We start from the raw sequence: 56454 nt of genomic DNA, 5'->3' as shown, positions 1-56454 counted from the left end.
TGCCGTTGATCCTGTTGGTCTTCGCCTTCGCCGCCGGCTGGGCCTTGCCGGAGGCCATCGAACGTTACGCACCTCGTGCCTGATGGGTGGGTGAACCAAAAAATATTGCCGCGGTCCTGCAGTTCCAGTTCGATTGTGGTCTGAACGCCTGGAATCGCAGAAGTGGATTGGGAGAGGCAATTGATGGCAGCGCAGATTGCCGACTGGAACGAATTGGATTTTCTCGCCGGCGGCGGGGAAATGGGGGCGCGGCTGCGCACCCACGACTGGTCCGACTCGCCCCTGGGCCCGCCCTCCCAATGGCCGCAGTCCCTGAGATCCGCCCTCAGCATCTGCCTGAATTCGAGCTTCCCCACCGCCATCTATTGGGGGCCCGAGCTGTTGCTACTCTACAACGACGCCTGGGCACCGATTCCCGCCGAGCGCCATCCCTGGGCTTTGGGCCGTCCCGGCCATGAGGTCTGGCAGGACATCTGGCCGGTGGTCGGGCCGCAGTTCGCGCAGGTGCTGAGCAGCGGCCAGGGTTTTTCCGTCTTCGACCAGCTACTGCCCATGGTGCGCCAGGGCGTGGTTACCGAGACCTACTGGAACTACAGCTTCACGGCGATCCGCGGTGAAGGCGGCGAGATCGCCGGGATCTTCAACCAGGGCCACGAGACCACCCAGCGGATTCTCGAAGAGCGTCGCCGCGCCGCCGACGCCGCCCGCCAGCGCCGCATGTTCGAGCAGGCGCCAGGCTTCGTCACCATCGTCCGCGGCCCGCAGCACACCTTCGACTTCGTCAACGTCGCCTATCGCCGGCTGTTCGGTGAGCGTTCCTTCGAAGGCCATACCGTCCGCGAGGTCTTTCCCGAACTGGAGGGCCAGGGCTATTTCGAGTGGCTGGACCAGGTCTACCAGAGCGGTCGACGCTTCGTCGCCGAGCACACCCCTTTGCGCCTGGAGGCTGCAGGCGAGCCGGCACGTACCCTCTACCTGGATTTCATCTACGAACCCCTGACCGATGAAGAGGGCCAGGTGATCGGCATCTTCTGCCAAGGTCAGGACGTGACCGAGGCTCATCTGGCCAAGGCGGCCTTGGAAGCCAGTGAAAGACGCTTCCGTACCGCCCTGGAAATCGAAACGGTGGGTGCCCTTTGCTTCGCTGCCGATGGCCGCCTGATCGATGCCAACGACGCCTTTCTGCGCATGAGTGGATACGATCGCCAGGACCTGCAGGAGAACCGCATCGCCTGGTCCGCACCAGACCTGCGGCACGCCGACGACCAGTTGCCACCGGACGAACGCCACTATGTCCGGCGCGATGGCTCCACCGGCTGGGCGCTGGTGGCAGCCAAACGCCTGCCCGACGGCAGCGCCTTCGAATTCATCGTCGACATCAGCGACCGCAAGCAGGCCGAGGCCGAGCTGCGCGAGGAAACCCGGACGCTGGAAGCGCTCAAACGCATCGATACGGAATTGGCGAGCCAACTGGATCTGGCGCATCTGGTGCAAACGGTGACCGATGCCGGCGTCGAACTTACCGACGCGCACGTTGGCGCCTATTTCGAACGAGAGCCGACGGAGCACGAGGGGTGCCTGCACCTATTCACCCTCTCTGGCGCCGGCCGTAACGCCTTCGCCGCCCTCGGCGAGACTGACGCCAGTGCCCTGTTCGCCGCCAACCTGGCTCAGCAGGGCGTGGTGCGTTGCAAGGATCTGGTCGGCACCCCGCACCTCGCTTGGCCGGCAGAGCGATTGCCCGTGCGCAGCTACCTGGCGGTCGCCGTGGTGGCTCGTAGCGGCGTCATGCTTGGCCGGCTGTTCTTCGGCCACCCCGAGCCCGACCATTTCAACGCTCGCCACGAGCGTCTAATGACCGCCCTGGCCGCCCGCGCGGCGCTCGCCATCGAACAGGCACAGCTGTTCCGGGCGGTGCGTACCGCCAACGAAACCCTGGAGCAACGGGTGGCCGAGCGCACCGCCGAACTGACCCAGGCGCAGCAGGCGCTGCATCAGGCGCAGAAAATGGAAGCTATCGGCCAATTGACCGGGGGCATCGCCCACGACTTCAACAACCTGCTGGCCGGCATCATCGGCAGCCTGGAACTGATCGACCGCCGCCTGCAGCAGCAGCGCACCGATCAGCTCGACCGTCTGCTGAGCGGGGCCCAGGCCTACGCCGCCCGCGCCGCCTCCCTGACGCAACGCCTGCTGGCCTTTTCCCGGCGGCAGACCCTGGAGCCCAAGTCCACCGACGTGAACGAGCTGATGCTGGCGATGGAAGAACTGATCCGCCGTAGCGTCGGGCCGGCAATCGACGTCCAGGCACAACCGGCGGCCGATCTCTGGCCCACGGTCATCGATGCGGTACAGCTGGAAAGTGCTCTGCTCAACCTGGCGATCAACGCTCGCGATGCCATGCCCCAAGGCGGGCAGTTGGTGCTGTCTACCACCAATCTGCCGCAGCAGGCCGCCAACTGGCCGGAGGGACTCGTCGAGGGCGACTTCGTGAGGGTTCAGGTAAGAGATACCGGCACGGGTATCGCGCCGGAGATCAGGGAGCGCATCTTCGATCCCTTCTTCACCACCAAGCCGCCGGGCCAGGGGACGGGACTGGGGTTGTCCATGGTCCACGGCTTCGTGCACCAATCCGGTGGCCAGATCCAGGTAGACACCACGCCAGGTATCGGCACCTGTATCTCGCTCTATCTGCCGCGAGCGCCCGAGGACGCTCGCGACGACGCCTGACCGACGTCTCACGGACGCCGGTCAGGCCCTTTCACAGACCAGCGCCGTGGGGCGTGGAGCCGCCTTTCATCTGCGATTGCAGGTAGTTCTGCAGACCGATCTTGTCGATCAGACCCAACTGCTGCTCCAGCCAGTAGGCGTGGTCTTCCTCGGTGTCTTCGAGCTGGGCGACCAGGATCTCGCGGGTGACGAAGTCCTTGTGCTGGTTGCACAGCGCCACGCCCTGGGCCAGGGCTTCGCGCACCTCGTACTCCAGCGCCAGATCGGCGCGCAGCATGTCGGGCACGGTCTGGCCGACGGTGATGGCGTTGGGTCTCATGTCCGGGGTGCCTTCGAGGAAAAGGATGCGGCGCAGCAGGGCATCGGCGTGCTGGGTTTCCTCTTCCATTTCATGGCCGATCCGCTCGTACAGCCGCATCAGCCCCCAATCCTCGTACATCCGCGAGTGGATGAAATACTGGTCGCGCGCCGCCAGTTCACCGCGCAGCAGTTCGTTGAGATAGTTGATGACGTCCGGATGACCTTGCATGAAAAGAGTCCTGTGCTGTTCAGTGCCCAGTTTAGCGCGCTGCGACTGAGGCAGGACCGTTCATCGCCCGACCGCTGGGGCCGTTCGTCTCATCGCAGCGCTAATCGTTCTGCTTCACGATCAGCTTAGCCAGGGCGGTGGTGGCTCCTCCCGCGCACTGGGTTCGTCCTGTTCGCGCCGGGCCGCCTGCCGCCGCTCCTCGTCACGCCGCGCCGCCTCGATCTCGCGCATCACCGCATGGACATCGGCCTGCCCTTCGCGCTCGACGAATTCGCCGGTCAACTTGGTGTTGGCGTACAACTCGCCTTTTTCGAACAGCGCCCACATTTCCGGCGCGTAGCGGGTCTTGCGCAACTCCGGGGCGAAGCGACCGAAGTACAGCGCCATGTTCTCCACATCGCGCGCCAACAGGCGGAAGGCGTGGTTGTTGCCCGCGGCGTCCACCGCCTGGGGCAGATCGATGATCACCGGGCCATCCTCGGCCAGCAGCACGTTGAATTCGGACAGGTCACCATGGACCAGCCCAGCGCAGAGCATGCGCACGATCTGGCCGATCATCAGATCGTGATAGCGCCGCGCCTCCTCGGCGGTGAGCGTCACGTCGTTCAGTCGGGGGGCCGCCTCGCCATTGCCGTCGGTCACCAGGTCCATCAGCAACACGCCATCCAGGAAATCATGGGGCTTGGGGACCCGCACCCCGGCGTCAGCCAACCGATAGAGCGCCGTCACCTCGGCATTCTGCCAGTTGTCCTCGCGCTCGCGTCGACCGAACTTGGAGCCCTTGGCCATGGCGCGATTTTCCCGACTGCCACGGACCTTGCGCCCTTCCTGGTACTCGGCGGCCTGGCGGAAGCTGCGCTTGTCGGCTTCCTTGTAGACCTTGGCACAACGCACCTGACGGCCACAGCGCACCACATAGACCGCCGCCTCCTTGCCACTCATCAGCGGCCGTATCACCTCATCGACCAAGCCGTCCTCGATCAGCGGCTCGATGCGTTTGGGAGTTTTCATCGCCGGTTCCAGCTCCTTCTTATCGGTCGTCACAGTGACTTATGACGCAAGTTTCAAGCCAGACGCCCAGAAAGGGAAGTCGGCATCGCCCTCAGCGTGCGACTCATCGAAGCGGACAAGATTCCTCGGCCATGACCGACTGCGCGCGCAACCGGCGAAGAAAGCGAGAACACGACGCCATTCGGCCTGATAACCGCTGGCTCAGAGTTATTGGGCAGCAGGCGGCAACCAGCGCAGGACCAGCCGCCTCGGCTACCCTACAATGACGCCTCTACCGCCGCTGCGATTCCCCTCATGTCCTCCCTGCTCGCCGACTGGCGCCACCCCGAGCTGCACCGCCGCGTCTGGGCCCTGGCCGCGCCCATGATCCTGTCCAACCTCAGCGTGCCGCTGGTCACCCTGGTCGACAGCGCCATCGCCGGCCATCTGCCGGAAGCCCGTCAGCTCGCCGCCGTGGCCATGGGTGGCGCCTTCTATACCGCCCTGCTCGGCATCCTCGCCTTCCTGCGCATGGGCACCACCGGCTTCGCCGCCCAGGCCAGTGGCCGTGCGGATGGCGCGTCCCTGAGCCAGATCCTCTTGCAGGCCGGTCTACTGGGTCTGGGCCTGTCGCTAGTGCTGTTGCTGGTCGCCAGCCTGACCCTCGATCCCCTGCTCACCTGGCTCGGCCTGGACCCGGCCTTCGCCGAACTGGCCAGCCATTTCCTGCACCTGCGCCTGCTCGGCTTGCCGGCCGCCCTGCTCAGCTACGCCGTGATCGGCTGGCTGCTCGGCACCCAGGATGCACGCACGCCCCTGGTGCTGTTGCTCACCACCAACGCCCTGAATCTAGTACTGGTGACCGGCTTGGTGCTCGGCCTGGGCGCCGGCGTGCAGGGCATCGCCCTGGCCTCGGTACTGGCGGAGTGGGGCGGCGTGCTGCTCGGTCTGTGGCTGGTGATCCGCCGTCTGCGGCAATGGCCGGGTCGGGTGGACCGTACCGCATTGCGACGCCTGGCCAGCTGGCGACCGCTGCTGGCGGTCAATCGCGACATCTTCATCCGCTCGCTGGCCTTGCAAGCGGTCTTCCTGCTGTTCGCCGCCCAGGGCGCCCAGTTGGGCGAAACGACGGTCGCCGCCAATGCCTTGCTACTCAACGGCCTGCTGGTCACCGCCTTCGCCCTGGACGGCCTCGCCCACGCCGTGGAAGCCCTCTCCGGCCATGCCCTGGGCGCACGCCAGGGCATCATCCTGCGCCGGGTGCTGGTGATCGCTGGTGGCTGGTCGCTGCTGGCCAGCCTGGTATTCGCCCTGGCCTTCGCCCTGTTCGGCGATGTCTTCGTCGCCTGGCAGAGCGATATCGTCGCGGTCCGCCAGGAAGCCCATGCCTACCTGCCCTACCTCGCCCTGCTGCCATTGATCGCCATGGCCAGCTACCTTCTGGACGGCCTCTTCATCGGCGCCACCCGTGCCCGGGAGATGCGCAACGCCATGCTCCTGGCCCTGCTGCTGGCCTTGCCGCTCGGCTGGCTACTGCGCGGGCTGGGCAACCACGGGCTATGGCTCGCCTTTCTCACCTTCATGGCCCTGCGCGGCCTGATTTCCGCCGCGCTGGCCTGGCGCCTGGCCGAGCGCGAAGGCTGGCTGAGCGAACGGCCCACCACCTGAGCTGGCGGAACCCTTGGGCAGGCGCTCCCCTCCAAGTCGGGAATCCTCTGCCGAGAGCGCTGCCATGAGTGACAACACCCAAGATCGGGAACCCCAGGACACTCCCGCCGACCAGGACGCGATACCCGAGCACCAGAAGCCGGAGAACCTGGAAAAGCTCAAGGATTACGGCAAAGACCAGATTCCGCCAGGCGTCGCCTGACGCCAAGCCTGAACGCCTCGACAAAAGCCGTCGATTACGATGGCAAAGCGCTGGCGGAGCTTCTAGCATCGTCCGGATAAGTCAGTCTTAGCGCCTTCGTGAAGGGAATCCAGCTCACCATGTCCGTCAGGTCCCGCCTGTCGCCCCGGTCTTTCGCGCTCGCGTCGGCGCTGCTGTCGGTATTCGTGGCGCCGCTCGCCCGGGCGGTCGACGGCTATGCCGGCATCGCCTTCGGCGTCGACCAGAAGACCTTTCTCGACCACAGGCTGTGTACCTTCCAACCGCGCAAGATCGACATTCCCGGAGTGGACTACCTGGGCTGCGACGATCTGGCGTTCGCGGGCGAAAAGGTCGAGGCCGGCGCCTTCTTCATCGATGGCAAGTTTCTGCGTTTTTCCATCGTCACGCCCCTGGCCCAGTCATTCCTGATCGCCGAGGGCCTGACCCAAAAATACGGTAAACCTTCCTCGCAATCGTCCACCGAAGCCTTCGAACGCCTGGCTCATGACGACGATGCCCAAGCCTATCTGGCCTTCGATCACGACACCGTCTTCTACAAGTTCAGCGCCCGGGCGGCGCGCAAGAAACAGGTGCTGCTCATCTACAGTTCTCCCCGCTACGAACAACTCCTCAAGGAGAAGCAACTCCAGCTGCTCAAACAGTCACTTTAAACATTCGGTTACAGCTCGTCGGACAATTGCCGGCTGGGCTGCCAAAGTGTCGCCCCGGTCACATCCACCCCGAAACGAGCCATGAACAATGGCAGATAGCCATGGTCAGAACGCGGGCAAGGAGCCCTTCCTGTAACCGGCTATCAACGGACGTCGTTCCTTCGGGAGTCCTACCATGATCGAACCTGTCGCGATGCACGCCTCGGCGTCGCAGCGCTCACGCTTTCCTTTGCCTCAGCGCTTCGCTCTTACTGCACAGGTTCTCTTTTGAAAAGGATCATTCAATGAACACTCGCAATCTCTGGGTCGACTATGCCAAAGCCATCGGCATCGTGCTGGTCGTCTACGGTCACGTCGTCCGCGGCCTGCTCAACGCCGGCATCCTCCAGGACGCCGAATTCCACGGCCTGGTGGACAGCGTCATCTACACCTTCCACATGCCGTTGTTCTTCTTCCTGTCCGGCCTGTTCTTCTATAGCTCCTTCATCAAGCGCGGCACCGGCGGCCTGCTGGTGAACAAGATCGATACCATCGTCTATCCCTTCCTGGTCTGGTCGCTGCTGCAGGGCTCGGTCGAGGCCATGCTGTCACGCTATACCAACGGTGGCGTGAGCTTCAGCGAGGTCCTGACGGTCTGGGAGCCACGCCAGCAATTCTGGTTCCTCTATGCGCTGTTCCTGGTGTTCTGCCTGGCCATGCTCGCCTACCGCTGGGCCAAGCCGCTGGCCTTCTTCGCCGTATTCGCCTTTGGCGCCCTGGTCTATCTGTTCCAGAATGCCGGCCCGGAAGATTTCTTCTTTACCTTCACCGCGCAGAACTTCGTCTTCTTCGCCTTTGGTGTCTGGTTCAACAACTTCAAGCAGGCCATCGAAGAACAGGCTGGCCGCGTGATGCTGGGCTCGGGCCTGCTGTTCGTGGTCCTCGAGTATTGGTTCCATGGCCTGCTGGGCCTGGTGTACACCGACCGCGGCCTGGCGACCCTGGTGCTGGCACTCAATGGCATCATCTTCGTCACCAGCACCTGCATGGTACTGGCGCAGCGGCCGCTGCAGTGGGTACTGACCCTTGGCGCCCTGTCCATGCCCATCTACGTGATGCACGTGCTGAGCGGCAGTGGCGCCCGCATCATCCTGAGCAAAGGACTGCATATCAACGACGGCCTGCTGCATATCGTCCTGGGTTGCGCCTTCGGCATCCTGGTGCCGGTAGCGGTTGCCAAGCTGCTGGAAGCCCGCCACATCAACGGCCTGTTCGAGGCGCCGGCGTGGATTTCCGCACGGCGGTGGCTTCGGCCCAAAGCTGAAACCCCCCGTCCGGCCATCTGAGTGACACTCCGGCCAGGCTGTTTTGACATCCTGGCCGCAGCGCTTCGAAGCCCGAACGAGCCCCATGAAAAAGCCCGCTACCAGTCGCCTGGTAGCGGGCTTTTCAATTGGCTGAAGCCTGAGGCATCACGCCTGGGTAGGCATTACTGGCTGGCCAGCACCTGGCCGTTCTTCACTTCCAGTTGCTTGCCCGGGTCGTGGTCCATGCGAACCTGACCGAGCTTGCCATCCAGCAGGTACTTGACGTCATAGCCCACCACCTTGTCGCTGCTGTCGGTAACCGTGCTGCAGCGGGTCTGGGTAGTGGTATAGGTATCGCGGTCTTGCAGGTATTCCTGACCCTTGTTGCCGGCGTAACCACCGCCAACGGCGCCGGCGATGGTTGCCAGCGTCTTGCCGCTGCCGTTGCCGACCTGGTTGCCCAGCAGACCACCGATGACCGCGCCTACGGCGGTACCGGCGATCTGGTGCTGGTCCTGAACCGGACGGCGGTGCGTCACCGCTACGTCCTTACAGACCTCGCGCGGGGTCTTGATGGTTTCCTTGACCGGCTGAACGGCCACGACCTCGGCGTACTGAGGCCCGCGGTCGACGAAACTGTAAGCTACAGCGCCACCTGCGGTGGCCACCACAACACCCAGAACCGTTCCTACGAGCATCGACTTGTTCACTACAACCTCCTGACTACCTGTCATAGCGGGCACAGGCCCTTTGCCATGCCTAGGACATCAGGGGCGATCGTCGAGTTCCTTGGCCGGCGGCGGAATCAGATCTTCGCTCTTCAGATCCAGCCAGATCAGCACCACGTTGGCGATATAGATCGACGAGTAGGTACCGGCCAGCACGCCGATGAACAGGGCCAGGGAGAAACCGAACAGGTTGTCGCCCCCGAAGATCAGCAGCGCCAACACGGCGAGCAAGGTCGAGATCGAGGTCGCCAGGGTCCGCAACAGGGTCTGGGTGGTCGACACGTTGATGTTCTCGATCAGGCTGGCCTTGCGCAGGACCCGGAAGTTCTCCCGCACCCGGTCGAACACCACGATGGTGTCGTTGAGCGAGTAACCGATGATGGCCAGTACCGCCGCCAGCACCGTCAAGTCGAAGGTGACCTGGAAGAACGACAGCAGGCCCAGGGTCACCACCACGTCGTGGATCAACGAAACGATGGCGCCCACGGCGAATTTCCACTGGAAGCGGAAGGTCACGTAGAGCATCACGCTGCCGAGGGCCAGCAGCATGCCCAGCCCGCCCTGATCGCGCAGCTCCTCGCCCACTTGCGGACCGACGAACTCGGTCCGGGTCAGGCTGAAGCGGTCAGTGCTCGCCTTCTGCAGCGCGGTAGTCACCTTCTGACCAAGTTGCGGGTCATCGCCAGGCATCCGCACCAGCACGTCGGTGGTGGCGCCGAAGCTCTGCACCACCGCTTCCTCGAAGCCGGCACCATGCAATTCCTGACGGATCTTGCTCAGGTCGGCCGGCTGCTCGTAGCGCAGCTCGATCAGGGTACCGCCGGTGAAATCCAGGCCGAAGTTGAGTCCCTTGTAGAACCAGCTGAACAGCGCCAGGAGGGTCAACAGGACGGTGATGGCGAACGCGATATTGCGTACGCCCATGAAGTTGATGGTCTTTTTCATCGCCGCGTCCTCAAATCCACAGCTTCTTGACGTTCCGGCCGCCATAAATCAGGTTGACCATGGCGCGGGTCACGAAGATGGCGGTGAACAGGGAGGTGAAGATACCCAGCGACATGGTCACGGCGAAGCCCTTGACCGGCCCGGTGCCCATGGCGAACAGGATGGCGCCCACCAGCAGGGTCGTCAGGTTGGAGTCCAGGATCGCCGTGAAGGCGCGACTGAAGCCCTCGTGGATGGCGCGCTGGATCGGCATGCCATTGGCGATCTCTTCACGAATCCGCGAGAAGATCAGCACGTTGGCGTCCACCGCCTGGCCCATGGTCAAGACGATACCGGCGATACCCGGCAGCGTCAGGGTAGCATGCAGGATGGACATCAAGGCCATCAGCAGCACCATGTTGAAGCCCAGGGCGATGGTCGCCAGCAAACCGAAGAAACGGTAGATGGCGATCAGGAACAGCGAGACGAAGACCATGCCCCAGATGGAGGCGTCGACCCCCTTCTTGATGTTGTCGGCGCCCAGGCTCGGGCCGAGGGTGCGTTCTTCGGCGAAGTACATGGGTGCCGCCAGGCCACCGGCACGCAGCAGCAGCGCCAGCTCCGACGCCTCGCCCGAACCGTTCAGGCCGGTGATGCGGAAGCTGTTGCCCAGGGCCGACTGAATGGTCGCCAGGCTGATGATGTGCCGCTCCTCCTCGAAGCCGGGTACCGCCACTTCCTTCTGCACGCCATCGACGGTCTGGTTCGTGTAGCGGGTGACCGGACGCTGCTCGATGAACACCACGGCCATGCTGCGGCCGACGTTGCTGCGCGTGGCGCGGTTGATCAGATCGCCACCGTGGCCATCCAGACGGATGTTGACCTGGGGCCGGCCATTCTCGTCGAAGCTGGCCGAGGCGTCGGTGACCTGGTCACCGGTGATGATGACGTTACGCTCCAGCGGTACCGCCGGACGACCCGGCTCGCGGAACTCGAAGCTCTCGGTGGAGGCACGCGGCGTATCCGGGGTCGCCGCCAGGCGGAATTCCAGGTTGGCGGTCTTGCCGAGGATGCGCTTGGCTTCGGCGGTATCCTGCACGCCCGGGAGTTCGACCACGATGCGATCGGCGCCCTGGCGCTGTACCAGCGGCTCGGCCACGCCCAGTTCGTTGACCCGGTTGCGCACCGTGGTCAGGTTCTGGGTGACGGCGTAGTTGCGGATCTCGCGCAGCTTGGCATCGGTCAGTTGCAGACGCAGCACCTGCAGATCGCCGCGGGTGTCGGTGGTCAGGGTGAAATCGTTGTAGTTCTTGCGGATCAGGCTCTCGGCCTGCTGCAGGTCGGCGGCGTCGGTGAAGCCGAGCTGCAGGGCGCCGTTCTGATCGGGCATGCTGCGATAGCGCACCTTCTCACGACGCAGCAGGGTCTTGACCTCGTTGTCATAGACCTTCAGGCGTGCATCCACGGCCTTGTCCATGTCCACGGCCAGCAGGAAGTGCACCCCACCGGAGAGGTCCAGGCCCAGCTTCATGGGGCTGGCACCGATGCTGCGCAGCCAGTGCGGCGTGGTGGGTGCCAGGTTGAGGGCGACCACGAAGTCGTCGCCGAGCGCCTTGCGCACCACGTCCTGGGCCGGCAACTGATCGTCCGCACGGGTCAGGCGAATCAGGCCGCGGGTTCCGGTCTCGTTGAGCGTGGCAGCCTTGACCGCCAGCTTGGCGGCCGTCAGCGCCGCGGTGGCGCGGTCCAGATCGGCCTGGGTGACCTTGCGTTCGGTGCTGGAAGCGCTGATCTGCACGGCCGGATCGTCGGGGTACAGATTAGGTAGCGCGTAGATGACGCCCACGACCAGTACGGCCAGGATCAGCAGGTACTTCCAGAGGGGATATTTGTTGAGCATGACACCGCCCGAGATAAAGGCGGGGCGCCTTGCGCGCCCCGGTGTTAGCTAGATTTAGGAAGGCTCAGAGTGCCTTCAGGGTGCCCTTGGGCAGAGTCGCGGCGATGGCGCCCTTCTGGAACTTGAGTTCGACGTTGTCGGACACTTCCAGCACCACGAAATCGTCGGTGACCTTGTTGATACGGCCAGCGATGCCACCCGTGGTCACCACCTCGTCGCCCTTCTGCAAGCCGCCGAGCAGGTTCTTGTGATCCTTGGTGCGCTTGGCCTGGGGACGCCAGATCAAGAAATAGAAGATCACCACGAAGCCGATCAGGAAGATGAACTGAATGTATTCACCCCCCGGTGCGGCATTGGCGGCCGGCGCGGCAGCTTCCTGGGCCTGGGCCGTGGAAATCAGAAAACTCATTGCACTACTCCTTGCAGAGTTGGATGACGGAAAAGAAGATAGCCCGGCGGTCGCTCTCGACCGTCTCGACGACCTCGGACCCCAGACTCGCTCCCTCGGCGAGCGGCGAAAGAACGCCGTCTCGCTTCAACGATCGAACAGGGGCTCTCAGCTGCCGAGCGGCGGTGTAGGCAGGCCGCGCCGGGCATAGAAGGCGTCCACAAAGTCGGCCAATTTACCCTCTTGGATAGCCTGGCGCAAACCGGCCATCACGCGCTGGTAGTACCGCAGGTTGTGGATCGTATTCAGCATACTCCCCAGCATTTCCCCGCATTTATCCAGATGGTGCAGATAGGCGCGGGAGAAATGTTTGCAGGTGTAACAGTCGCAGGTCGGGTCCAGCGGCGACTCGTCATGGCGATGCACGGCATTGCGGATCTTCAGCACGCCGGTGTCGATGAACAGGTGGCCGTTGCGCGCATTGCGGGTGGGCATCACGCAATCGAACATGTCGACGCCGCGGCGCACGCCTTCCACCAGGTCTTCCGGCTTGCCGACGCCCATCAGGTAGCGCGGCTTGTCGGCGGGCAGGTGCGGCGGCAGGAAGTCCAGCACCCGGATCATCTCTTCCTTGGGCTCGCCCACCGACAGACCGCCAATGGCGTAGCCATCGAAGCCGATGCCTTCCAGGCCCTCCAGGGATCTCAGCCGCAACTCTTCGTGCATGCCGCCCTGGACGATGCCGAACAGCGCGGACGGATTGTCGCCATGGGCCTCGCGGGAGCGCTTGGCCCAGCGCAGCGACAGCTCCATGGAGCGGCGCGCGGTATCGAAGTCGGCCGGATAGGGGGTGCACTCGTCGAAGATCATCACGATGTCCGAGCCCAGGGCGCGTTGCACGGCCATGGATTCCTCGGGTCCCATGAACACCTTGGCGCCATCCACCGGCGAGGCGAAGTAGACCCCCTCCTCCTTGATCTTGCGCAGCGCGCCCAGGCTGAACACCTGGAAGCCGCCGGAATCGGTGAGGATCGGCCCCTGCCACTGCATGAAGTCGTGCAGGTCGCCGTGGCGCTGGATCACCTCTGTCCCGGGCCGCAGCCAGAGGTGGAAGGTATTGCCGAGGATGATCTGGGCGCCGATGTCGGCGACGCTGTCGGGCAGCATGCCCTTGACCGTGCCATAGGTGCCGACCGGCATGAAGGCCGGGGTCTCGACCACGCCGCGGGGAAAGGTCAGACGACCACGCCGGGCCTTGCCCTCGGTGGCCAGCAATTCGAAATTCATGAAACTCATATCAGCTCTCCGGGCCCTGGGCCCCGGGATTGCGGGTGATGAACATGGCGTCGCCATAACTGAAGAAGCGATAGCCCTCGGCCACGGCGGTCGCATAGGCAGCCATGGTCTCGCGGTAACCGGCGAAGGCCGACACCAGCATCAGCAGGGTCGATTCGGGCAGGTGGAAATTGGTCACCAGGGCATCGACCACGTGGAAGGGCCGACCGGGATAGAGAAAGATGTCCGTCTCGCCAGCGAAGGCCTTGAGCTCACCGTCGCGCGCGGCGCTTTCCAGCGAGCGCACGCTGGTGGTACCGACCGCGATCACCCGACCGCCACGCGCCCGACAGGCGGCCACGGCCTCGACCACGCCCTGATCCACCTGCAACCACTCGCGGTGCATATGGTGGTCTTCGATGCGCTCCACCCGCACCGGCTGGAAGGTACCGGCGCCGACGTGCAGGGTGACGAAGGCGGTTGCCACGCCCTTGGCGCGGATGGCCTCGAGCAGCGGCTCGTCGAAGTGCAGCCCGGCAGTAGGGGCAGCCACGGCACCGGCGTTGCGCGCATAGACGGTCTGGTAGCGCTCGCGATCCTCGGCCTCGTCGGGCCGGTCGATATAGGGCGGCAGCGGCATATGCCCGACCCGTTCCAACAGCGGCAGCACGGGTTCGGCGAATTTCAGTTCGAACAGCGCATCATGCCGCGCGACCATCTCGGCCTCGGCGCCGCCGTCGATGAGGATACGACTGCCCGGCTTGGGCGACTTGCTGGAACGCACATGGGCCAGCACCCGCTCCTCGTCCAGCACCCGCTCCACCAGGATCTCCAGCTTGCCGCCACTGGCCTTCTGACCGAACAGCCGCGCCGGGATCACCCGGGTATCGTTGAACACCATCAGGTCGCCCGGCTGCAGATAGCCCAGGAGATCGGCGAAGTGGCGATGGCTCAGCTCACCGCTGGGGCCGTCGAGCACCAGCAATCGACTGCCGCGGCGCTCGGCCAGCGGATGACGGGCGATGAGGGATTCGGGAAGGTCGAAATGGAAGTCGGCGACGTGCATGGCAGGTAGATCTCGAAAGGCCGCACAGCTTACCGGAAGCGGCCTTTTTCACCAACGCACTTTGGATTGACCCGGCCGGCGACCATCCCTATACTCCGCCGCCATTGCCCCGGTGGCGGAACCGGTAGACGCGGCGGATTCAAAATCCGTTTCCGAAAGGAGTGGGAGTTCGAGTCTCCCCCGGGGCACCAAGCATCACTTTCCGTGCGTCCTTTGTGATCCATGGAAGCCAGAGAAACCGCCCATCGAGGCGGTTTTTTTGTGCCCATAAGATTCTTCCGACGTATCCCTTCACAGAATAGCGATTTACTGGGTTCGAGCATTTGTGAAAAGCTGTGCCGGAGGTGTCTCGGAAGCGTGATGAGTGCTCTATGAGCTGCGCTGAATTCCAAAGGTACTAGGAGGTGCCAAGTGCTCAACCTTATTGGCGCAATCTTCGAAGCCGCGTCCTTTGGGTGGGATATCCACAGAGAGCTCAAGAACGGCGAACGTGGTTGGCGCTGGGTTAGAAATTACCCCCGGATAGCATGGTGGCTCGCCCTTGTCTTGGATATCACATTCGTAGCCATTCTGCTTTTTGTCAGCGTACTGTTGGCTCTTGCCTAATCGCGTGGTATGGAAGTCGACCTAGTTGAACTGTCCAAAGGCTTCGATAGCGCGTCTATCCTTCTGTCCTAGTACAAAATGGGGAGGCTGGCCGTGGGTTATCTAAACACTACGCAAGCATGACGGAATATCGGCAGGTTCTGAACTTCAACACAACTGGCAGAGTTCGCATACGCTTGACGACGGGCTACCACCCAGGAAAAAACCAACAAGCTGTCCGGCTTGATTGAGCCTTACATGTATACCTTGGAGGCGCAAAGGAATGTATCCAAACGACAAGCTTCCTCTTGGTAAGGGACGCTTTGCCCTATTCATCATAGCGGGACTCAGCTTTTCTTTAGGACTAGCGCACATCGCGCTGGAAGCACAGAAGACAGGCGTTATATCCCTAAGCTCTAAGAGTCAAACGCCGCCAATCTATCGTGCAACCTCCCCAGACAGGTTTCAGCTAGAAGTCACTTCCCGGTGGGTGGGTTCTGGATTCTTCGGTCTTCTTTCCACTGGCCTGATTTGGGCACAGTGGAAAACAACTCGTCAGAAAAATCGAATCCATAACGCTCAACAGTGAATTCACAGGCATAGCTTTCCGTAGTCATCGTCTCTAACAAAACCCACTGAAAAAATTCTGACCTGGTCAGGGCCTGTCTAACGCCCCTTTAGCATCCTCCCTCGATACAAGAATCAATCCACGACAAACAACTTAGCGCCCGTAGCAGTCGATGATCGGTGCGCCTCTGCATTGTCGGCCACCTGGTAGCTCATGCCGGCGGTCAAGGTGAAGACGCGACCATCGGCCAGCTCTGTGTCCAGTCGACCGTCCAGGCAAAGCAGAATATGCCCCTTGCTGCACCAGTGATCGGCTAGGTAACCCGCGCTGTACTCGACCATGCGGACCTGTACTGCCCCGAACTGGCAGGTACGCCAAAGGGCTGAGCCGGTTTCGCCAGGATGGACGGTAGGTTCGATTTTCGACCAATCGGTGGTTCCGAATGGAATGTCGTTGAGTTGCATACTGGCCTCGATCAAACGTAAAGAAGGGCATACTAACCAAGTCGTAGGACGACAAAGCGATACAGATCGGACGGATTTCTTCGATACTTACGGAAGTAGAGCGTCGCCCATCCACTGGAGTCCGTGCCGGGTATCGGCATCACCCTTCGCCTAGCAAAACTCCCCCTCGATGCGGTTTTTGTACTCTAAGAATGCGCCCCCACTGTTCAGGGACGCTCTTGATCACCACACCCGCCCTAATCGTGAGGAAGGATGCCTTTTGAAAGTACTACTCCTAGCAGGCCTCGCCCTGCTGCTGAGCGGCTGCAGCCACTACAGCGATGCCGGCCCGCTCTGCGAGCCCAGTCCCTTGAGCGGTGAGGACTGCAAGCATCGGCAGCCAGTCGGTAACTATCTGATGGACAAGTATCACGAATGGGAACGCTACCAGTAGGCTGCACGCTCGATCCGATTGCCGAGAACTGGCTATGAGTAGAACCGCGCCTCTGCTGATCGTCCTGCTGCTTGGGCTACAGGGCTGCGCCGTGCAGCGACCGGTCGACCAGGATGGCGAGTGGGGTCGCTCGCCCAGTTGGACGCTGCAGGCGCGACTGCACAGCGCGCTCTATCGCTGCGAATTGCTGGTGCTCAATGGCAACAACGCCCGGCTGGCCGGCGAGCAGGCGCGCTTGCCGGGCTTTCGCCAGCAGTTGAGTGACTGCCAGACGACGGCCACCGCGGTGGCAAGCGAGGCGACCCGCCAGTTGCCCACCGGCCAGGATCGAGCGCTACGCAATGCCCAGAAGGTCTACCTGACGACCTGGCGGGATTATCTCGCGGGACTCACCATCGACCATCCAGCCGACCTGCAGCGCAAGCTGTCTTACGTTAAGGCACGCGCGGCATTGCTGGATACGGCAGCGAAAGCGCTGCTGAATCAGCGCTGACAACGCTGGGACGACCGCACAGCCAGCTGACAATCGGCAGCTGAATCCTGCGGGCAAAGCGTGCAATAGTAAGGCTTCGCTACGGACGTGAGACCTTGCGCATGGAAACGCTAGCCCCCTGCTCCCAGGTTGCGGTCAATGACCTGGAAACCGCTCAGTCTCCCGCCCGCTTCTCCTCGGACTTCATCGATCGCCTGCTCTCGCGTTGCGAGACGCGCATCGGCGAGATGGAAGACTTCCCCGACATGAGCCCGGATCTGCGCCTGATCCATATGCAGAACGTCGATCTACTGGTGCGGACCGTGGTGGGCGAGTGTCGTCATAGAGACCAGATCCGCCGCGTTCAACGGATCCTGAGGTTCTGCGAGGAACACGCCAGCTGGTTGCAATTGCAGCCGGTGAGTCAGGGCGCCGCCTAGCTGAAGGCGCCGGCGGGTCTCGAAGCAACTGCCAAAGGTAGCGAGCGGCTCTCAGGTGATACACACCCGAGAGCCGCTCTGCATTCGTCTGGTCGCGCTTAACCAGCCCGTCGCAGCAACAGCACCCCGGCCACCGCGCAGAGCAGCGCCGGTGCCAGCACGGCCACTAGCGGCGAGAAGCCGAACACCAGGCTGGAGGGACCCAGCAGGTCCTGGAAGATCCGCAGGGCGAAGCCGAGGATCACCCCGGTGAAGATCCGCTGCCCCAAGGTCACCGAACGCAGCGGACCGAAGATGAAGGAGATCGCCATCAGCACCAGGGCAGCGGTCACCAGCGGCTGGAAGAGTTTCGACCAGAACGCCAGCCAGTAGCTCTTGTTGTTCAAGCCCTGGTCGGCCAGGTAGTGGATGTACCACCACAGCCCGGAGATCGACAGCGCATCCGGCTCCATGATCACGGTATCGAGCACCTGCGGGGTGAGCTCGACGTTCCAGATCACCTTGGCTTCCTGGCGCACGCTGGTCTGGCGATCGCCGAAGTCGGTGATGCTGACGTTTTCCAGCTCCCAGTGATCGCCGCGATAGACGCCGCGCTGGGCGAAGCTCGATTGCAGCAGGTGACGCTTGTCGTCGAACTCATAGCGCGTCACCCCCAGCAACAGGCCGTTGGGCTGCACGGCGTTGACGTGGGTGTACTCGTGCCCTTGGCGATGCCAGAGGCCGTGGCGCGAACTCTGCGCCTTGCCGGCGCTCTGGGCCAGGGCACGCCCGCTCTGGGCGAGGTTCTCCGTCCAGGGCGCGACGTACTCACCGATCAGGATACCGGCGATGAGCAGTACGAACATGGGCTTCATCACCGCCCAGACGATGCGTCCGAGGGAGACGCCCGCGGCGCGCATCACGATCAATTCGCTGCTGCTGGCGAGGGTACCCAGACCAACCAGGCAGCCGATCAACGCCGCCATGGGCAGCATCTCGTAGGCATGCCGCGGCGTGGTGAGCAGCACGAACTTGAGCGCCTCGGCGACGCCGTAGTTGTCGTCGAAGTCGCCGAGCTGATCGATGAAGGCGAACAGCAGCGCCAGACCGACGATCACCCCGAGTACCGCGAGGATGCTGACGAAGACGGTGCGGCCTATGTAGCCATCGAGCTTGTTCATGCCGCCACCCCCGCCTTGTTACCGCGCAAACGCGCCTTGAGCGGTTCCCAGAAGGCCAGCAGCAGGCCGAGCGCCAGGAACAGCAGGTGCACGCCCCAGAGCCCGATGGCCGGCGGCAGGCGGCCCTTGTCCAGCGCACCGCGAGCGGCGATCAGCAGCGACAGATAGGCCATGTACAGCAGGATCGCCGGCAGCAGCTTGAGGAAGCGGCCCTGGCGCGGATTGACCTTGGCCAAAGGCACGGCGATGAGGGTAACGATGAACACCAGGATCGGCAGCGATAGCCGCCATTGCAGCTCGCCGCGATATTGCAGCTCGTTGCTGCGCAGGAGTTCGCCGGTGGTGACGGCATCGCGCTCGCTGATGTCCTCACTCACCTCAGGCTTGGGCAGCAACACCCCATAGGTTTCGTACTGCACGACCCGGTAGTCGGCCTGCCCGGGCACGCCGTCATAGCGGAAGCCGTTCTGCAGGATCAGGTAGCGACTGCCGTCGGGATGGATTTCCTGACGACCGGTATCGGCCACCAGGACGCCCACGCCCCGGTCCTTGCCGCCGGCGGTCGAGGTATTGCGCTCGGAAATGAACACACCGCCCAACTGACTACGATCCGCCGAGAGCCGCTCGGTGTAGGTGACCCGGGAGTTGTCCCGCAGCGACTGGAAACGCCCCGGCTCAAGGGTATCGAATTCGGTCATGGCATCCTGCTGATTGAGGATGCTGGTGACCTTCTGCACGCCCAGCGGCGCCAGCGACAGGCTCAGCCAGGCGACCACCAGGGCAACCACCGCGGCCGGCGCCATGCTGTAGGCCAGCAGGCGGCCGGGGCTCATGCCGGTAGCGGTGAGCACGGTCATCTCGCTGTCCAGGTACAGCCGACCGTAGGCCAGCAGGAAGCCGAGGAACAGGCCCAGTGGCAGGATCAGCTGGAGGAAGCCGGGAATACGGTAGGCCATGATGAGCAGCAGCACGCCGGGGTCCAGCAGGCCTTGCGCCGCCTGGGCCAGGTACTTGATGAAACGGCCGCTCATGATGATCACCAGCAGCACGGCACTGACCGCACCGAGGGTGGTGAGAACTTCTCGAGACAGATAGCGGAAGACGATCAAACAGGATTCTCCAGGGTTGTCAGGCTCTGGCGCGAACGCTCACACTAGCTCGGCTGCATGGCTTGCGTCACAGGGCCCACCCGTTGAAGGCCGATCGCCGGGAAAGGTCCTGGCGAAAGCCCCGCATTATATCCTGCGAACTCATGTGTTTGTCTTGGGGAGCTTCTCCTAATGGAATTCGTCGTCAAAAACGCTCGTCCGGAAACCCTGAAAACCGCCACCCTGGTCGTGGCCGTCGGTGAAGGCGGCGCGCTCGACGCAGCGGCCAGTGCCGTCGACGTCGCGACGTCCGGCGCCCTGAGCGCAGCCGTCAAGCGCGGCGACATCGCTGGCAAGGCCGGTCAGACCCTCTTGCTCACCAATCTGCCCGGCATCAAGGCCGAGCGTGTGCTACTGGTGGGTAGCGGCGCGGCCGAAGGTCTTTCCGACCGCCAGTACCGCAAGCTGGCCAGCGGCGCTCTGGGCGTGCTCAAGAGCCTGGGCGGCAGCGACGCCGCCATCGCCCTCGGCGATGTACCGGTCAAGAACCGTGACGGCTACGCCCGCCTGCGCCTCTTGGCCGAGACCCTGGCCGATGGCGACTACGTGTTCGACCGCTTCAAGAGCAAGAAGGCAGATCCGCGCCCGCTGAAGAAGCTGACCCTGGTCACCACCAAGGCCTCCCAGCCGGACGCCGAACGCGCCCTGGCCCATGCCCTGGCGATCACCCATGGCACCGCCTACGCCAAGGACTTCGGCAACCTGCCGCCAAACATCTGCAATCCGATCTACGTGGCCGACCAGGCCAAGGCCCTGGGCAAGCAGTTCAAGGACGCCGGGCTTTCCGTCGAGGTGCTCGACGAGAAGAAGCTGCGCGAACTGGGCATGGGCTCCTTCCTCGCCGTGGCCCAGGGCAGCGCCCAGCCGCCGCGCCTGGTGGTGCTGCAGTACAAGGGCGGCGCCAAGAACGCCCAACCCTACACCCTGGTCGGCAAGGGCATCACCTTCGACACCGGCGGCATCAGCATCAAGCCCGCCGCCGGCATGGACGAGATGAAGTACGACATGTGCGGTGCCGCCAGCGTCCTGGGCACCTTCCGCGCCCTGGTCGAGCTCAAGCCGGCAATCAGCGTGGTGGGCCTGCTGGCCCTGGCCGAGAACATGCCCAGTGGCACCGCCACCCGTCCGGGTGACATCGTCACCAGCATGAGCGGCCAAACCATCGAGATCCTCAACACCGACGCCGAAGGCCGTCTGGTGCTGTGCGACACCCTCACCTACGCCGAGCGCTTCCAGCCCAAGGCGGTGATCGACATCGCCACCCTTACCGGCGCCTGCATCACCGCCCTGGGTTCGCTGGTCTCCGGCCTGATGGGCAACGACGAGGCCCTGATCGATCAGGTCAAGCAGGCCGGCGACCGCGCCGACGACCGTGTCTGGCAACTGCCGCTGCACGACGAGTACCAGGAGCAACTGGACAGCCCCTTCGCTGACATGGCCAACATCGGCGGGCCCAAGGCCGGCACCATCACCGCCGGCTGCTTCCTGTCGCGCTATGCCAAGGCTTACCCCTGGGTCCACCTGGACGTAGCCGGTACTGCCTGGATCAGCGGTGGCAAGGACAAAGCCGCCACCGGTCGCCCGGTGCCCCTGCTGGTGCAGTACCTGCTCGACCGCACCGCCGAGGCCTAAGCACCTGCTCAAAGTCTGCTGCGCGTCGGCCAAACTGCGTTGAAAAGACCTTCGGAATGCTCATTTACGCTTTGTAAACTCCGCTTCCTCAGGTCTTTTCGCCTTGTTTGGCTCTAGCTCGCGAGACTTTGAACACGCGCTAACGCCTATAGAGGCCGCGACGCCCTCACGTCGCGGCCTTGCCGCTTCCCTCCCCTTCTTCGTGATCCCCATGACCCGTGTCGATTTCTATGTCCTGCCCTCCACCGATCCCGCGGCACGGCTGGCCTTCGCCTGTCGGCTGGTGGACAAGGCCTGGAAGCAGGGCATGCCGGTCTATGTGCACTGTGCCGACGCCGAGCAACGCCAACGCCTGGACGAGCAGCTGTGGGCTTTCCGCCCCGACAGCTTCATCCCTCATGACCTGGCGGAAACCGCCGCCGATAGCCCGGTCGTGCTGGGGCTGGCCACGCCCGCCGATCAGCGCGGCGAGCTGCTGATCAACCTCACCCTTGCCCCGCCGCCCTGCCATGCGGGTTTCGCCCGGGTCGCCGAAGTGGTCGTCGAGGCCCCGGACGTGCGGCAGGCGATGCGCGAGAGTTTTCGTTTCTACCGCAAGCTTGGCTATGCTCTACAGGATCATCAGTTGTCACGCGTGTGATACCCATGACCAGCGCCAAGCCTCCCGCCCACGTCCTGCAAGACCTCGAAGCCATCCGCCAGGTACTCGACAAGAGCCGTAACGCTGTCCAGCCGAGCAGCGCCGATGGCATTCCCATCCTCTCCGACGTCATCGCCCCCAGCGCCGAGCGCCTCAAGGCCATTCCGCCGCTGCTCGACCAGATCGTGCCGGACGCCATCGAAGACGTGACGCCGAGCGAGCCGCACGAAGACCTGGCCCAGGTGCGCCTGCGCCAGGAAGCCCCGACCATCCTCCAAGCGCTGCTCGACGAAGAGCTGCCGCGCCTGGAAGCCGAACTGCAGCGCCGGCTGGCGCAGCGCCTGGACGAACTGCTGCAACGTCCCTGACTCCTGGGCGCCAAGGCGCCCTGCCGTCGGCGGGCTGGAGTCGCTATACTCGGAGGCTTTCCTCTTCCAGCGACAAAAGCCCCCTCCATGGACAAGACCTACCAGCCGCACGCCATCGAAACCTCCTGGTACCAGACCTGGGAACGCCAGGGCTACTTCGCGCCCCAGGGGTCGGGCGAGCCCTACACCATCATGATCCCGCCGCCGAACGTGACCGGCAGCCTGCACATGGGCCATGGCTTCAACAACGCCATCATGGACGCCCTGATCCGCTTCCGCCGCATGCAGGGTCGCAACACCCTCTGGCAGCCGGGCACCGACCATGCCGGCATCGCCACCCAGATGCTGGTGGAGCGCCGCATCGGCGCCGAGGGCCTGTCGCGCCATGACCTGGGCCGGGAGAAATTCCTGGAGAAGGTCTGGGAATGGAAGAACGAATCCGGTGGCAACATCAGCCGGCAGATCCGTCGCCTGGGCTCCTCGGTGGACTGGTCGCGCGAACGCTTCACCATGGACGACGGTCTCTCCGAGGCGGTCAAGGAAGCCTTCGTGCGCCTGCACGAGGATGGCCTGATCTATCGCGGCAAGCGCCTGGTCAACTGGGACACCAAGCTGCACACCGCCATTTCCGACCTGGAAGTGGAGAGCCATGACGAGAAGGGCCACCTCTGGCACCTGCGCTATCCGCTGGCGGACGGCGCCCGTACCGCCGAGGGCGCGGATCACCTGGTGGTCGCCACCACCCGTCCCGAGACCCTGCTGGGCGACGCCGCCGTGGCCGTGCACCCGGAAGACCCGCGCTACCAGGCCCTGATCGGTCAGTATGTCGAGCTGCCCCTGGTGGGCCGCCGCATCCCCATCGTCGCCGACGACTACTGCGACCCCGAATTCGGCACCGGCTGCGTGAAGATCACCCCGGCCCACGACTTCAACGACTATGAAGTCGGCAAGCGCCACAACCTGCCGCTGATCAACATCTTCGACGCCGATGCGGCCATCCTACCCGGTGCCCAGGTGTTCAACCTGGACGGCAGCGTCAATGGCATGTTCGACGCCACCCTCCCCGCCGCCTACGCCGGCCTGGATCGCTTCGAGGCGCGCAAGCGCATCGTCGCCGACCTGGACGCCGCTGGCCGCCTGGAAAAGATCGACGACCACGCCCTCAAGGTGCCCAAGGGTGACCGCTCCGGCACCGTGATCGAGCCCTGGCTGACCGACCAGTGGTACGTCTCCACCAAGCCCCTGGCCGATAAGGCCATCGCCGTGGTGGAAAGCGGCGAGATCCAGTTCGTACCCAAGCAGTACGAGAACATGTATTTCAGCTGGATGCGCGACATCCAGGACTGGTGCATCAGCCGCCAGCTCTGGTGGGGCCACCGCATTCCGGCCTGGTACGACCAGGCCGGCAACGTCTACGTCGGTCGCGACGAAGCCGAGGTGCGTGCCAAGCACGACCTGGGTGACATCGTCCTGCGCCAGGACGACGACGTGTTGGACACCTGGTTCAGCTCCGGTCTGTGGACCTTCTCCACCCTCGGCTGGCCCGAGCAGACCGAGGCGCTCAAGACCTTCCACCCCACCGACGTGCTGGTCACCGGCTTCGACATCATCTTCTTCTGGGTCGCCCGGATGATCATGCTGTCCACCCACCTGACCGGGCAGATCCCCTTCAAGACCGTCTATGTCCACGGCCTGGTGCGGGATGGCCAGGGCCAGAAGATGTCCAAGTCCAAGGGCAACGTGCTCGATCCACTGGACATCGTCGATGGCATCGACCTGGACACCCTGCTGCAGAAGCGCACCAGCGGCCTGATGCAGCCCAAGCTGGCGGAGAAGATCGCCAAGCAGACTCGCGCCGAATTCCCCGATGGCATCGCCAGCTACGGCACCGACGCCCTGAGATTCACCTTCTGCTCCCTGGCCACCACCGGCCGCGACATCAAGTTCGACATGGGTCGCGTCGAGGGCTATCGCAACTTCTGCAACAAGCTGTGGAACGCGGCGAACTTCGTCATGGAGAACGTCGAGGGCCAGGACACCGGCGTCAACGACGAACCCGTCGAGCTGTCCTCGGTGGATCGCTGGATCATCTCCCAGCTGCAGCGCACCGAGGCCGAGGTGACCCGTCAGCTCGACGCCTTCCGCTTCGACCTGGCCACCCAGGCGCTCTACGAATTCGTCTGGGACGAGTACTGCGCCTGGTACCTGGAGCTGGTCAAGCCGGTGCTGTGGGACGAGAACGCCTCCCTAGAGCGTCAGCGCGGCACCCGCCGCACCCTGGCGCGGGTACTGGAAGTGGTGCTGCGCCTGGCGCACCCCTTCATGCCCTTCATCACCGAGGAAATCTGGCAGCGTCTCAAGGCGCCCGCCGGTGTCCAGGGCGAGACCCTGATGCTGCAACCCTGGCCGGTGGCCAACGAGGCGCGTATCGATGCCGCCGCCGAAGGCGACATCGAGTGGGTCAAGGCGCTGATGCTGGGCGTGCGGCAGATCCGTGGCGAGATGAAGATCTCCATGGCCAAGCGCATCGACATCATCGTCGCCAACGCCAGTGCCGAGGACCAGCGCCGTCTGGCCGACTTCGAGCCGCTGCTGAACAAGCTGGCCAAGCTGGAATCGGTCCGCGTGCTGACCGCCGGTGAAGAAGCGCCGATGTCTGCCACCACCCTGGTCGGCGAGATGGAAGTGCTGGTGCCCATGGCCGGCCTGATCGACAAGGACGCCGAATTGGCACGCCTGGACAAGGAGATCGGCCGCCTGGAAGGCGAGGTCAAGCGCGTCGGCGGCAAGCTCGCCAACGAAGGCTTCGTCGCCAAGGCCCCCGCCGAGGTGCTGGAGAAGGAACGCGCCAAGCTGGCCGAAGCCGAACAGGCCCTGGCCAAGCTGGTGGAGCAGCGCGAGAAGATCGCCACCCTGTAAGCAATGCAGGCCCGCCCTCTGGCGGGCCTTGTTCTTTCATAAGGACATGAAAGACATGCCCATCGAGTTGCGTTTCGAATCCCGTCTGGCCGTGAGCCCCGCCCAAGCCTGGCAGTGGATCACCGAAGTGGCGCTGCTGCGCGAGGAGATGCGTCCCTGGCTGCGCATGAGCGTGCCCGCCGGCGTGCGCACGCTGGCGGATCTCGCCTTCCAGCCTGGCGTGCCGCTGTTCACCAGTCGCCTCTGGCTGTTCGGTGTTCTGCCCTTGGGCACGTCGCGCCTGACCCTGAGTGAGCTCGTGCTTCATGCCGGCTTCATCGAGGAATCGCCCATGACCGGCATGCGACTGTGGCGCCACGAGCGTCGCCTTGAGGCGCGGGATGCCAGCGGCACCTGGATCATCGATCGCCTAACCGTCGAGCCACTGTTCGGCGCCCCCGTGGTACGGCTGTTCCTGCGCCTGTTCTTCGCCAGTCGCCACCGGGTGCTGCGCCGTCGCACCCCCTGAAAACCGGAGTTTCCATGGACGTGAGCAAAACCAAGACCAGCTTCTACCGCCGCCTCTATGTGGCCTGGCTGGTGGCCAGCGGTACCGCGACCAGCGTGCCGGCCTTGATGGCCGCCACCGGCATGCCGCGGCGTACCGCCCAGGACACCCTGCTGGCGCTGGCCGATCTGGATATCGACTGCCAGTTCGTGCAGGGCGAAGGGGCCCGCAACAATGCCGGTGGCTATGAGATCCGTGACTGGGGTGCGGTGGACCCACGCTGGGTGGAGCGGGAGCTGCCGCGGATCAAGACGGTGCTCGGCTATCCCTGAAGGCTAGAAATCCAGCACCTGCACCACGTCATAGGCGGGCGTTTCGTAGGGATGCGCCCCCTTTAACGCCGCTACGGCCTGGCGGGCGATCTGTTCGTCGGCCAGCACCAGCTCCACCCGCCACTCAATGACCTGTTCGAGACTGCCCTGCTCGCCCAGGTGCGGCTGGCTGCCAGGCAGCGGGCGGAACTGGCCGAGGCCCTGGACCTGCCAGCAGCAGCTGTCATAGAGGCCGATGCGGCCGCCGCCCACGGCGAAGATCGCCTGTTTGACGGTTTCCAGGTGGGAGTCAGGGACGTAGAAGCAGAGTTTGAGCATGGTGGGGGTTCTCTGGTTGAGCGGCCTTCACCCCAGCCCTCTCCCGGAGGGAGAGGGGGTAAGAGCGCTGTGGCAGATGCCGGGTGGTCCGCCACGAGCCAACTCTCCCTACCTACAGGCAAGGAGAGTTGGCTAGACACCGAAACCCTTAGTCCACCCAGACCCGCGCGTTGCGGAACAGGCGCATCCAGCCGCCGTCCTCGCCCTGCCAGTCGGCCGGGATCCAGGAGTTCTGCACGGCGCGGAAGCAGCGCTCGGGGTGCGGCATCATCAGCAGTACGCGACCGTCCTGGCTGGACAGACCGGTAATGCCCAGCGGCGAGCCGTTGGGGTTGGCCGGATAGGTCTCGGTGACCTTGCTGTGACCGTCGACGTAGCGCAGCGCCACGGTGCCGGACACGTCAGCCGCGACCAGCGCCTGCTGGTTCGGATACTCGGCGAAACCTTCGCCGTGGGCGATGGCGATGGGCAGTCGCGAACCGGCCATGCCAGCGAGGAACAGCGAGGGCGAATCCTGCACCTGGACCATGGCTACCCGCGCCTCGAACTGCTCGGAGCGGTTGCGCACGAAGCGCGGCCAGAATTCGCTGCCGGGCACCAGTTCGCGCAGGTTGGCGACCATCTGGCAGCCGTTGCACACGCCCAGGGTGAAGGTGTCGGTGCGCTCGAAGAACTGCTGGAAGCCGTCCCGGGCGCGGGCATTGAACAGGATGGACTTGGCCCAGCCACCGCCGGCGCCGAGGACGTCGCCATAGGAGAAGCCGCCACAGGCCACCACGCCCTTGAAGTCCGCCAGGTCGATGCGCCCGGAGAGGATGTCGCTCATGTGCACGTCGATGGCCGAGAAGCCGGCGCGATCGAAGGCCGCGCCCATCTCCACCTGACCGTTGACGCCCTGCTCACGGAGGATGGCCACCTGCGGCCGCACGCCCTTCTTGATGTAAGGGGCGCTGATGTTCTCGTTGGGATCGTAGGACAGCTTGGCCGACAGGCCCGGATGATCCTCTTCCAGCAGGGCGTCGAATTCCTGCTGGGCGCACTCGGCGTTGTCGCGCAGGCGCTGGATCTGGAAGCTGGTCTCGCTCCACAGGCGCTGCAGCATCCGGCGCTCGGCGCGATAGAGGTGCTCGTCGTTGAAGTGGATGTTGATCTCGTAGCCGTTGACCGGCTCGCCGATCACCGCCACGCAGTCTTCCAGGCCGGCGGCGCTGAACTGGGCCAGCACCTCGTGGGTGAAGTCCTGGGGCACCTGGATGACGGCGCCCAGCTCCTCGGCGAACAGCGCGCGGGTCAGCTCGTCACGGTCGGCGGCCAGGGCGTCCAGGCGCAGGGCCAGGCCGCAGTGACCGGCGAAGGCCATTTCCACCAGGGTGGTGATGAGGCCGCCGTCGGAACGGTCGTGGTAGGCCAGCAGCAGGCCGTCCTGGTTCAGGCCCTGGATCAAGGCGAAGAAGGCCTTGAGGTCTTCGGCCTGATCGACGTCGGGAGCCTGCTGGCCGAGCTTGCCGTGGGTCTGGGCGAGGATGGAGCCGCCCAGGCGATTCTGGCCGCGACCCAGGTCGATGAGGATCAGGTCGGTCTGGCCCTTGTCCAGGCGCAGCTGGGGGGTCAGGGTGCGGCGGATGTCCTGCACCGGGGCGAAGCCGGTGATCACCAGCGACAGCGGCGCGGTGACGCTCTTGTCTTCGCCGCCGTCCTGCCAGCGGGTCTTCATGGACATGGAGTCCTTGCCGACCGGGATGGTGATGCCGAGCTGCGGGCACAGCTCCATGCCGACCGCCTTGACGGTTTCATAGAGGCGCGCGTCTTCGCCCGGGTGGCCGGCGGCGGCCATCCAGTTGGCGGAGAGCTTGATGTCGCCGAGCTTCTCGATGCGCGCGGCGGCCAGGTTGGTAACCGTCTCGCCGATGGCCATGCGGCCCGAAGCAGGGGCGTCGAGCAGGGCCAGCGGGGTACGCTCGCCCATGGCCATGGCTTCGCCGGTATAGACGTCGAAGCTGGTGGCGGTGACGGCGCAGTCGGCCACCGGTACCTGCCAAGGGCCGACCATCTGGTCGCGGGCCACCAGGCCGGTGATGGTGCGGTCGCCGATGGTGATCAGGAAGCTCTTGCTGGCCACCGCCGGGTGACGCAGGACGCGCTCCACCGACTCGGTCAGGTCCAGGCCGGCGCCGTCGAAGGCGTCGCCCAGTTCGGCTTCACGGGTCACGCTGCGGTGCATGCGCGGCGGCTTGCCCAGCAGCACTTCCAGCGGCATGTCCACGGCGTTGTTGCCGAAGTGGCTGTCGGCCACGGTCAGCTGGCGCTCCTCGGTGGCCTCGCCGACCACGGCGAAGGGGCAGCGCTCGCGCTCGCAGATAGCCTTGAAGGTCTCGAAGTTCTCGGCGTCCACGGAGAGCACGTAGCGCTCCTGGGACTCGTTGCACCAGATCTCCAGCGGACTCATGCCCGGCTCGTCGTTGGGCACGTTGCGCAGTTCGAAACGGCCGCCGCGCCCGGCGTCGTTGACCAGCTCGGGGAAGGCGTTGGACAGGCCGCCGGCACCCACGTCGTGGATGAAGGTGATGGGGTTTTTGTCACCCAGCTGCCAGCAGCGGTCGATGACCTCCTGGCAGCGGCGCTCCATTTCCGGGTTCTCGCGCTGCACCGAGGCGAAATCCAGGTCGGCGGAGCTGGCGCCGGTGGACATGGACGAGGCCGCGCCGCCGCCCAGGCCGATCAGCATGGCCGGGCCGCCCAGCACGATGAGCTTGCCGCCCACCGAGATGTCGCCCTTCTGCACGTGGTCGGCGCGGATGTTGCCCAGGCCGCCAGCGAGCATGATCGGCTTGTGGTAGCCGCGCACCTCGGGACCGCGAGGGGTCTCGACCCGCTGCTCGAAGGTGCGGAAATAGCCGGCCAGGGCCGGACGGCCGAATTCGTTGTTGAAGGCGGCGCCGCCCAGCGGGCCTTCGATCATGATGTCCAGCGGGGTGACGATGCGCTCGGGCTTGCCATAGGGCTGCTCCCAGGGCTGTGCGAAACCGGGGATGTTCAGGTTGGAGACGGTGAAGCCGGTCAGGCCGGCCTTGGGCTTGGAGCCGCGACCGGTAGCGCCCTCGTCGCGGATCTCGCCGCCGGAGCCGGTGGAGGCACCGGGGAAGGGCGCGATGGCGGTCGGGTGGTTGTGGGTCTCCACCTTCATCAGGATGTGCACGGGCTGGCTGTGCGCCCCGTATTCGCGGGACTCGGCGTCGGGATAGAAGCGCCCGGCGGTAAAGCCTTCCATGACCGCGGCATTGTCCTTGTAGGCGGACAGCACGCCGGTGCGGTTCATCTCGTAGGTGTTCTTGATCATGCCGAACAGGGACTTTTCCTGGCTCTCGCCGTCGATGTCCCAGCTGGCATTGAAGATCTTGTGCCGGCAGTGCTCGGAGTTGGCCTGGGCGAACATCATGAGTTCGACGTCGTGGGGATTGCGCCCCAGGGCGGTGAAGCTCTTCACCAGGTAGTCGATCTCGTCTTCGGCCAGGGCCAGGCCCAGTTCCAGGTTGGCGCGCTCCAGGGCCGCGCGACCGCCGCCGAGCACGTCCACCGCGGTGAGCGGCTTGGGCGTGGCATGGCTGAAGATGTCGGCGGCGGCGTCCAGGGTCGGCAGCACGCGCTGGGTCATGCGGTCATGCAGGGCCGCAGCCAGCTGCTCGTGGGCGGCGGCGTCCAGCTCGCCGGCGACGTAGTAGGCCACGCCGCGCTCCAGGCGCTCGATCTGCGCGAGGCCACAGTTGTGGGCGATGTCGGTGGCTTTGCTCGACCAGGGCGAGATGGTGCCCAGGCGCGGGACGATCAGGAACAGCGCGCCGCTGGGCTCCTGCTGGGGGACGCTGGGGCCGTATTGCAGCAGTCGGCCGAGGATGCCCTCTTCCTCCGCGCTCAGGGTGCCGGCAACTTCGGCGAAATGAACGAACTCGGCATAGAGCCCGGAGACACCGGGAACCAGGCGAGTCAGCTGGTCGAGAAGTTTGCCGTGACGGAACGAAGAAAGAGCGGGAGCGCCGCGCAGGATCAGCATCGGGGACAGCCTCGGGGCCAAGTCACTTTGGGGCCGTGCATTCTAGCCTAAAGGCGCGCTCGGGACACCTTCCGGCGACGAGGGTTCATCCAGGCTTACCACCAACCTTGTATGTATAAAATGGGCGCTTTGCCACTTCTCGCGTATACTGCCCGCCGATACGGCCTGCCGCGATCCTTGGATTCGGCTCTACATTAGGCTCAGGATAGGGCCTTTGGCCGGACCGGTGACGTGATGCGTCCCCGGCGATAACGAGTGCCCGGAGGGCCAACGATGAGGCGCGTCAGCAAGGCGCCAGTGCCGTTTTGATGCCGTATGGCCGAGCTAGCCCATTTGAATAGAGCCTTAAAGCGATTCGCCTGGCTTATCCTGCCCTTCCTCGTCTTGCTAATGAGCTGCGGAGGGGCAGACGTGCCTGCGCAGCCCAAGCCGACCGCCCTGGAAAAGGTGCAGCAGGCCGGCGTGCTGCGTGTGGTGACGCGCAACAGCCCGGCGACCTATTTCCAGGACCGTAACGGCGAGACCGGCTTCGAATACGAACTGGTCAAGGGTTTCGCCGAATCGCTCAAGGTGCGCCTGGAAATCAGCACCGCCGACAATCTCGACGACCTCTATAACCGCCTCGGCAATCCCGACGGTCCGGTCATCGCCGCCGCCGGTCTCACCCCCAATCCCACCCGGCAGAATCTGAAGTTCTCCCGCAGCTATCTGGACGTGGTACCCCAGGTCATCTATCGCAACGGCACCGTGCGGCCCAGCACGCCCAAGGATCTGGTCGGCAAGCGCATCCTGGTGCTCAAGGGCAGCAGCCAGGCCGAACAACTCCGCGCCCTGCAGGCCCAGGTGCCGGGTCTCGCCTTCGACGAATCCGACCAGGTGGAGGTCAGCGACCTGCTGCGCATGGTCGACGAAGGCCAGATCGACCTGACCCTGGTGGATTCCAACGAACTGGCCATGAACCAGGTGTACTTCCCCAACGTGCGGGTGGCCTTCGACCTGGGCGACAACCAGGGCCAGGCCTGGGCCCTGCAGCCGGGTGAGGACAACAGCCTGCTCGACGCGGTCAACGCCTATCTGGACAAGGTGCGCCGCGACGGCACCCTGCAGCAGCTCAAGGAGCGCTATTACGGTCACGTCGACGTGCTCGGTTACGTGGGCGCCTACACCTTCGCCCAGCACCTGCAGGAACGCCTGCCCAAGTACGAGAAGCACTTTCGCAAGGTGGCGCAGAAGCACCAGCTGGACTGGCGCCTGCTCGCCGCCATGGGCTACCAGGAGTCGCTGTGGACGGCGGACGCCACGTCCAAGACCGGGGTGCGTGGGCTGATGATGCTGACCAACAACACCGCCCAGGCCATGGGTGTCGCCAATCGCCTCGACCCCGAGCAGAGCATCACCGGGGGCGCCAAGTACTTCGACCAGATCCGCGACGAATTGCCGGACAGCATCCATGAGCCGGACCGCACCTGGTTCGCCCTGGCTACCTACAATATCGGTATCGCCCACATCCTCGACGCGCGCCGCCTGGCCGAATCCCAAGGCCTGGACCCGGACCGCTGGCTGGACGTGAAGAAGATGCTGCCGCGCCTGGCGCAAAAGCAGTGGTACAGCAAGACCCGCTACGGCTACGCCCGCGGCGGCGAGACGGTGGAATTCGTGCAGAACGTGCGGCGTTACTACGACATCCTCACCTGGACCACCCAGCCGCAGATGGAAGGCCAGCAACTGGCCAAGAGCGGCCTGCACGTCCCGGCGATCGCCGATGACCGTCCGGTACGGGAAACACCGCAGGATATGTAGGGGCTGCGGCTCGGCCTAAACGCCGACGTAGGTTGGGTTGAGCGCAGCGAAGCCCAACACTGCCCAGATCGAACCCGCAATGTTGGGCTTCGACGATAGTGCCGTCTCAACCCAACCTACGTCGGCATCGTTGCTCACCTTAACAAGGGTTCTGAAAGGCTAGCCCTTCGGCTTCTGGATCAACTTATCCACCGCCCGTGCGGCGGCGACCATGCCGAAGGTGGCGGTGACCATCATCACCGCGCCGAAGCCACCGGCGCAGTCCAGGCGCACGCCTTCGCCGACGAAGCTCTTCTGCTGGCAGACGCTGCCGTCCGGCTTGGGATAACGCAGCTGTTCGGTGGAGAAGACGCAGGGCACGCTGTAATGGCGGCTAGGATTGCGCGAGAAGCCGTAGTCGCGACGCAGCAGCGAGCGCACCCGCGAGGCCAGGGGGTCGTTGTAGGTGCGATTGAGGTCGACCACCTGGATCTGGGTGGGATCGATCTGGCCACCCGCACCGCCGGTGGTGACGATGGCGATCTTGCGTCTCTTGCACCAGGCGATCAGCGCCGCCTTGGAGGCCACGCTGTCGATGCAGTCCAGCACCAGGTCGAGGTCTTCGGTGATGTAGTCGGCCATGGTCTCACGGGTGACGAAATCCGCCACCGCCTTGACCTCACAGGCCGGGTTGATGGCCTGGATGCGCTCGGCCATCACCGTGACCTTGGGCCGTCCTACCTGCCCTTCCAGGGCATGCACCTGGCGATTGGTGTTGCTGACGCAGACATCGTCCAGATCGAACAGGCTGATGCGGCCGACGCCGCTGCGGGCCAGGGCCTCGGCGGCCCAGGAACCCACTCCGCCAATGCCGACCACGGCGACGTGACTGGCGGCCAGGCGCTCGACGGCTTCCTGCCCATAGAGCCGGGCGATCCCGCCGAAGCGTTGTTCATCGAACGTCATGAAGGCTTTCCACAAAAGCCACAGTATAGGTTTTCCTTTACCATACCGCTCCCCCTGAACCCTAGCCGCCTCCCCGGGACCTGCCATGACCACCGCCCTCACCCCCACCTTGGAACTCGCCTGCGACCTGATCGGCCGGGCCTCGGTCACGCCGCTGGACGAAGGCTGCCAGGCCCTGATGATGCAGCGCCTGGAGCGGCTGGGCTTCGCCCTCGAGCCGCTGCGCATCGAGGAGGTGGACAACTTCTGGGCGCGCCGTGGCGGCGAGGGTCCGGTGCTGTGCTTTGCCGGGCACACCGACGTGGTGCCCACCGGCCCGCTGGAGGCCTGGCAGCAGGCGCCCTTCAATGCCCACGTGGATGCCGACGGCATGCTGCGCGGCCGTGGTGCCGCCGACATGAAGGGCAGCCTGGCGAGCATGATCATCGCCGTGGAGCGCTTCGTCGCCGACCACCCGGAGCATCGCGGTGCCATCGCCTTCCTCATCACCAGCGACGAGGAAGGCCCTGCCCTGCACGGCACCCGCGCCGTGGTGGAGCGCCTGCGCGAGCGCGGCGAGCGGCTGGACTGGTGCATCGTCGGCGAACCCTCCAGCACCCGCGTGCTGGGCGACGTGGTCAAGAACGGTCGCCGTGGCTCGCTCAACGGTCGCCTGACCGTACGTGGCAAACAGGGCCACGTGGCCTATCCGCATCTGGCACGCAACCCCATCCATTTGGCGGCCCAGGCCCTGGCCGATCTCGCCGCCGAGCAGTGGGACGAAGGTAATGCCTTCTTCCCGCCCACCAGCTTCCAGATTTCCAACCTCAATTCCGGCACCGGCGCCGGCAACGTGGTGCCCGGCGAGTTGCAGGCGCTGTTCAACTTCCGCTTCTCCACCGAATCCACCGTGGAAGGCCTGCAGGCCCGCGTGGAGGCCATCCTCGACCGTCATGGCCTGGACTGGCAGATCGACTGGTCGCTGTCGGGTCTGCCCTTCCTCACCGAGCCGGGCGAGCTGCTCGACGCCGTCTCGGCCAGTGTGGAAGCGGTCACCGGCTATCGACCCGAGGCCTCCACCAGCGGCGGCACCTCGGATGGTCGCTTCATCGCCACCCTGGGCGCCCAGGTGGTGGAACTGGGTCCGGTCAATGCCACCATCCACCAGGTGGACGAGCACGTGCTGGCCAGCGACCTGGACCTCTTGACCGAGGTCTACTACGGCACCCTGGTGCGGTTGCTGGCATGAAGCTGATCTGTCCGCTTTGCCAGGCCCCCTTGGCCGATCTCGACGGTGGCGTCGGCTGCCCCGCCGGCCATCGCTTCGACCGTGCCCGTCAGGGCTATCTGAATCTCTTGCCGGTGCAGCACAAGAAGAGCCTGGACCCGGGCGACAACGCCGCCATGGTCGAGGCCCGTCGACGCTTCCTCGATGCCGGTCACTACGCGCCGCTGGCCGAACGCCTGGCTCAGCTGGCCGCCGAACGCGCGCCCCAGCGCTGGATCGACGTCGGCTGCGGCGAAGGCTTCTACACCGAGCGCCTGGCCCAGGCCCTACCCACGGCCGATGGCTACGCCCTGGACATCTCCCGCGAGGCGGTGCGCCGCGCCTGCCGGCGCACTCCGGCCCTGACCTGGCTGGTGGCGAGCATGGCGCGCATTCCGCTGCCGGACGCCAGTTGCCAGCTGCTGGCCAGCGTCTTCAGCCCCATCGACTGGAGCGAAGCCCAGCGCGTACTGGCCACCGGCGGCGGCATCCTGCGCCTGGGTCCGGCCACCGCCCACCTGCTGGAGTTGCGTCAGCGCCTCTACGACGAGGTGCGCGACTACGCCGAAGACAAGCACCTGCAGGATCTGCCGCCGGGACTGGAACTGGCCCACAGCGAAGGGCTCGAATTCGTGCTGCCGCTGACCGAGCGCCAGACCCGCGACGACCTGCTGGCCATGACGCCCCACGGCTGGCGGGTCAACGCCGAGCGCCGCGAGCGAGTGCTGGCCGAGCCCTTCGAAGTGCGGGTGGCAGTACGTTACGATTGGATCGTCAAATCCGGAGCCTAAGCCCCATGCGCCAGCCCGATATCGAAATCTACCTCAAGGACGTCGACCAGGAGGCCGTCTCGGCCTGGCTCGAGCAGGTGTTCGGCATGCCCTGCGCCTGGCAGGCCCGCGGGCAGACCTTCAAGTGCACCCTGCGCTACGGCGGCGAAGTCATTCCGGTCACCTGGCTGCCGAAGGCGGTGGGCAAGTGGCACAGCCTGCTGCTGGAAAGCGATGTATCGCCCTGGGTGGACGACCTGGCCTGCGCCCGCGACGCCCAGGCCGCCCTGCAGGTGCAGGTGCGCTGCGCCCCGAGTGGCTGGAGCGAGGAAGAGGACGAAGAAGCCGCTGATCGCTGGCTGAAGGTCACGGACGCGGGAGTCGAGGAAATCGTCTGGCGGACCGAATGACCCGAGGAGCGCGAGGAGCCCTTGGCTCCTCGCGGGAGTGACTCACAGCCGGGCGACGTCTTCGGCTTGCAGGCCCTTCTGGCCCTCGATCACCGAAAACTCCACCTGCTGGCCTTCGACCAGGGAGCGGTGACCTTCACCGCGGATGGCGCGGTAGTGAACGAACACATCGGCACCGCCCTCGCGTTGAATGAATCCATATCCCTTGGCGTCATTGAACCACTTGACGGTCCCGGTTTCGCGTTGCTCACCCATCACATCTCTCCGAAGCTTTCTGGATTTCCTATCCCCGGCCGCCGCAGTGCAGCAACCGGGTTGCCTTGTCGTATCGGTACAGATCGCGCGCCGGAAGCGCCACCCTGGAAGGGCGCGCTCCACGGGTCGGCAAGAACCTGCCGATTTCTTATGAAGCATCGCTTTCCCGGCAAAAGCAACGTTTTTTACGCAAAGTGCCATCACCACCAAAGCCGCACGAATGACGGGTTTCCCGTGATTGAGGCGGCTTTTTGTCGACAACGGTGACAAGGGGCCGCCAGGTAGGTCGAAAGCTCCAGGATGCGGGTAGTTTTACGCCCGCCAGGCCATCCGGCACACTGCCGCCTCGTCCATCCGGTAGCCCTTCATGACTCGTTCGCCGCTGCGCCTTCTGGCCTTCTCGCTGCTCAAGCGCCTGCTCTATCTCTGGGTTCGCTCCGAGACCACCCAGGCGGCCAGCCTGCTGAGTCGCATCGATCCCGCCAAGCCGGTGCTCTATGTGCTGCCCGAAGCCTCGTTGAGCGATCTGGCGGTGCTCGACCGGGAATGTCGCAAGGCCGGTCTGCCCCGCCCGCTGCGACCCTTGGTGCTGGGCGCCAGGACCGAACCGCTCGCCTACTTCAACGCCGTGGGCAAACCGGACTGGCGCGGGCGTCCGGCGCGCCGCTCGGTCCCACCCACCCTGCGGCGGGTGGTGCTGGCGCTCACCGAGCATCAGGTGGAGGATGTCCAGTTGGTACCGGTCAGCGTCTTCTGGGGCCAGTCACCGGATCGCGAGACCAGCCCCTGGAAGCTGCTCTGGGCGGACAACTGGGTGGTGACCGGGCGGCTGCGCAAGGCGGCGCGCATCCTGGTACTGGGCCGACTCACCCGTGTGCAATTCTCCAAGCCGCTGTCGCTGGGCGCCCTGGCCGCTCAACGTCCGGACCCGCAACGCCTGGAGCGCCTGGTGATGCGCCAGTTGCGCATCCACTTCCGCAACGTGCGCCAGGCGGTGATCGGCCCGGACCTGTCGCATCGGCGCACCCTGCTGCGCGGCCTGCTGCGGGCGCCCCAGGTCAAGGCGACCATCGCCCGCGAGATCGCCCAGCGCAAAGCCACCCCCGGACGCATCGAAGACGAGGCGGCGCACTATGCCCGCGAGATCGCCTCGGATTTCTCCTATCCGGTGGTGCGCTGCCTGGATGTCGGTCTGCGCTGGTTCTGGAACAGCATCTATGACGGCGTCACGGTCAGCCACATCGAGCGCATCCAGGAGATGGCGCCGGGGCATACCGTGGTCTATGTACCCTGCCACCGCAGCCACATCGACTACCTGCTGCTGTCCTACCTGCTGTTCCAGAACGGCCTGACTCCGCCGCACATCGCCGCCGGCATCAACCTGGACATGCCAGTGGTGGGCAACATCCTCAGACGCGGCGGCGCCTTTTTCATGAGACGCAGCTTCAAGGGCAACGCCCTCTATGCCGCCGTGTTCAACGAATACCTGCACAGCCTGTTCAGCCGCGGCTTCTCCACCGAATACTTCGTCGAGGGCGGGCGCTCGCGAACCGGGCGCACCCTGCAGCCGCGCACCGGCATGCTGGCCATGACCCTGCGCAGCTTCCTGCGCGATTCCCGCCGGCCCATCGTTTTCGTGCCGGTCTATATCGGCTACGAGAAGGTCTTCGAGGGGCGCACCTACCTGGGCGAGTTGCGCGGCGCGGCGAAGAAGAAGGAATCCCTCTTCGATCTGGTCAAGGTGTTCGGCGCCCTGCGCCAGCGCTTCGGCCGGGTCTGGGTCAACTTCGGCGAACCCATTCCACTGCAGGGTTTCCTCGACGCCCATCGGCCGGGCTGGCGCGACGAACCCCTCGACGAAGACTTCAAGCCGAGCTGGTTCACCCCGGTCACCCACGAACTGGGCGAGCGGGTGGTCCGACGGATCAATGCCGCCGCTGCGGTCACCCCGGTCAATCTGGTGGCCCTGGCGCTGCTGTCGACCAATCGCCAGGCGCTCGACGAAGGCGCCTTGGTACGCGCCATCGACCTCTACCTGGATCTCTTGCGACGGGTGCCCTACTCCACCAGTGTCACCCTGCCCGAAGGCGATGGCCAAAGCATCATCGAACAGGTGCGCGAACTGGGCTTCCTCTCCGAGCAGCAGGACGCCCTGGGGCGCATCCTCTATCTGGACGAGCAGAACGCGGTATTGATGACCTATTACCGCAACAACGTCCTGCACCTCTTCGCCATCCCGGCGCTGATCGCCAGCTTCTTCCAGAACACCGGGCGGATGACCCGCGAGTTGATCCACAGATTCGCCCTGGCGCTCTATCCCTATCTACAGGCCGAACTGTTCATCCATTGGGAACGCGAAGAGCTGCCCCTGGTGCTGGATGGCTGGCTGGATGCCATGGTGGAACGCGGCCTGCTGCGGATCGAGGATGACGTCTTCGTGCGGGCGGCGCCCAGCTCGCGGCAGTTCGTCCGCCTCACCCTGTTGGCGCGGGCCATCCTGCAGACCCTGCAGCGCTACTACATGACCACCGCGCTGATCCTCAACCACGGCCAGAACAGCCTGACCGCCGCCCAGTTGGAGGAACTCTGCACCGTGATGGCCCAGCGGCTGTCGGTGCTGCATGGCCTCAATGCCCCGGAATTCTTCGACAAGTCGCTGTTCCGCCACTTCATCCAGACCCTGCTGGCCGAAGGGGTACTGCGCAAGGCCGACGACGGCACCCTGGGCCACCACGAACTGCTCGGCGAACTGGCCGAGGGCGCGGGCAAACGAGTGCTGCCCGCGGAGATTCGCCTGTCGATCCGCCAGGTGGCCCTGGACCGACCCGATGCCCCGGACCTGCCGGACCCCGAATCAGCGCCTGCCGGTGGCAACTAAGCCGGCGCCCATGGGTCACAGCAGTCGATTTCAACCTAGGATCCACCCATGAAGAGAATCGCCACCCTGCTCGCCACTTCGCTGCTGCTCAGTGCCTGTAGCGGGCTGCGCCCCGGTCCCGCGTCGCCGCCGCCAGCCGGTCAGCCGCTGCCACCCAGCCAGCAGCCGCAGCCCACCACGCCCGGTATGCCAGCCCAGCCGAGCATGACCAGCCTCAGCGGCCAGGCCACCTTCACCGCCAGCGAGCCGGTACCGCCCACCGCCAAGCTCACGGTCAGCCTGTACAGTGCCAGCGCCGGCGACACCCCAGCTGGTCGCCTCGCCCAGCGCACCCTGTTCGTCAAGCAGCAGGGCCAGGTGCCCTTCCGCCTCGACTACGCCCCCTCGCGGGTCAAGAGCGGTGAGCGCTACCTGCTCAGCGGCCGCATCCTGCTGGGCGGTCGCCCCTTGTTCCTGACCCAGGATCCGGTCGCGGTGGACCTGGGTAGTGGTGGCGAGGTGGAGTTGCCGCTGCAGCCGGTACGCTGAAGCCGATTCAGCGAGCGTGTTAGGATCGAAGGCATCGATCTCCTGAGTCCCCTCGCCGAGGTGCGCCTTGACTCCACGCCTCGCCATCAAGCGCTACCAGGGCGAACACCATCCCCACGCCCATGACTTTGCCCAGTTGGTGCTCCCCCTCCAGGGCGGCATGGAGCTGGAGGTGGCGGGGCGCACCGGAGCCCGCCTGCATACCGGGCTCGCCGCCTTGGTCGCACCCGAGTGCGATCATGCCCAGCAGTCGGACCCTGACAGTCGTTTCCTGGTGATCGACTGCGCCAGCGACTGGTTGCCCGAGCGTACCCTGGATAGTGCACGCCAGCAGCCGTGCCTGCCGATTTCGCCGGCAACGCGGCAACTACTCGCCTTCGCCGAACTGACCCCGGCAGCGGCCCTGGACCAGCACGCCAGCGAACTCACCCGCCTGCTACTGGCCTCGCTGACCCTCCCCACCGCCACCTCGGCCTTCGACCGCCTGCTGGCACGAGTGGAAGCCCAGCCCGCTGGCGACTGGAGCAACCCGGTCATGGCGCGCCTGGCAGGCGTCGGCCTGAGCCGTTTACACCTGCTCTTCCATGAGCGCTTCGCTCAGACACCCCAGGCCTGGCTGACCGACCTGCGGCTACGCCAGGCCCAACGCTGGCTGGGCGACAGCCGCCTGCCCATCGCCGAGATCGCCCTGCGCGTCGGCTTTGCCGATCAAGCCGCCCTGACCCGCGCCATGACCCGCCGCCAGGGCATCAGCCCAGCCGCCTGGCGCCGCAGTCAGCACGCGCCTGGATAACGCAGCCCGGGTAAAAAACTCCGCAGTTTCGCGCAAGACTGGCTTGCCCCCGCGTCGCCACACTGCTGGCGAATCGGTGGAGACGGCGTCATGCACGAACGAGAATTATCGGCAGCGGGAATTGGCTACGGACTGGCGGCAGGCCTGTGCTGGGGCGTGATCTTTCTCGCCCCGGCTCTGGTCCCCGACCTGAGCGGCGCCCAGTTCGCCGTGTTGCGCTTTCTCTGCTACGGCCTGGTCTCCCTGGTGCTGCTGCTGCCCCGTTGGCGCCGATTGCAGGCGCAATTGACCCGGGCCGACGGGGTACGGCTGTTCTGGCTCAGTCTGATCGGCAACCTGGGCTACTACGCCCTGGTCGGCTCGGGCGTGCAGCAAGCCGGCATCGCGGCGACCACCCTGATCGTCGGCCTGATTCCGCTGCTGGTCGCCCTGGCCGGGCGGCGCGATGCCGGCGCCGTGGGTTTCGGCCGCCTCTGGCCGTCCCTCGGCTGCGCCTTGGTCGGCGTAGCCCTGATCAGCTACGAGACGCTGACCACCACTGCTGTCGGTGAGCACCCCCTGCTGGGCCTGCTGTGCGCCTGTGGCGCCCTGCTGGCCTGGAGCTGGTTCGCGGTGGTCAACACCCGCTACCTGGCCAGGACGCCCATCGGCGCCCACGACTGGGGCCTGTTGCTTGGCAGCGTGACCGGCCTCCAGGCCTTGCTGGCCGCGCCCCTGCTGCTGGGCCCGGAGTGGGCGTCGCGGGCGCCCGCCGATTGGTTACAGCCGCTGCTGGTGGCCGCTGGCGTGGCGCTGCTCGCTTCCATCATCGGCGGTGCCTGCTGGAACCAGGCCAGCCGTCGACTGCCGCTGACCCTGAGTGGTCAGGCCATCGTCATCGAGACGCTGTCTTCGCTGCTCTATGGGTTTCTCTGGAATGGGCGATTGCCGACCCTGCTGGAGGCCCTGGCCATCGTGCTGCTGATGCTAGGAGTGGGCTGGTGCCTGCTCTGCCATCGGCGCCCAGCCTCGACCGCCACGCCTAGCGCGGCCGTTTGCTAGCGGTCGCTTCGGCAGGGTGTCTCGGTCAGGCTAGCGGCGGCAGCGCCCAGTCGATGGGCGCAATACCAGCGTTGCGCAGGAATTCGTTGGTTCGGCCGAAGTGACCGTTGCCGAGAAAACCGCGATGGGCCGACAGCGGCGAAGGATGGGCGGATTTGAGGATCAGGTGTTTCTGGGGATCGATGAGATTCTGCTTGCTCTGGGCGTGGCTGCCCCAGAGCAGGAACACCAGGTTCTCGCGCTCGGCGCTGACCACCTCGATGATCCGGTCGGTGAATCTTTGCCAGCCGGCCTTGGCATGGGAACCGGCATTGGCCTGCTCCACCGTCAGCGAGGTGTTGAGCAACAATACGCCCTGCTCCGCCCAGTGCTGCAGATAGCCATGATTGGGAATGGGCAGATTCAGATCGCGCTTGAGTTCCTTGAAGATGTTCTGCAGCGAGGGCGGCGCCGGCACGCCAGGCTGCACCGAAAAGCACAGGCCATGGGCCTGCCCCGGCCCGTGGTAAGGATCCTGGCCGAAGATGACCACCTTCACCTGATCCAGCGGCGTGGTGTTGAGCGCATTGAAGATCAGGGGGCCAGGCGGATAGATGACCTTGCCCGCGGCCTTCTCGCGCCGCAGGAAATCGCCCAGCTGGCGCATGTAGGGCTGCTCGAACTCGTCACGTAGCGCGGCTTTCCATTGGGGGTCGAGCTTGATGCGATCGTCGTCCACGCGTCGGTTTCCTGGTCAAGACAAGGACTGCACCCTAGAAAAGCCGGCTGTCCCTGTCAAACCTCAGGCTAGTGCGGGCCCCACCCCGGCGGCCCCGGACGCGGCCCCCAACCAGGTGGCCCGAACCCTGGACGGGGTCCCCAACCCGGTCCCGGCCCCCAGTGCGGTGGTGGTGGCGGACCCGGTCGGTAATAGTAGCCGTAGCCATAGGGACGGACGATGACCGTGGGCGGCGGATAGGCAGGCGTGCCGTAGAAGACCGCTGGAGGCGGCGCCGGGCGGCTGTAGTAGCGTGGATAGGGATCGTAGACGGCGCAGCCGTTGAGGCTCAGAGCACAAAGCGACGCCAAGAAGAAATGGCGCATGGGGATATCTCCAGAACGGCCCGGATGGGCTTGGAGAAAGCTTAAGGCCCGCCCGCGCCTTGCGCTCGCTTATCGCACGTTCATTCAGCCGGGATTAAGAGACGCCGCTCTTCCAGGTAGTCCCGCAGCCGCTCCTGTAAATGGGGCACGCCCTGGGGATGGGCGAGAAAGTCGGCAATGCTCATCAACTGCCAGTGCTGGCCTTCGTCGCCGAAACGGATGGCGGCGATCTCGGCGCGACTCAATTGGCCGGCGAACAGCCAGCTGGGCAGATAGCCTGGCTGACGAGGTGGATAGCAGCGTCCCCAGGTCAGCCGCGAGGCGTCCAGCACCAGGCTGAACTCCTCCTCCAGTTCACGCAGGGCGCAGCGCTCGGGCGTCTCGTCATCTTCACGGCCGCCACCGGGCAGGTCCCAAAGGCCAGGCCAGGGAATACTGGGCTTGTCGTCGCGCTGATAGACCAGGACCTGGTCCTCGCAGAGCAGCGCCAACTTGGCACCGTTGAAGGCTTCACGGGACACAAAGAAGCTCCTCTAGGGAAACGGGGAGACCAGGGAGCCTCCCCGTAAGGGCTCAATAGCCGAGTTGCTTCAGCAAGGCACCCGGCGTTTGCTTGGCGGGACGCTCGTAGAACTTCAACAGCTCGGCACTACGGTTGGTGAAGAAACCATCCACCCCGCGGGGCGCCAGCCGCGCGAAGTCCACCGGCGAGTCCACGGTGTAAGCATGCACCAGCAAACCGCGCTCGTGGGCGACGTCGTTCATCCAGGGCTTCACCAGGTCGGCATAGCTCTGGTCGCCGCCCTCCTCCAACGCGGCCGACGGCCCGATGCCGATGGCGCCATGGGCCTTGGCCCACTCTACCCAGGCGGTGAAGTCACCCTCGGAGCGCACCTGCTGTTTGCCATAGTAGGCCGCCTTGCTGGACTCGCCCGACTCGGCGTAGCTCGGCCCGGCCTTTTCCGGGATGTAGCCATCGCCCAGCCACAGCAGCAGGATCTTCGGCGTGTTGGGCATCTCCTTTTGCAGCAGCTCCAGGCTGCTCTTCTCGAAGGTCTGCAGCACTACCCGCCCAGGCATGGCCGCAACGCCAGTGGCGCCGGCCTTGGGTTGGCCCAGCCAGCCGCGCTGGGTCAGCTTGGCCTTGAGATCACGCTCGATGCCGGGGAACAGCTTGGGCTGCTTGGTCTCGATGTAGAGGCCCGGCTTGTTGCGACCGCCCTCGGCGATGTCGATGACCTCGTCGAGGGTGAGGATCTTAAGTCCGGCGAATTTCGGCCGGGCACGGTCGGGATGGGCCTGGTTGAACCAGCTGCCGGCGTCCAGGGACTTGAGTTCGGCCAGGGTGAACTGGCTGACCGGCGCCTTGGCGCGCTCCGGAAATTTCTTGGCGACGTCCGTGGTGCGCTCCAGGGTGTCGTCGTGCAGGGCAATGAGCTGACCGTCCTTGGTGCGCTGCAGGTCCAGCTCGAGATAGTCGGCGCCGAGCTCCCGCGCCACCAGGTAGGCCGGGGCGGTGGATTCGGGCGCGTCGAAGGAGGCGCCGCGGTGGGCGATCACCGCCGGCCAGGGAATGCCGGCCTGGCGGGCCAGGGTCTGACCGATATCGCCTTCGGTGGCCAGCGCCAGCTGGCTAACCAGCAGGGTGCCGGGAATGAGGGTACGGATCAGGGTACGCAGAGCAGTTATTGTCATGGGTTCCTCGGGTGGTCCGACGATCGGAGCTAGGATGCAGCTTGCACCCCGGATGCGACAGTACGCAGACCCCCAGCGTAGCGGACGTTATCCAGGTCGCAATTTCCGGTACTCTGCCGCTCGCTTCGCCCGACGAGATCACCATGGCCGCATCGCCCGTCCCTTTCGATCCCACCCGTTGCCCCCTCTGCGGCCAGCGCAATCAATGCAGCCTGGCCACAGGTGGCGATATCCAGGATTGCTGGTGCCTGCGGACGCCCGTCGACCCTGCCGCCCTGGCGCGCCTGCCGGAAGAAGAGCGCAACCAGCGCTGCCTGTGCCCGGCCTGTGCGACGGGTACATCGGCCGAATCCCGCTGATGCGCTTGGACCGCTGGCTGGGTAACAGGCCCGACCTGGGCCGCCAACTGGCGCGACGCCTGCTCGCGCAAGGCCGGGTACGCGTCAATGGCGCCACCACCCTGCAGGCCGAACGCGAGGTCTTCGCCTTCGACCGTATCGAAGTCGAAGACCGTCTGTTGCAGGACGGCCCCGGCGGGCGCTACCTGATGCTGCACAAGCCGCGCGGCTGCGTGAGCGCCACCGTCGACGCCCGCCATCGAACGGTACTGGACTGCCTGCCGACGGACCAACGCGCCGACCTGCACCTGGCCGGTCGGCTGGACTTCAACACTACCGGCCTGGTGCTGCTCACCAACGATGGCCAGTGGTCGCGCGGCCTGAGCCATCCGCGCCACAAGCAGACCAAGCGCTACCTGGTCAGCACCGCAGAGATCATCCCGCCGCACCTGGTCGCGGCCTTCGCCGAGGGGCTCTACTTCGCTTACGAGGATCTCACCACCCAGCCCGCCCAGTTGGAGCTGCTCGGCGAGCGCAGCGCCCACCTGACCCTGGTCGAGGGCCGCTATCACCAGGTCAAGCGCATGTTCGGGCGCTTCGGCATCGAGGTCGTGGCGCTGCACCGCGACCGTATCGGCGCCCTGACCCTGGACCCGGCGCTGGCCGAGGGTAGCTATCGCGCGCTCACCCGCGAAGAGGTGGCCCTGCTACGTCCGGCGGACTAGGGGAACGGGATCGCCGCCATACCGGTCGGGATGCAGACACGCACCACCCGGAGACTTCCCATGCGTATCGACATCCCCTCCCTCGGTTTCGGCGGCGCTCCCTTGGGCAACATGTTCCGCGAGGTGAGCGACGCCGACGCCCGGGCGACTCTCGAAGCCGCCTGGGACGCCGGCATCCGCCTCTATGACACCTCGCCACACTATGGCGCCGGTCTTTCCGAACGGCGCTTCGCCGAAGTACTGGCCGACAAGCCACGCGACGACTTCGTGCTGTGCAGCAAGGTCGGTCGGCTGCTCGAACCCGCCGACCAGCCGGAGAACGCCCCGCCGTTCGTCAACGAATTGCCCTTCAAGCGGGTGCTCGACTATTCCGCCGATGGGGCCCGCCGCTCCATCGAAGACAGCCTGGAGCGGCTCAAGACCGACCGCCTCGATCTGGTCTGGATTCACGATCTCTCCGAAGACCAACACGGTCCGGCCTGGCGCGACTATTTCGCCCAAGCCATGCAGGGCGCCGCCAAGGCCCTCACCGAGATGCGCGAAGAAGGCCTGATCATGGGCTGGGGGCTGGGCGTCAACCTGGTGGAGCCCTGCCGCCTGGCCCTGGAACAGAGCGACCCCGACGCCTTCCTGCTGGCCGGACGCTATTCACTGCTGGACCACCGCGAAGCCCTGGACACCCTCTTCCCCGAGTGCGAACGCCGCGGCGTGGGCATCGTGGTGGGCGGGCCCTTCAACTCCGGACTGCTCGCCGGCGGCAAGCACTATAACTATGCCGAGGCCGAGCCGGCGCTGCGCCGTAAGGTCGAGCTGATCGAGGGCGTTTGCCAGGATCACGGGGTGGACATCCGCGCCGCGGCCCTGCAATTCTGCCTCGCTCACCCTACCGTCGCCGCCACCATTCCCGGCAGCAGCAAGCCAGAGCGGGCCCGACAGAATGCCGAGTTGCTGCGCGCGCCCATCCCGGCTGCCTTCTGGCGCAACCTGCGCGAGATCGGCGTGCTGCCCGAAGACGCCCCGACCCCGGCGTGAGTACCCCCTTGTAAGTCCAAGGGGCGGCTGTGCTAGGCTCGCCGCCCCCTTTTTCGCCTCGTCCGCCGCCATGACCTCGCCCCGCCGGCCCTTGCCTGGCCGCCCCGCTCCCCTGCATCCGCGCAATCGTCACCAGGGCAGCTACGATTTTCCGGCCCTGATGCGCGTAAGTCCCGCGCTCAAGCCGTTCGTGGCGCCGACGCCACGGGGCAACCTGTCCATCGACTTCACCGATCCCCAGGCGGTGCGCGCCCTCAATCGGGCGCTGCTGGCCTTGCACCATGGCGTGCGCGACTGGGATATCCCCGCCGACTTTCTCTGCCCACCGATTCCGGGCCGGGCCGACTATCTGCATCACCTGGCCGACCTGCTGGCCGAGGGCAATGGCGGCCAGCTTCCGCGCGGAGAAAGGGTTCGTCTGCTGGACGTGGGCACCGGCGCCAATGGCGTCTATCCGCTGATCGGCTTCAAGGAATACGGCTGGCACTTCGTCGGCAGCGACATCGCCCCGGCCGCGTTGGAGGCTTTTAGCCGCACCCTCGCCGCCAACCCGGATTGCGCCGCGGCCATCGAATTGCGCCGCCAGCCCGATCCCCAGGCGATCTTCGCCGGCATCCTGCAGCCCGGTGAGCATTACGCCGCCACCCTGTGCAATCCGCCCTTCCATGCCAGCCCCACCGACGCCGTACGGGGCAGCCAACGCAAATGGAAAAATCTGGGCAAGACCACCGGCAAGCAGGTGCCCCTGCTCAACTTCGGCGGCCAGGCGGCAGAACTCTGGTGTCCGGGCGGCGAAGCGGCCTTCATCGAGCGGATGATCCGTGAAAGCCGCCGCTTTGCACCCCAGGTCGGCTGGTTCACCTGCCTGGTCTCCAAGGCCAGCAACCTGCCCATGCTGCAGGCGGCGCTGCGGCGGGAACAGGCCAGCGAGATCCGCGTCGTGGCCATGGCCCAGGGCCAGAAGCAGAGTCGCTTCCTCGCCTGGCGCTTCGCCTAGACAGCAACCCCCGGCTCAGGGCGCTTCGCCACCGTGCTCGCGGTGACGACCCTTCGGCGGCTTTCTAACCGGTTTCGTCGGTACTCATGCCGGCGCGCTTGGGGCTATCCCACACCGCCTCAGCGTGCCTGCGTCGGCGCTCGGCGCAGCTTTAGCGGGGTAACGAGGTGATTAGACTAAAGGCTAATAGCCAAACCCAATGAATTCCTATCTAGGAATTCATACCTCTTGTCATTAAAATGCCCGGCAACAAAAACGCACGCGCATGCCGCCGCTCCCGAGACCTAGGTCTGCGGTCAGCCGCTGCCTGAGCGCGCCTTGCGTTTTTGCTCCGACCCTTCCGGTGGTTCACAAGAGAAGGGCGGCGGAGGGACAAGAAACCTGCCCTTGCGTGTTTCCGGCTGCATTCTGCCTTGCCCACTGCACATCCACCCATGTGCCATGGTGCCGCACCGCACCGAAACTCGATAAGCAGACCCAGCTTCTATCGATTGAGAGACCACATGTTGAAGAAAATGACTGGCGCGCTGCTCGGCGTGGCTATCGCCTCCGCCCTGGGCACCGCGCACGCCGATGACGTCAAGAAGGTCGACGTCCTGCTGATCGGCGGCGGCATCATGAGTTCCACCCTGGGCATCTGGCTGAACGAGCTGGAGCCGAACTGGAGTCTGGAAATGGTCGAGCGCCTGGACAAGGTCGCCGACGAAAGCTCCAACGGCTGGAACAACGCCGGTACCGGCCACTCCGCCCTGGCCGAGCTGAACTACACCCCCGAAGACAAGGACGGCAAGGTCAGCATCTCCAAGGCCATCGAGATCAACGAAGCCTTCCAGATCTCCCGTCAATTCTGGTCCTGGCAGGTCAAGAACGGCGTCCTCAAGGACCCGAAGAGCTTCATCAACAGCACCCCGCACATGAGCTTCGTCTGGGGTGACGACAACATCGCCTTCCTCAAGAAGCGCTACGAAGCGCTGAAGGCCAGCCCGCTGTTCTCCGGCATGCAGTACTCCGAGGATCCGGCGCAGATCAAGCAGTGGGTTCCGCTGATGATGGAAGGTCGCGATCCGCAGCAGAAGGTCGCCGCCACCTGGAGCCCGCTGGGTACCGACGTCAACTTCGGCGAGATCACCCGCCAGTTCGTCGCCAACCTGCAGTCCAAGCCGAACTTCAAGCTGAACCTGTCCAGCGAAGTCGAGAACATCACCCGCAATGCCGACGGCAGCTGGCGCGTGGAGTACAAGAACCTCCAGGACGGCAAGAAGACCGAGACCGACGCCAAGTTCGTCTTCATCGGTGCCGGCGGCGGCGCCCTGCACCTGCTGCAGAAGTCGGGCATTCCCGAAGCCAACGACTACGCCGGCTTCCCGGTGGGTGGCTCCTTCCTGGTCACCGACAATCCCGCGATCGCCCAGCAGCACCTGGCCAAGGCCTATGGCAAGGCCTCGGTCGGCGCCCCGCCGATGTCGGTGCCGCACCTGGATACCCGCATGCTCGATGGCAAGCGCGTGATCCTGTTCGGGCCCTTCGCCACCTTCTCCACCAAGTTCCTCAAGCAGGGTTCCTACCTGGACCTGCTGACCAGCACCAACACCCACAACGCCTGGCCGATGGTCCGCGTGGGCGTGGCCGAATACCCGCTGGTGGAATACCTCGCCGGTCAGCTGATGCTCTCGGATGACGATCGCCTGGCCGCCCTGCGCGAGTATTTCCCCAACGCCAAGAAGGAAGACTGGCGCCTGTGGCAGGCCGGTCAGCGCGTGCAGATCATCAAGCGCGACACCGACAAGGGTGGCGTGCTGAAACTGGGCACCGAGATCGTCGCCGCCAAGGACGGCAGCATCGCCGGCCTGCTGGGTGCCTCTCCGGGTGCTTCCACCGCTGCGCCGATCATGCTCAGCGTGCTGGAGAAGGTGTTCAAGGACAAGGTGGCGACGCCGGAGTGGCAGGCCAAGCTGCACCAGATCGTCCCCAGTTACGGCACCAAGCTGAACGGCGACCCCGCCCGCGTGCAGCAAGAGTGGAACTACACTGCTGAGGTGCTGCAACTGGCCACCCCGCCGGTCGCCACCGGCAGCCAGCCCGCCAAGGCCACCGCCAGCGCGCCGCGCGCCGATAAGGCCGCCAACGACATGGCGCTCTGATCGCCCAGCGGCCCGCTGTGGTGCAGCGGGCCGCTGCCTGGCGCAAAAAGCCCCACCCCCTTGCGGGCGTGGGGCTTTTTTTCGCCTGTGTCACGATGGCAGACGCCAGCGCCAGTGACGGAAACCTGAATGACGTGAATTTTTCCTGGGTAGTCAGGCACTAAAACTGCAGAACAGGCCAAGGCACGTCTTGGCACGCAACACTGATGCTCTATCCTCGAGCCCTAACCGTTACCTGAACCTGGAGACACGATGACCGCACATCCCGCCCCGGGCATCCTGCAGACCCGAGAAGGCCAGCGCCTGGCTGATAGCGACGCCGCCGCCTGGCGGCAGTGGGGGCCCTATCTGAGCGAGCGCCAGTGGGCCACGGTCCGTGAAGACTACAGCGCCGATGGCGATGCCTGGCGCTACTTTCCCCATGACCATGCGCGCAGCCGCGCCTATCGCTGGGGCGAGGATGGTCTCGCCGGTTTTTCCGACAAAGCCCAACAATGGTGCCTGGGCCTCGCCCTGTGGAACGAACGCGACCCCTTCCTCAAGGAGCGCCTGTTCGGCCTGACCAACGCCGAGGGCAACCACGGCGAAGACGTCAAGGAACTGTACTTCTATCTGGACGGCGTCCCGAGCCACGCCTACCAGAAGATGCTCTACAAGTATCCCCACGCCGCCTTCCCCTACGCCCAGCTCACCGAGGAGAACGCCCGCCGTGGCCTCGCGGATCGCGAATTCGAGATCCTCGACACCGGCGTCTTCGACCAGGATCGCTATTTCGACGTCACCGTCGAATACGCCAAGCACACCCCAGACGACATCCTCATGCGGGTGACGGTGGAGAACCGCGGCGCCGAACGCGCCAAGCTGCGAGTGCTGCCGCAGGTCTGGTCGCGCAACACCTGGGCCTGGACCGGCACCCCGCCGCGCGCCATGCTCAGCCTGGAAGGCGAGCAACTGCGCGCCAGCTACTTCGACCGCTCCGACCTGGTGGTCAGCGCCTGGGGTCCCCAGGAGGTCGAGTGGCTGTTCTGCAACAACGAAACCAACCTGCCCCGCCTCACCGGCGAGGCCGTCGAAGGCCCCTTCAAGGACGGCATCAACGATTACGTGGTGAAAGGCGCCCGGGAAGCGATCCGCCGCGATTTCGGCAGCAAGGCCGCGGCCCACTTCGCCGTGGAACTGGATGGGGGAGCCAAGACGGTGGTCTACCTGCGCCTGGCGCCCACCAATGCCCTGGCGATAGACGCGGATGCGGTTTTCGCGGAGCGGATCGCCGAGACCAATGCCTTCTATGCCGCCCTGCAGGAAAAGATCAGCGACCCCGACGCCCGCCTGGTCCAGCGCCAGGCCCTGGCCGGCCTGCTCTGGTCCAAGCAACTCTACTACTTCGAGGTCAATCGCTGGCTCAACGGCGACCCGGCCCAGCCAACCCCGCCGCCGCAGCGCGCCAAGATCCGCAATGCCCACTGGCGGCACCTGGTCAACTTCGACATCGTCTCCATGCCGGACAAGTGGGAGTACCCCTGGTACGCCTCCTGGGACCTGGCCTTCCAGGCGGTGGCCTACGCCCTGATCGACCCCGGCTTCGCCAAGCAGCAATTGCTGCTCTTGGTGAAGGACAGATTCATGCACCCCAATGGCCAGTTGCCGGCCTATGAGTGGAATTTCGAGGATGCCAACCCACCGGTACATGCCTGGGCCACCTGGCACGTCTACCTGCAGGAAAAGTCCCTGACCGGCGTCGGCGACCGGGCCTTCCTCGAACGGGTCTTCCACAAGCTGCTGCTGAACTTCTCCTGGTGGATCAACCGCAAGGACGCGGAAGGTCGCAACATCTTCCAGGGCGGCTTCCTCGGCCTGGACAACATCGCCCTCTTCGATCGCTCGGCGCCGCTGCCCCCGGGTTACCACCTGGACCAGGCCGACGGTACCGCCTGGATGGCCGCCTACGCCCTGGACCTGATGCGCATCGCCCTGGAGCTGGCCAAGGAAAACCCGGTCTATGTCGACCTGGGCATCAAGTTCTTCGAGCACTTCCTGCACATCGCCAATGCCATCAACCATAGCGACAACCGTGAAGACGGGCTCTGGGACGAGCAGGACGAATTCTTCTACGACGTGCTGCACAAGGCGGACGGCAGTGCCGAGCCGCTACGCCTGAGATCCATCGTCGGCCTCATTCCGCTGTTCGCCGTCCAGGTACTGGAACAGCGCGAGCACGAAGGCCTGCACGGCCTCGGCGGCCGGCTGCGCGGCTTCCTGCGGCAGCGCCCGGACCTGGCCCGCCTGGTCTCGCGTTGGACCGAGCCCGGCCAGGGCAATAGATTCCTGCTTTCCCTGCTGCGTGGCCATCGCACCAAACTGCTGCTCAAACGTATGCTCGACGGCGAGGAATTCCTTTCCGACTACGGCATCCGCTCCCTGTCCAAGGCCCATGCGGAAAAGCCCTTCGAGATGCGCCAGGCCGATGGCAACCTGCTCAGCGCCCGCTACCAGCCGGCGGAATCGGATTCGCATCTCTACGGCGGCAACTCCAACTGGCGCGGGCCGTTGTGGATGCCGATCAACTACATGCTCATCGAGTCGCTGCATGAGTTCCACCGCTATTACGCCGATAAATTCTCGGTCGAATATCCCAGCGGCTCCGGTTACCTGGCCAACCTGGAAGAGGTGGCGGACGGTCTCAGCCAACGCCTGACCCGGCTGTTCCTCAAGGATGCCGACGGCAAGCGGCCGAGCATGGTCGACTATCCGCAGTTGCAGAACGATCCGCGCAGCCGCGATCTGGTGCTGTTCCACGAGTATTTCCATGGCGAGAACGGCCGTGGGCTCGGGGCTTCGCACCAGACCGGCTGGAGCGCTCTAGTGGCCCTGCTGCTGCAGCCCAGACGCTGAAACGTACCGAGATGCCGGCAGCCTGCCGGCATCTCGGCTGTTTGCGTACCGGCTAGAGTTTTCCTCTTGCTGCCTGGGTACTATGCTTGGGCAAGCAACTCCCGTTTGCGAGCTCGCATGAATTCACCCCATGACGCCCAGCGTCTCCATGCCTTGAGTGAGCTGCAGATCCTCGACAGTGGGACCGATGCGGCCTACCAGGATCTCGTGGCCCTGGCCTGCCAGCTCACCCGGGCGCCGGTCGCCTTCATCACCCTGGCCGACCGCCACCGGTTGTGGTTCAAGGCCTGCCAGGGAATGGTGGTAGAGGAGTTGCCCGTCGAGTCCTCGTTGTGTCACCTGGCGATCCTCACGCCGCAGCAACCCTTCATCGTCGAAGATCTGCAGAACGATCCACGGGTCGCCCATCTCAGGATAGCGCCAGGCCTGGAACGGATGCGTGCCTATCTGGGGGTTCCCCTGCTCGACCCGCACGGCATCGCCCTTGGCACGCTGTGCGTGCTGGACGATCAGGTGCGTTTCTTCGAGGCCGGCCAGATCGACAGCCTGCAGCGTCTGGCGCGGCAGATCACCATGCTGCTGGCGCAACGCGAGACCCTGCATAAGCTGGAAGAACTGGACATCAACTTTTCCGCCTTCATGAACAACGGCCCTTTCATTGCCTATATCAAGGACCGCGACCGGCGCTTCTCATACGTCAACGAACCCTTTCTGCAGCAGCTAGGGCTGACCCGCGAAGAGGTTATCGGCGAGGATGACTACGCCCTCTGGCCAGAGTCAGCACGATTTTTTCGCGAGGCCGATGACCAGGTGATGCGTGAGCTCAAGCCGCATCGGCGCATCGAGCGGATGAACACCCTGGATGGCCGCCGCATCTTCTGGCAGACCTACAAGTTTCCGCTGGTCACCCGCCAAGGCATCGCCCTGGCTGGCCTTTCGGTGGACGTCACCGAGCACATCGAACAGCAGCACCTGCTGGAGGCTTCCCAGCGGCAGTTGCTCGACATGATGCAGGCAGCCGAGCAACGTAGCGTCACGGATGCCTTGACCGGTCTCTACAACCGTCGCGCCTTCGATCTGCGGTTGGCGGAGCTGCTGACACGCGCCGAGGAAAACAGCCTCCCCCTGTCACTGCTGTTGATCGACGTCGATCATTTCAAGGCCTACAACGATGCCTACGGCCACCAAGCGGGCGACGCCGCCCTGCAGGACATCAGCCGCCTACTGCTACAGAGCTGTCGCGATGGCGATGCCAGCTTCCGTTACGGTGGCGAGGAGTTCGCCCTCCTGCTGCCAGGCGCCGACCTATCCGCCGCCCACCGCGTGGCCGAACGCTGCCGCGCCGCCGTGGCCAATCATGCCTGGTCCCGGCGGGCCATCACCCTGAGCATCGGTGCTGCTACCCATAAGCCTGGTATGGATGCCTACGCCCTTATCGAACGGGCCGATCAGGCGCTCTATGCCGCCAAGGCGGCAGGCCGCAACCGCACAGCGGGCTAAAACCCACCCGCGGCATCAGCTAGTCTGGTGTTGCAGAAGTTACCTGCGGCGCTTTTTCGGCCGCGGCGACGGACCGCCTGGGTGGAGTTGCCACTCCTCGCCATGGCCCTGCCATGACCTGTCGCGGCGCCGAGCCCATACCAAACAATTGCTCGCCAATTCTTGCGCGAACTTCTGAAGTACGAAAAACAAAAAACCCGCCGAAGCGGGTTCTCTGTTGCGACCATCCCAACATCCTGTCAGGTGCCATCCTGGCCTGGTCATCATCCTTGACCTCAGAGCTGCGCATCCTGCGCGGCTGATGGGTGTAGATTACGCAGCCCTACCCCAGGCGAACATGGCCGACTAGCAGCGCTACGTGTAAGCCTTTTGCCATACCCCCTGGCAGCACCGGGTCATGACTGAATGCCGCCCAACAAAAAACCCGCCGAAGCGGGTTCTTTGTTGCGACCATCCCAACGTCCTGTCAGGTGCCATCCTGGCCTGGTCATCGTCCTTGACCTCTGAGCTGCACATCCTGCGCGGCTGATGGGTGTAGATTACGCAGCCCGCCGGGGCTCCGACATGGCCAGGTGACACTGGTTCTTGTAAGCCTTTTGCCATAACCCCGGGAACACCTAGTCCGCCGCTCCGCCTAATACTGATCCCAGTCGAAGATCCACCATGGCCCTCTCCAGCTCCTTCGCTATCGTCCAATTGCAGATGCGCCGCGCCGCCAGCCTGGTGTGGAGCACCTCCCCTGCGCTAATGATCGGACTGGTCCTGGCCACCCTGGTGGCGGGGCTATTGCCGGCGCTGGCCGCCTGGTTGGGGCAGCGCATCGTCGACGCCGTGGTGGCGGCCATGCAGCTGCATGCCGAGCAAGGTACGGCACCGCTGTGGCCAGTGCTGAAGTTCGTGCTCGCCGAAGCCGGGGTGTTGGCGGCCCTTGCCGCCGCCCAGCGGCTACTCTCGGTGCAGCAGTCGCTGCTGCGAGTGCGGCTGGGGCAAACGGTCAATCTGCTGATCTTGGAAAAGGCCCAGACCCTGTCGCTGGCGCAATTCGAGGATGCCGACTTCTACGACAAGCTGGTACGGGCGCGGCGCGAGGCCTCGGTGCGGCCCCTGGCGCTGGTGACCAAGTCCCTGACCCTGCTGCAGAACCTCATTTCGCTGGTCAGCTTCGCCGTGCTGCTGGTGCATTTTTCGCCCTGGGCACTGGTGTTGCTAGTGGTGGGCGCCCTGCCGGTTTTTCTGGCCGAGGCCCGCTTCTCCGGCGACGCCTTCCGCCTGTTCAGCCGCCGCGCGCCCGAGACGCGCCGCCAGACCTACCTGGAGACACTGCTGTCCCACGAGGCCTACATCAAGGAGGTCAAGCTGTTCGGCCTCGCGCCGCTGCTCTTGGAGCGCTATCGCACCACCTTCGCCAAGCTCTATGCCGAGGATCGCCGCCTGACCCTGAGACGCGACGGCTGGGGCTTCGTTTTCGGTCTGCTGGGTACCCTCGCCTTCTATGCCGCCTATGCCTGGGTGGTACTCGACACGGTGCGCGGCCGCCTGAGCCTGGGCCAGATGACCCTCTACCTGACCCTGTTCCGCCAGGGCCAGGCCGCGGTCAGCGCCAGTCTCACCGCCGTGGGCGGGCTCTACGAAGACAGCCTCTACCTGAGTAATCTCTACGATTACCTCGGCCAACCGACCACTGCCGAGGGCGGTAGCCTGACCGCTGGCAGCCAGCCGGGCGATGGCCTGAGATTCGAAGGCGTGGGCTTCACCTATCCAGGTGCGACGGCGCCGACCCTGCAGGACATCAGTTTCCACCTGGCGCCGGGCCAGAGCCTGGCCCTGGTGGGCGCCAACGGTTCGGGCAAGACCACCCTGATCAAGCTATTGACCCGGCTGCACGCGCCCACCCGGGGGCGCATCCTGCTCGATGGCAGTGATCTGCAGGACTGGCAGCCGGCGGCGCTGCATCGGCGCATCGGCGTCATCTTCCAGGATTTCATCCGCTACCAGCTCAGCGCTGGCGAGAACCTGGGCGTCGGTGATACCGCGGCCTTCAACGACGAAACGCGCTGGCGCAAAGCGGCCGAGCAGGGCCTGGCCGACGAGGTCATCGCTGGGTTGCGCCAAGGGTACGAGACGCAACTCGGGCGCTGGTTCATGGGTGGCCAGGAGTTGTCCGGCGGCCAATGGCAGAAGATCGCCCTGTCACGGGCCTATATGCGCGAAGACGCCGACATCCTGGTGCTGGACGAGCCCACTGCTGCTCTGGACGCCGCCGCCGAAGCGGTGATCTTCGAGCGCTTTCGCGCCCAGGCGCAGCAGCGCATGACGCTGCTCATCTCGCATCGTTTCTCCAGCGTGCGCAACGCCGATCAGATCCTGGTGCTGGAAGGGGGTGAGATTCGCGAGCGGGGCGACCATGCCCAGTTGCTGGCCAATGGCGGTCGCTATGCCCAGCTGTTCGATCTGCAGGCGCGGGGTTATCGCTGATCGCTGGTGGCGAACTTCGCGACAAGGGCTCTGCCCAAAGCTTTACTACCCCACTCGCGGAGGCCGCATGAACGATCAGATCAAGGAAAACCCCGACGACCTGGACATCGATCCGGACATCGCGCCTGATCCCGACGAGCCCATCGGCGAAGATCCGGAAGAAAAGCCGGTCGAGGAACGCTTGCCGCAGAAGAACCCCCGCAATCCGGAGTACAGCTGATGAACGTCATCCTGCCACTGCCCGAGGACGAGGACCCGGAAGGCCTGCATCCCGCCGAGCTGCCCGCCGATGAGGACGATGCGCCACCGGTGGATCCGCTTTGAATCTTAGAGGTTCGTAGGTTGGGTTGAGCCTAGCGAAGCCCAACAGGGCCAAGGTCAAGCCCGCAGTGTTGGGCTTCGACGATGGAGCCGTCTCAACCCAACCTTGTATCTCTCCTGGGTAATGAGATTAGCTACCTCATTACCCGGAGCCGGCTGAGCACCTACCCAACCTGAGCACTCGATGCTGTTTCGTAGAATGTGCCTGCCGGCTCCCT

51 protein-coding genes and 1 tRNA gene (1 of these 52 only partly in view) are annotated in these 56454 nt (G+C 65.0%); 33 read left to right on the top strand and 19 right to left on the bottom strand.

All coding sequences use genetic code 11. The features are described from left to right. Both FAZ11_RS17225 and FAZ11_RS17220 read left to right on the top strand, forming a co-directional pair. Nucleotides 1–83: the end of a bifunctional DedA family/phosphatase PAP2 family protein gene (locus FAZ11_RS17225; protein WP_137279384.1), read on the top strand. Its footprint begins 1246 nt before the window's first position; only the last 83 of its 1329 coding nucleotides appear in the window; its start codon lies beyond the left edge, outside the window; it ends in the stop codon at nucleotides 81–83. 100 nt (nucleotides 84–183) lie between these two features. Beyond that, the gene (locus tag FAZ11_RS17220; protein ID WP_137279385.1) at nucleotides 184–2730 is read left to right on the top strand and encodes a PAS domain-containing sensor histidine kinase; all 2547 of its coding nucleotides are present in this window, start codon (nucleotides 184–186) and stop codon (nucleotides 2728–2730) included. A gap of 31 nt (nucleotides 2731–2761) precedes the next feature. Here the strand turns inward: FAZ11_RS17220 and bfr are convergent, their stop codons facing one another. Together bfr and FAZ11_RS17210 are read right to left on the bottom strand one after the other, a co-directional pair. Beyond that, nucleotides 2762–3259 (bottom strand): bacterioferritin, encoded by a 498-nt coding sequence (gene bfr / locus FAZ11_RS17215; RefSeq protein ID WP_058762157.1) that lies wholly within the window; start codon nucleotides 3257–3259, stop codon nucleotides 2762–2764. Nucleotides 3260–3379: 120 nt separating this feature from the next. Continuing rightward, the gene (locus FAZ11_RS17210; RefSeq protein WP_058762156.1) at nucleotides 3380–4270 is read right to left on the bottom strand and encodes a PA4780 family RIO1-like protein kinase; all 891 of its coding nucleotides are present in this window, start codon (nucleotides 4268–4270) and stop codon (nucleotides 3380–3382) included. A 294-nt stretch (nucleotides 4271–4564) separates the two neighbouring features. Between FAZ11_RS17210 and FAZ11_RS17205 the strand changes: the two genes are divergently transcribed. From FAZ11_RS17205 to FAZ11_RS17195, 4 genes are all read left to right on the top strand, one after another. After that, complete coding sequence (locus FAZ11_RS17205; RefSeq protein ID WP_058762155.1) at nucleotides 4565–5917, top strand: MATE family efflux transporter; 1353 nt, start codon at nucleotides 4565–4567, stop codon at nucleotides 5915–5917. A gap of 64 nt (nucleotides 5918–5981) precedes the next feature. After that, a complete protein-coding gene (locus FAZ11_RS24800; protein ID WP_167371462.1) occupies nucleotides 5982–6119 on the top strand; it encodes a hypothetical protein in 138 nt (45 codons plus the stop codon). Between the two features lie 119 nt (nucleotides 6120–6238). Next, nucleotides 6239–6790 carry a hypothetical protein gene (locus tag FAZ11_RS17200; protein ID WP_058762154.1) on the top strand — a complete coding sequence of 184 codons (552 nt, stop codon included), beginning with the start codon at nucleotides 6239–6241 and terminating at the stop codon, nucleotides 6788–6790. Nucleotides 6791–7074: 284 nt separating this feature from the next. Continuing rightward, on the top strand, nucleotides 7075–8115 hold the full coding sequence (locus FAZ11_RS17195) for an acyltransferase family protein (protein ID WP_058774265.1): 1041 nt from the start codon (nucleotides 7075–7077) through the stop codon (nucleotides 8113–8115). A gap of 143 nt (nucleotides 8116–8258) precedes the next feature. Here the strand turns inward: FAZ11_RS17195 and FAZ11_RS17190 are convergent, their stop codons facing one another. From FAZ11_RS17190 to queA, 6 genes are all read right to left on the bottom strand, one after another. Continuing rightward, nucleotides 8259–8786 carry a glycine zipper 2TM domain-containing protein gene (locus tag FAZ11_RS17190; protein ID WP_058762152.1) on the bottom strand — a complete coding sequence of 176 codons (528 nt, stop codon included), beginning with the start codon at nucleotides 8784–8786 and terminating at the stop codon, nucleotides 8259–8261. 57 nt (nucleotides 8787–8843) lie between these two features. Next, nucleotides 8844–9749 (bottom strand): protein translocase subunit SecF, encoded by a 906-nt coding sequence (gene secF / locus FAZ11_RS17185; protein ID WP_058762151.1) that lies wholly within the window; start codon nucleotides 9747–9749, stop codon nucleotides 8844–8846. Nucleotides 9750–9759: 10 nt separating this feature from the next. Next, a complete protein-coding gene (gene secD / locus FAZ11_RS17180; RefSeq protein ID WP_058762150.1) occupies nucleotides 9760–11628 on the bottom strand; it encodes a protein translocase subunit SecD in 1869 nt (622 codons plus the stop codon). A gap of 64 nt (nucleotides 11629–11692) precedes the next feature. Continuing rightward, nucleotides 11693–12037, bottom strand: coding sequence for a preprotein translocase subunit YajC (yajC, locus tag FAZ11_RS17175; protein WP_058762149.1), 345 nt, complete (start codon nucleotides 12035–12037; stop codon nucleotides 11693–11695). A 147-nt stretch (nucleotides 12038–12184) separates the two neighbouring features. Then, nucleotides 12185–13303 carry a tRNA guanosine(34) transglycosylase Tgt gene (gene tgt, locus FAZ11_RS17170; RefSeq protein WP_058762223.1) on the bottom strand — a complete coding sequence of 373 codons (1119 nt, stop codon included), beginning with the start codon at nucleotides 13301–13303 and terminating at the stop codon, nucleotides 12185–12187. A gap of 10 nt (nucleotides 13304–13313) precedes the next feature. After that, nucleotides 13314–14357, bottom strand: coding sequence for a tRNA preQ1(34) S-adenosylmethionine ribosyltransferase-isomerase QueA (gene queA, locus FAZ11_RS17165; RefSeq protein WP_058767764.1), 1044 nt, complete (start codon nucleotides 14355–14357; stop codon nucleotides 13314–13316). 106 nt (nucleotides 14358–14463) lie between these two features. Here queA and FAZ11_RS17160 point away from each other — a divergent pair. Next, nucleotides 14464–14548 (top strand) — tRNA-Leu (locus FAZ11_RS17160). Between the two features lie 1096 nt (nucleotides 14549–15644). Here FAZ11_RS17160 and FAZ11_RS17155 read toward each other — a convergent pair. Continuing rightward, on the bottom strand, nucleotides 15645–15974 hold the full coding sequence (locus FAZ11_RS17155; RefSeq protein WP_058774264.1) for a DHCW motif cupin fold protein: 330 nt from the start codon (nucleotides 15972–15974) through the stop codon (nucleotides 15645–15647). A gap of 259 nt (nucleotides 15975–16233) precedes the next feature. Between FAZ11_RS17155 and FAZ11_RS24695 the strand changes: the two genes are divergently transcribed. From FAZ11_RS24695 to FAZ11_RS17145, 3 genes are all read left to right on the top strand, one after another. Continuing rightward, a complete protein-coding gene (locus FAZ11_RS24695; RefSeq protein WP_158295278.1) occupies nucleotides 16234–16407 on the top strand; it encodes a hypothetical protein in 174 nt (57 codons plus the stop codon). 34 nt (nucleotides 16408–16441) lie between these two features. Then, nucleotides 16442–16900, top strand: a complete 459-nt coding sequence (locus FAZ11_RS17150) for a hypothetical protein (RefSeq protein WP_058774263.1) — start codon at nucleotides 16442–16444, stop codon at nucleotides 16898–16900. A gap of 101 nt (nucleotides 16901–17001) precedes the next feature. Then, entirely contained in the window at nucleotides 17002–17319 is a 318-nt protein-coding gene (locus FAZ11_RS17145) for a hypothetical protein (protein ID WP_058774262.1), read from the top strand. A 98-nt stretch (nucleotides 17320–17417) separates the two neighbouring features. Here FAZ11_RS17145 and lptG read toward each other — a convergent pair whose 3' ends face one another. Both lptG and lptF read right to left on the bottom strand, forming a co-directional pair. Beyond that, nucleotides 17418–18479, bottom strand: a complete 1062-nt coding sequence (gene lptG / locus FAZ11_RS17140; protein WP_058774261.1) for an LPS export ABC transporter permease LptG — start codon at nucleotides 18477–18479, stop codon at nucleotides 17418–17420. Continuing rightward, on the bottom strand, nucleotides 18476–19588 hold the full coding sequence (lptF, locus tag FAZ11_RS17135; protein ID WP_058774260.1) for an LPS export ABC transporter permease LptF: 1113 nt from the start codon (nucleotides 19586–19588) through the stop codon (nucleotides 18476–18478). The genes lptG and lptF overlap by 4 nt, the downstream gene beginning before the upstream one ends. Before the next feature lie 171 nt (nucleotides 19589–19759). Here lptF and FAZ11_RS17130 point away from each other — a divergent pair, with 171 nt between their 5' ends. The 6 genes from FAZ11_RS17130 to FAZ11_RS17105 all read left to right on the top strand — a co-directional run bounded on the left by FAZ11_RS17130 (nucleotide 19760) and on the right by FAZ11_RS17105 (nucleotide 26005). Continuing rightward, complete coding sequence (locus FAZ11_RS17130; RefSeq protein ID WP_058774259.1) at nucleotides 19760–21259, top strand: leucyl aminopeptidase; 1500 nt, start codon at nucleotides 19760–19762, stop codon at nucleotides 21257–21259. Nucleotides 21260–21470: 211 nt separating this feature from the next. Further along, nucleotides 21471–21899 (top strand): DNA polymerase III subunit chi, encoded by a 429-nt coding sequence (locus FAZ11_RS17125; protein ID WP_058774258.1) that lies wholly within the window; start codon nucleotides 21471–21473, stop codon nucleotides 21897–21899. A 5-nt stretch (nucleotides 21900–21904) separates the two neighbouring features. Next, on the top strand, nucleotides 21905–22267 hold the full coding sequence (locus FAZ11_RS17120; RefSeq protein WP_058774257.1) for a hypothetical protein: 363 nt from the start codon (nucleotides 21905–21907) through the stop codon (nucleotides 22265–22267). Between the two features lie 87 nt (nucleotides 22268–22354). Then, the gene (locus FAZ11_RS17115; protein WP_058774256.1) at nucleotides 22355–25186 is read left to right on the top strand and encodes a valine--tRNA ligase; all 2832 of its coding nucleotides are present in this window, start codon (nucleotides 22355–22357) and stop codon (nucleotides 25184–25186) included. Between the two features lie 46 nt (nucleotides 25187–25232). After that, nucleotides 25233–25694: an SRPBCC family protein gene (locus tag FAZ11_RS17110; RefSeq protein WP_241667489.1), complete on the top strand. Its 462-nt coding sequence runs from the start codon at nucleotides 25233–25235 to the stop codon at nucleotides 25692–25694. Between the two features lie 14 nt (nucleotides 25695–25708). After that, nucleotides 25709–26005, top strand: coding sequence for a winged helix-turn-helix domain-containing protein (locus FAZ11_RS17105; protein WP_074529450.1), 297 nt, complete (start codon nucleotides 25709–25711; stop codon nucleotides 26003–26005). 3 nt (nucleotides 26006–26008) lie between these two features. Here the strand turns inward: FAZ11_RS17105 and FAZ11_RS17100 are convergent, their stop codons facing one another. Then, nucleotides 26009–26323 (bottom strand): YqfO family protein, encoded by a 315-nt coding sequence (locus FAZ11_RS17100; protein ID WP_058774254.1) that lies wholly within the window; start codon nucleotides 26321–26323, stop codon nucleotides 26009–26011. Nucleotides 26324–26471: 148 nt separating this feature from the next. Next, nucleotides 26472–30371 carry a phosphoribosylformylglycinamidine synthase gene (gene purL, locus FAZ11_RS17095; protein ID WP_137279386.1) on the bottom strand — a complete coding sequence of 1300 codons (3900 nt, stop codon included), beginning with the start codon at nucleotides 30369–30371 and terminating at the stop codon, nucleotides 26472–26474. Nucleotides 30372–30686: 315 nt separating this feature from the next. Between purL and mltF the strand changes: the two genes are divergently transcribed. Continuing rightward, entirely contained in the window at nucleotides 30687–32171 is a 1485-nt protein-coding gene (mltF, locus tag FAZ11_RS17090) for a membrane-bound lytic murein transglycosylase MltF (protein WP_058767750.1), read from the top strand. A 159-nt stretch (nucleotides 32172–32330) separates the two neighbouring features. Here mltF and tcdA read toward each other — a convergent pair whose 3' ends face one another. After that, the gene (gene tcdA, locus FAZ11_RS17085; RefSeq protein ID WP_058767749.1) at nucleotides 32331–33116 is read right to left on the bottom strand and encodes a tRNA cyclic N6-threonylcarbamoyladenosine(37) synthase TcdA; all 786 of its coding nucleotides are present in this window, start codon (nucleotides 33114–33116) and stop codon (nucleotides 32331–32333) included. Between the two features lie 85 nt (nucleotides 33117–33201). Between tcdA and dapE the strand changes: the two genes are divergently transcribed. From dapE to FAZ11_RS17070, 3 genes are read left to right on the top strand one after another with little or no spacing between them, the layout of a single operon-like run. After that, a complete protein-coding gene (gene dapE / locus FAZ11_RS17080) occupies nucleotides 33202–34344 on the top strand; it encodes a succinyl-diaminopimelate desuccinylase (protein WP_137279387.1) in 1143 nt (380 codons plus the stop codon). After that, nucleotides 34341–35153 (top strand): putative RNA methyltransferase, encoded by an 813-nt coding sequence (locus FAZ11_RS17075; RefSeq protein WP_137279388.1) that lies wholly within the window; start codon nucleotides 34341–34343, stop codon nucleotides 35151–35153. The genes dapE and FAZ11_RS17075 overlap by 4 nt, the downstream gene beginning before the upstream one ends. A gap of 5 nt (nucleotides 35154–35158) precedes the next feature. Then, a complete protein-coding gene (locus tag FAZ11_RS17070) occupies nucleotides 35159–35542 on the top strand; it encodes a hypothetical protein (RefSeq protein WP_058762128.1) in 384 nt (127 codons plus the stop codon). A gap of 42 nt (nucleotides 35543–35584) precedes the next feature. Here FAZ11_RS17070 and FAZ11_RS17065 read toward each other — a convergent pair whose 3' ends face one another. Next, entirely contained in the window at nucleotides 35585–35797 is a 213-nt protein-coding gene (locus tag FAZ11_RS17065) for a cold-shock protein (RefSeq protein WP_017641736.1), read from the bottom strand. A 367-nt stretch (nucleotides 35798–36164) separates the two neighbouring features. Between FAZ11_RS17065 and plsB the strand changes: the two genes are divergently transcribed. From plsB to FAZ11_RS17045, 4 genes are all read left to right on the top strand, one after another. Further along, entirely contained in the window at nucleotides 36165–38675 is a 2511-nt protein-coding gene (plsB, locus tag FAZ11_RS17060; protein WP_058782152.1) for a glycerol-3-phosphate 1-O-acyltransferase PlsB, read from the top strand. Nucleotides 38676–38723: 48 nt separating this feature from the next. Continuing rightward, nucleotides 38724–39203: a YbaY family lipoprotein gene (locus FAZ11_RS17055; RefSeq protein WP_058767745.1), complete on the top strand. Its 480-nt coding sequence runs from the start codon at nucleotides 38724–38726 to the stop codon at nucleotides 39201–39203. 67 nt (nucleotides 39204–39270) lie between these two features. Beyond that, nucleotides 39271–39996 (top strand): AraC family transcriptional regulator, encoded by a 726-nt coding sequence (locus FAZ11_RS17050; protein ID WP_058778086.1) that lies wholly within the window; start codon nucleotides 39271–39273, stop codon nucleotides 39994–39996. Nucleotides 39997–40086: 90 nt separating this feature from the next. Next, on the top strand, nucleotides 40087–41037 hold the full coding sequence (locus FAZ11_RS17045; RefSeq protein ID WP_137279389.1) for a DMT family transporter: 951 nt from the start codon (nucleotides 40087–40089) through the stop codon (nucleotides 41035–41037). Between the two features lie 25 nt (nucleotides 41038–41062). On the opposite strand, the gene ung is transcribed toward FAZ11_RS17045, so the two are convergent. The 4 genes from ung to FAZ11_RS17025 all read right to left on the bottom strand — a co-directional run bounded on the left by ung (nucleotide 41063) and on the right by FAZ11_RS17025 (nucleotide 43815). After that, nucleotides 41063–41755: a uracil-DNA glycosylase gene (gene ung / locus FAZ11_RS17040; protein WP_137279390.1), complete on the bottom strand. Its 693-nt coding sequence runs from the start codon at nucleotides 41753–41755 to the stop codon at nucleotides 41063–41065. Nucleotides 41756–41823: 68 nt separating this feature from the next. Beyond that, a complete protein-coding gene (locus tag FAZ11_RS17035; protein ID WP_074529442.1) occupies nucleotides 41824–42120 on the bottom strand; it encodes a hypothetical protein in 297 nt (98 codons plus the stop codon). Between the two features lie 80 nt (nucleotides 42121–42200). Next, nucleotides 42201–42641 (bottom strand): NUDIX hydrolase, encoded by a 441-nt coding sequence (locus tag FAZ11_RS17030; RefSeq protein ID WP_137279391.1) that lies wholly within the window; start codon nucleotides 42639–42641, stop codon nucleotides 42201–42203. Nucleotides 42642–42693: 52 nt separating this feature from the next. Then, nucleotides 42694–43815 (bottom strand): glycerophosphodiester phosphodiesterase, encoded by a 1122-nt coding sequence (locus tag FAZ11_RS17025; RefSeq protein ID WP_137279392.1) that lies wholly within the window; start codon nucleotides 43813–43815, stop codon nucleotides 42694–42696. A 143-nt stretch (nucleotides 43816–43958) separates the two neighbouring features. On the opposite strand from FAZ11_RS17025, the gene FAZ11_RS17020 reads away from it, so the two are divergent. The 9 genes from FAZ11_RS17020 to FAZ11_RS24795 all read left to right on the top strand — a co-directional run bounded on the left by FAZ11_RS17020 (nucleotide 43959) and on the right by FAZ11_RS24795 (nucleotide 56135). Further along, nucleotides 43959–44174, top strand: coding sequence for a cysteine-rich CWC family protein (locus tag FAZ11_RS17020; protein ID WP_137279393.1), 216 nt, complete (start codon nucleotides 43959–43961; stop codon nucleotides 44172–44174). After that, complete coding sequence (locus FAZ11_RS17015; protein ID WP_137279394.1) at nucleotides 44174–44878, top strand: pseudouridine synthase; 705 nt, start codon at nucleotides 44174–44176, stop codon at nucleotides 44876–44878. Before FAZ11_RS17020 ends, FAZ11_RS17015 begins: the two co-directional genes overlap by 1 nt. Before the next feature lie 60 nt (nucleotides 44879–44938). Continuing rightward, on the top strand, nucleotides 44939–45910 hold the full coding sequence (locus FAZ11_RS17010; protein ID WP_058774451.1) for an aldo/keto reductase: 972 nt from the start codon (nucleotides 44939–44941) through the stop codon (nucleotides 45908–45910). Between the two features lie 70 nt (nucleotides 45911–45980). Continuing rightward, on the top strand, nucleotides 45981–46907 hold the full coding sequence (gene rlmF, locus FAZ11_RS17005) for a 23S rRNA (adenine(1618)-N(6))-methyltransferase RlmF (RefSeq protein ID WP_058778546.1): 927 nt from the start codon (nucleotides 45981–45983) through the stop codon (nucleotides 46905–46907). A gap of 503 nt (nucleotides 46908–47410) precedes the next feature. Further along, the gene (gene mqo, locus FAZ11_RS17000) at nucleotides 47411–49048 is read left to right on the top strand and encodes a malate dehydrogenase (quinone) (protein WP_058778547.1); all 1638 of its coding nucleotides are present in this window, start codon (nucleotides 47411–47413) and stop codon (nucleotides 49046–49048) included. Nucleotides 49049–49300: 252 nt separating this feature from the next. After that, on the top strand, nucleotides 49301–51940 hold the full coding sequence (locus FAZ11_RS16995) for an MGH1-like glycoside hydrolase domain-containing protein (protein ID WP_058785054.1): 2640 nt from the start codon (nucleotides 49301–49303) through the stop codon (nucleotides 51938–51940). Between the two features lie 117 nt (nucleotides 51941–52057). Continuing rightward, nucleotides 52058–53440, top strand: a complete 1383-nt coding sequence (locus tag FAZ11_RS16990; RefSeq protein WP_058774454.1) for a GGDEF domain-containing protein — start codon at nucleotides 52058–52060, stop codon at nucleotides 53438–53440. Between the two features lie 663 nt (nucleotides 53441–54103). Then, nucleotides 54104–55915, top strand: coding sequence for an ABC transporter ATP-binding protein (locus tag FAZ11_RS16985; protein ID WP_058774455.1), 1812 nt, complete (start codon nucleotides 54104–54106; stop codon nucleotides 55913–55915). A gap of 67 nt (nucleotides 55916–55982) precedes the next feature. After that, complete coding sequence (locus FAZ11_RS24795) at nucleotides 55983–56135, top strand: hypothetical protein (RefSeq protein ID WP_167371461.1); 153 nt, start codon at nucleotides 55983–55985, stop codon at nucleotides 56133–56135. Nucleotides 56136–56454: the final 319 nt, after the last annotated feature.

Source organism: Pseudomonas rhizoryzae (assembly GCF_005250615.1).
In the GTDB taxonomy this organism is placed as follows: Bacteria; Pseudomonadota; Gammaproteobacteria; order Pseudomonadales; family Pseudomonadaceae; genus Chryseomonas; species Chryseomonas rhizoryzae.
This window is presented reverse-complemented; position numbering and strand designations above follow the sequence as displayed.

Excerpts from the sequence above, each read along its gene's own strand:
- FAZ11_RS17210 (WP_058762156.1), bottom strand. The coding sequence starts at position 4,270 with ATGAAAACTCCCAAACGCATCGAGCCGCTGATCGAGGACGGCTTGGTC.
- FAZ11_RS17150 (WP_058774263.1), top strand. The coding sequence starts at position 16,442 with ATGAGTAGAACCGCGCCTCTGCTGATCGTCCTGCTGCTTGGGCTACAG.
- FAZ11_RS17195 (WP_058774265.1), top strand. The coding sequence starts at position 7,075 with ATGAACACTCGCAATCTCTGGGTCGACTATGCCAAAGCCATCGGCATC.
- mqo (WP_058778547.1), top strand. The coding sequence starts at position 47,411 with ATGTTGAAGAAAATGACTGGCGCGCTGCTCGGCGTGGCTATCGCCTCC.
- FAZ11_RS17155 (WP_058774264.1), bottom strand. The coding sequence starts at position 15,974 with ATGCAACTCAACGACATTCCATTCGGAACCACCGATTGGTCGAAAATC.
- FAZ11_RS16990 (WP_058774454.1), top strand. The coding sequence starts at position 52,058 with ATGAATTCACCCCATGACGCCCAGCGTCTCCATGCCTTGAGTGAGCTG.
- FAZ11_RS17020 (WP_137279393.1), top strand. The coding sequence starts at position 43,959 with ATGGCCGCATCGCCCGTCCCTTTCGATCCCACCCGTTGCCCCCTCTGC.
- FAZ11_RS17075 (WP_137279388.1), top strand. The coding sequence starts at position 34,341 with ATGAAGCTGATCTGTCCGCTTTGCCAGGCCCCCTTGGCCGATCTCGAC.
- FAZ11_RS24800 (WP_167371462.1), top strand. The coding sequence starts at position 5,982 with ATGAGTGACAACACCCAAGATCGGGAACCCCAGGACACTCCCGCCGAC.
- FAZ11_RS16985 (WP_058774455.1), top strand. The coding sequence starts at position 54,104 with ATGGCCCTCTCCAGCTCCTTCGCTATCGTCCAATTGCAGATGCGCCGC.
- FAZ11_RS17070 (WP_058762128.1), top strand. The coding sequence starts at position 35,159 with ATGCGCCAGCCCGATATCGAAATCTACCTCAAGGACGTCGACCAGGAG.
- FAZ11_RS17110 (WP_241667489.1), top strand. The coding sequence starts at position 25,233 with ATGAAAGACATGCCCATCGAGTTGCGTTTCGAATCCCGTCTGGCCGTG.
- lptG (WP_058774261.1), bottom strand. The coding sequence starts at position 18,479 with ATGAACAAGCTCGATGGCTACATAGGCCGCACCGTCTTCGTCAGCATC.
- FAZ11_RS17220 (WP_137279385.1), top strand. The coding sequence starts at position 184 with ATGGCAGCGCAGATTGCCGACTGGAACGAATTGGATTTTCTCGCCGGC.
- FAZ11_RS16995 (WP_058785054.1), top strand. The coding sequence starts at position 49,301 with ATGACCGCACATCCCGCCCCGGGCATCCTGCAGACCCGAGAAGGCCAG.
- tgt (WP_058762223.1), bottom strand. The coding sequence starts at position 13,303 with ATGAATTTCGAATTGCTGGCCACCGAGGGCAAGGCCCGGCGTGGTCGT.
- FAZ11_RS17015 (WP_137279394.1), top strand. The coding sequence starts at position 44,174 with ATGCGCTTGGACCGCTGGCTGGGTAACAGGCCCGACCTGGGCCGCCAA.
- secF (WP_058762151.1), bottom strand. The coding sequence starts at position 9,749 with ATGAAAAAGACCATCAACTTCATGGGCGTACGCAATATCGCGTTCGCC.
- yajC (WP_058762149.1), bottom strand. The coding sequence starts at position 12,037 with ATGAGTTTTCTGATTTCCACGGCCCAGGCCCAGGAAGCTGCCGCGCCG.
- FAZ11_RS17130 (WP_058774259.1), top strand. The coding sequence starts at position 19,760 with ATGGAATTCGTCGTCAAAAACGCTCGTCCGGAAACCCTGAAAACCGCC.
- mltF (WP_058767750.1), top strand. The coding sequence starts at position 30,687 with ATGGCCGAGCTAGCCCATTTGAATAGAGCCTTAAAGCGATTCGCCTGG.
- queA (WP_058767764.1), bottom strand. The coding sequence starts at position 14,357 with ATGCACGTCGCCGACTTCCATTTCGACCTTCCCGAATCCCTCATCGCC.
- FAZ11_RS17205 (WP_058762155.1), top strand. The coding sequence starts at position 4,565 with ATGTCCTCCCTGCTCGCCGACTGGCGCCACCCCGAGCTGCACCGCCGC.
- FAZ11_RS17035 (WP_074529442.1), bottom strand. The coding sequence starts at position 42,120 with ATGCGCCATTTCTTCTTGGCGTCGCTTTGTGCTCTGAGCCTCAACGGC.
- FAZ11_RS17100 (WP_058774254.1), bottom strand. The coding sequence starts at position 26,323 with ATGCTCAAACTCTGCTTCTACGTCCCTGACTCCCACCTGGAAACCGTC.
- rlmF (WP_058778546.1), top strand. The coding sequence starts at position 45,981 with ATGACCTCGCCCCGCCGGCCCTTGCCTGGCCGCCCCGCTCCCCTGCAT.
- FAZ11_RS17200 (WP_058762154.1), top strand. The coding sequence starts at position 6,239 with ATGTCCGTCAGGTCCCGCCTGTCGCCCCGGTCTTTCGCGCTCGCGTCG.
- FAZ11_RS17025 (WP_137279392.1), bottom strand. The coding sequence starts at position 43,815 with ATGACAATAACTGCTCTGCGTACCCTGATCCGTACCCTCATTCCCGGC.
- FAZ11_RS17010 (WP_058774451.1), top strand. The coding sequence starts at position 44,939 with ATGCGTATCGACATCCCCTCCCTCGGTTTCGGCGGCGCTCCCTTGGGC.
- FAZ11_RS17125 (WP_058774258.1), top strand. The coding sequence starts at position 21,471 with ATGACCCGTGTCGATTTCTATGTCCTGCCCTCCACCGATCCCGCGGCA.
- FAZ11_RS17055 (WP_058767745.1), top strand. The coding sequence starts at position 38,724 with ATGAAGAGAATCGCCACCCTGCTCGCCACTTCGCTGCTGCTCAGTGCC.
- FAZ11_RS17065 (WP_017641736.1), bottom strand. The coding sequence starts at position 35,797 with ATGGGTGAGCAACGCGAAACCGGGACCGTCAAGTGGTTCAATGACGCC.
- plsB (WP_058782152.1), top strand. The coding sequence starts at position 36,165 with ATGACTCGTTCGCCGCTGCGCCTTCTGGCCTTCTCGCTGCTCAAGCGC.
- tcdA (WP_058767749.1), bottom strand. The coding sequence starts at position 33,116 with ATGACGTTCGATGAACAACGCTTCGGCGGGATCGCCCGGCTCTATGGG.
- purL (WP_137279386.1), bottom strand. The coding sequence starts at position 30,371 with ATGCTGATCCTGCGCGGCGCTCCCGCTCTTTCTTCGTTCCGTCACGGC.
- FAZ11_RS24795 (WP_167371461.1), top strand. The coding sequence starts at position 55,983 with ATGAACGATCAGATCAAGGAAAACCCCGACGACCTGGACATCGATCCG.
- FAZ11_RS17120 (WP_058774257.1), top strand. The coding sequence starts at position 21,905 with ATGACCAGCGCCAAGCCTCCCGCCCACGTCCTGCAAGACCTCGAAGCC.
- FAZ11_RS17045 (WP_137279389.1), top strand. The coding sequence starts at position 40,087 with ATGCACGAACGAGAATTATCGGCAGCGGGAATTGGCTACGGACTGGCG.
- FAZ11_RS17115 (WP_058774256.1), top strand. The coding sequence starts at position 22,355 with ATGGACAAGACCTACCAGCCGCACGCCATCGAAACCTCCTGGTACCAG.
- bfr (WP_058762157.1), bottom strand. The coding sequence starts at position 3,259 with ATGCAAGGTCATCCGGACGTCATCAACTATCTCAACGAACTGCTGCGC.
- secD (WP_058762150.1), bottom strand. The coding sequence starts at position 11,628 with ATGCTCAACAAATATCCCCTCTGGAAGTACCTGCTGATCCTGGCCGTA.
- FAZ11_RS17145 (WP_058774262.1), top strand. The coding sequence starts at position 17,002 with ATGGAAACGCTAGCCCCCTGCTCCCAGGTTGCGGTCAATGACCTGGAA.
- FAZ11_RS17105 (WP_074529450.1), top strand. The coding sequence starts at position 25,709 with ATGGACGTGAGCAAAACCAAGACCAGCTTCTACCGCCGCCTCTATGTG.
- dapE (WP_137279387.1), top strand. The coding sequence starts at position 33,202 with ATGACCACCGCCCTCACCCCCACCTTGGAACTCGCCTGCGACCTGATC.